At 72.3% G+C, this 56,174-nt stretch carries 51 protein-coding genes and 3 pseudogenes (1 of these 54 running past the window's edge); 27 read left to right on the top strand and 27 right to left on the bottom strand.

The window, feature by feature from the left end:
• The 3 genes from OG595_RS04060 to OG595_RS04050 all read left to right on the top strand — a co-directional run.
• Positions 1-395, top strand: the final stretch of a protein-coding gene (locus OG595_RS04060; protein ID WP_329267848.1) for a universal stress protein. The gene continues 514 nt to the left of window position 1, outside the view; the window shows 395 of its 909 coding nt (coding positions 515-909); its start codon lies beyond the left edge, outside the window; its stop codon occupies positions 393-395.
• Between the two features lie 105 nt (positions 396-500).
• A complete protein-coding gene (locus OG595_RS04055) occupies positions 501-1,424 on the top strand; it encodes a carbamate kinase (protein ID WP_329267846.1) in 924 nt (307 codons plus the stop codon).
• 450 nt (positions 1,425-1,874) lie between these two features.
• Complete coding sequence (locus OG595_RS04050) at positions 1,875-2,501, top strand: hypothetical protein (RefSeq protein WP_329267844.1); 627 nt, start codon at positions 1,875-1,877, stop codon at positions 2,499-2,501.
• Positions 2,502-2,940: 439 nt separating this feature from the next.
• Here OG595_RS04050 and adhE read toward each other — a convergent pair whose 3' ends face one another.
• The 6 genes from adhE to OG595_RS04020 form a co-directional block, all read right to left on the bottom strand.
• Complete coding sequence (gene adhE, locus OG595_RS04045) at positions 2,941-5,622, bottom strand: bifunctional acetaldehyde-CoA/alcohol dehydrogenase (protein WP_329267842.1); 2,682 nt, start codon at positions 5,620-5,622, stop codon at positions 2,941-2,943.
• Positions 5,623-5,864: 242 nt separating this feature from the next.
• Positions 5,865-6,593, bottom strand: a complete 729-nt coding sequence (locus tag OG595_RS04040; RefSeq protein WP_329267840.1) for a CBS domain-containing protein — start codon at positions 6,591-6,593, stop codon at positions 5,865-5,867.
• Between the two features lie 542 nt (positions 6,594-7,135).
• Positions 7,136-7,561: a hypothetical protein gene (locus tag OG595_RS04035; RefSeq protein ID WP_329267838.1), complete on the bottom strand. Its 426-nt coding sequence runs from the start codon at positions 7,559-7,561 to the stop codon at positions 7,136-7,138.
• Positions 7,562-7,721: 160 nt separating this feature from the next.
• Entirely contained in the window at positions 7,722-10,406 is a 2,685-nt protein-coding gene (gene ppdK / locus OG595_RS04030; protein WP_329267836.1) for a pyruvate, phosphate dikinase, read from the bottom strand.
• 77 nt (positions 10,407-10,483) lie between these two features.
• Positions 10,484-10,726, bottom strand: a complete 243-nt coding sequence (locus OG595_RS04025) for a hypothetical protein (protein WP_443072955.1) — start codon at positions 10,724-10,726, stop codon at positions 10,484-10,486.
• A 146-nt stretch (positions 10,727-10,872) separates the two neighbouring features.
• Positions 10,873-11,742 (bottom strand): universal stress protein, encoded by an 870-nt coding sequence (locus OG595_RS04020; protein ID WP_329267835.1) that lies wholly within the window; start codon positions 11,740-11,742, stop codon positions 10,873-10,875.
• 253 nt (positions 11,743-11,995) lie between these two features.
• Between OG595_RS04020 and OG595_RS04015 the strand changes: the two genes are divergently transcribed.
• The 9 genes and pseudogenes from OG595_RS04015 (at position 11,996) to OG595_RS03975 (ending at position 21,369) form a co-directional block, all read left to right on the top strand.
• A complete protein-coding gene (locus tag OG595_RS04015; RefSeq protein WP_329267833.1) occupies positions 11,996-12,688 on the top strand; it encodes a response regulator transcription factor in 693 nt (230 codons plus the stop codon).
• A 181-nt stretch (positions 12,689-12,869) separates the two neighbouring features.
• Positions 12,870-13,898 (top strand): type I glyceraldehyde-3-phosphate dehydrogenase, encoded by a 1,029-nt coding sequence (gene gap, locus OG595_RS04010; protein WP_329267831.1) that lies wholly within the window; start codon positions 12,870-12,872, stop codon positions 13,896-13,898.
• Positions 13,899-14,038: 140 nt separating this feature from the next.
• Entirely contained in the window at positions 14,039-15,391 is a 1,353-nt protein-coding gene (locus tag OG595_RS04005; protein ID WP_329267829.1) for a GAF domain-containing protein, read from the top strand.
• A gap of 41 nt (positions 15,392-15,432) precedes the next feature.
• The gene (locus OG595_RS04000) at positions 15,433-16,953 is read left to right on the top strand and encodes an aldehyde dehydrogenase family protein (RefSeq protein WP_329267827.1); all 1,521 of its coding nucleotides are present in this window, start codon (positions 15,433-15,435) and stop codon (positions 16,951-16,953) included.
• A gap of 56 nt (positions 16,954-17,009) precedes the next feature.
• Positions 17,010-17,339: pseudogene (locus OG595_RS03995) on the top strand (DUF779 domain-containing protein); the annotation flags it as partial.
• Between the two features lie 84 nt (positions 17,340-17,423).
• A complete protein-coding gene (locus OG595_RS03990; protein ID WP_329282625.1) occupies positions 17,424-18,437 on the top strand; it encodes a zinc-dependent alcohol dehydrogenase in 1,014 nt (337 codons plus the stop codon).
• Between the two features lie 48 nt (positions 18,438-18,485).
• Positions 18,486-19,601, top strand: coding sequence for an NAD(P) transhydrogenase subunit alpha (locus OG595_RS03985; protein ID WP_329267825.1), 1,116 nt, complete (start codon positions 18,486-18,488; stop codon positions 19,599-19,601).
• Positions 19,598-19,945 carry an NAD(P) transhydrogenase subunit alpha gene (locus OG595_RS03980; RefSeq protein WP_329267822.1) on the top strand — a complete coding sequence of 116 codons (348 nt, stop codon included), beginning with the start codon at positions 19,598-19,600 and terminating at the stop codon, positions 19,943-19,945. Before OG595_RS03985 ends, OG595_RS03980 begins: the two co-directional genes overlap by 4 nt.
• A gap of 5 nt (positions 19,946-19,950) precedes the next feature.
• On the top strand, positions 19,951-21,369 hold the full coding sequence (locus OG595_RS03975; RefSeq protein WP_329282623.1) for an NAD(P)(+) transhydrogenase (Re/Si-specific) subunit beta: 1,419 nt from the start codon (positions 19,951-19,953) through the stop codon (positions 21,367-21,369).
• A 76-nt stretch (positions 21,370-21,445) separates the two neighbouring features.
• Here the strand turns inward: OG595_RS03975 and OG595_RS03970 are convergent, their stop codons facing one another.
• Positions 21,446-22,336, bottom strand: coding sequence for a universal stress protein (locus OG595_RS03970; RefSeq protein WP_329267820.1), 891 nt, complete (start codon positions 22,334-22,336; stop codon positions 21,446-21,448).
• A 303-nt stretch (positions 22,337-22,639) separates the two neighbouring features.
• Between OG595_RS03970 and OG595_RS03965 the strand changes: the two genes are divergently transcribed.
• The 3 genes from OG595_RS03965 to OG595_RS03955 all read left to right on the top strand — a co-directional run bounded on the left by OG595_RS03965 (position 22,640) and on the right by OG595_RS03955 (position 24,655).
• Positions 22,640-23,362: a CBS domain-containing protein gene (locus tag OG595_RS03965; protein WP_329267818.1), complete on the top strand. Its 723-nt coding sequence runs from the start codon at positions 22,640-22,642 to the stop codon at positions 23,360-23,362.
• A gap of 135 nt (positions 23,363-23,497) precedes the next feature.
• A complete protein-coding gene (locus OG595_RS03960) occupies positions 23,498-23,695 on the top strand; it encodes a hypothetical protein (RefSeq protein WP_329267815.1) in 198 nt (65 codons plus the stop codon).
• Between the two features lie 90 nt (positions 23,696-23,785).
• Positions 23,786-24,655: a 2-oxo acid dehydrogenase subunit E2 gene (locus OG595_RS03955; RefSeq protein ID WP_329267814.1), complete on the top strand. Its 870-nt coding sequence runs from the start codon at positions 23,786-23,788 to the stop codon at positions 24,653-24,655.
• 137 nt (positions 24,656-24,792) lie between these two features.
• Here the strand turns inward: OG595_RS03955 and OG595_RS03950 are convergent, their stop codons facing one another.
• Complete coding sequence (locus OG595_RS03950) at positions 24,793-25,017, bottom strand: hypothetical protein (RefSeq protein WP_329267812.1); 225 nt, start codon at positions 25,015-25,017, stop codon at positions 24,793-24,795.
• A 427-nt stretch (positions 25,018-25,444) separates the two neighbouring features.
• On the opposite strand from OG595_RS03950, the pseudogene OG595_RS45290 reads away from it, so the two are divergent.
• From OG595_RS45290 to OG595_RS03915, 8 genes and pseudogenes are all read left to right on the top strand, one after another.
• Positions 25,445-25,873, top strand: a pseudogene (locus OG595_RS45290) (hypothetical protein); the annotation flags it as partial.
• Positions 25,800-26,702 (top strand): universal stress protein, encoded by a 903-nt coding sequence (locus tag OG595_RS03945; RefSeq protein WP_329267810.1) that lies wholly within the window; start codon positions 25,800-25,802, stop codon positions 26,700-26,702. The pseudogene OG595_RS45290 and the gene OG595_RS03945, both read left to right, overlap by 74 nt.
• 147 nt (positions 26,703-26,849) lie before the next feature.
• The gene (locus tag OG595_RS03940) at positions 26,850-29,543 is read left to right on the top strand and encodes a bifunctional acetate--CoA ligase family protein/GNAT family N-acetyltransferase (RefSeq protein WP_329267809.1); all 2,694 of its coding nucleotides are present in this window, start codon (positions 26,850-26,852) and stop codon (positions 29,541-29,543) included.
• A gap of 12 nt (positions 29,544-29,555) precedes the next feature.
• The gene (locus OG595_RS03935) at positions 29,556-30,287 is read left to right on the top strand and encodes a CBS domain-containing protein (RefSeq protein ID WP_329267807.1); all 732 of its coding nucleotides are present in this window, start codon (positions 29,556-29,558) and stop codon (positions 30,285-30,287) included.
• A gap of 32 nt (positions 30,288-30,319) precedes the next feature.
• The gene (locus tag OG595_RS03930) at positions 30,320-30,823 is read left to right on the top strand and encodes a flavodoxin domain-containing protein (RefSeq protein WP_329267806.1); all 504 of its coding nucleotides are present in this window, start codon (positions 30,320-30,322) and stop codon (positions 30,821-30,823) included.
• A gap of 65 nt (positions 30,824-30,888) precedes the next feature.
• Positions 30,889-31,875, top strand: a complete 987-nt coding sequence (locus tag OG595_RS03925) for an Acg family FMN-binding oxidoreductase (RefSeq protein WP_329267804.1) — start codon at positions 30,889-30,891, stop codon at positions 31,873-31,875.
• Positions 31,876-31,880: 5 nt separating this feature from the next.
• Positions 31,881-32,474 (top strand): Rv1733c family protein, encoded by a 594-nt coding sequence (locus OG595_RS03920; RefSeq protein ID WP_329267801.1) that lies wholly within the window; start codon positions 31,881-31,883, stop codon positions 32,472-32,474.
• 139 nt (positions 32,475-32,613) lie between these two features.
• Positions 32,614-33,036 carry an Hsp20/alpha crystallin family protein gene (locus OG595_RS03915; RefSeq protein ID WP_329267800.1) on the top strand — a complete coding sequence of 141 codons (423 nt, stop codon included), beginning with the start codon at positions 32,614-32,616 and terminating at the stop codon, positions 33,034-33,036.
• 77 nt (positions 33,037-33,113) lie between these two features.
• Here OG595_RS03915 and hypE read toward each other — a convergent pair whose 3' ends face one another.
• The 11 genes from hypE to OG595_RS03860 all read right to left on the bottom strand — a co-directional run bounded on the left by hypE (position 33,114) and on the right by OG595_RS03860 (position 43,693).
• A complete protein-coding gene (gene hypE, locus OG595_RS03910) occupies positions 33,114-34,148 on the bottom strand; it encodes a hydrogenase expression/formation protein HypE (protein WP_329267797.1) in 1,035 nt (344 codons plus the stop codon).
• Positions 34,145-35,248 carry a hydrogenase formation protein HypD gene (gene hypD / locus OG595_RS03905; RefSeq protein ID WP_329267794.1) on the bottom strand — a complete coding sequence of 368 codons (1,104 nt, stop codon included), beginning with the start codon at positions 35,246-35,248 and terminating at the stop codon, positions 34,145-34,147. Before hypD ends, hypE begins: the two co-directional genes overlap by 4 nt.
• Positions 35,245-35,865 carry a CBS domain-containing protein gene (locus OG595_RS03900; protein WP_329267792.1) on the bottom strand — a complete coding sequence of 207 codons (621 nt, stop codon included), beginning with the start codon at positions 35,863-35,865 and terminating at the stop codon, positions 35,245-35,247. The genes hypD and OG595_RS03900 overlap by 4 nt, the downstream gene beginning before the upstream one ends.
• A complete protein-coding gene (locus OG595_RS03895; protein WP_329267790.1) occupies positions 35,858-37,207 on the bottom strand; it encodes a Ni/Fe hydrogenase subunit alpha in 1,350 nt (449 codons plus the stop codon). The genes OG595_RS03900 and OG595_RS03895 overlap by 8 nt, the downstream gene beginning before the upstream one ends.
• Positions 37,204-38,001: an oxidoreductase gene (locus OG595_RS03890; protein ID WP_329267789.1), complete on the bottom strand. Its 798-nt coding sequence runs from the start codon at positions 37,999-38,001 to the stop codon at positions 37,204-37,206. The genes OG595_RS03895 and OG595_RS03890 overlap by 4 nt, the downstream gene beginning before the upstream one ends.
• Positions 38,001-38,807 carry an FAD/NAD(P)-binding protein gene (locus OG595_RS03885; RefSeq protein WP_329267788.1) on the bottom strand — a complete coding sequence of 269 codons (807 nt, stop codon included), beginning with the start codon at positions 38,805-38,807 and terminating at the stop codon, positions 38,001-38,003. The genes OG595_RS03890 and OG595_RS03885 overlap by 1 nt, the downstream gene beginning before the upstream one ends.
• The gene (locus OG595_RS03880; protein ID WP_329267786.1) at positions 38,804-39,268 is read right to left on the bottom strand and encodes a Crp/Fnr family transcriptional regulator; all 465 of its coding nucleotides are present in this window, start codon (positions 39,266-39,268) and stop codon (positions 38,804-38,806) included. The genes OG595_RS03885 and OG595_RS03880 overlap by 4 nt, the downstream gene beginning before the upstream one ends.
• Positions 39,265-40,413, bottom strand: a complete 1,149-nt coding sequence (locus tag OG595_RS03875) for a 4Fe-4S dicluster domain-containing protein (RefSeq protein ID WP_329267784.1) — start codon at positions 40,411-40,413, stop codon at positions 39,265-39,267. The genes OG595_RS03880 and OG595_RS03875 overlap by 4 nt, the downstream gene beginning before the upstream one ends.
• A 221-nt stretch (positions 40,414-40,634) precedes the next feature.
• Positions 40,635-40,892, bottom strand: a complete 258-nt coding sequence (locus tag OG595_RS03870; protein WP_329267782.1) for a HypC/HybG/HupF family hydrogenase formation chaperone — start codon at positions 40,890-40,892, stop codon at positions 40,635-40,637.
• A gap of 6 nt (positions 40,893-40,898) precedes the next feature.
• Positions 40,899-43,190 carry a carbamoyltransferase HypF gene (gene hypF, locus OG595_RS03865; protein WP_329267780.1) on the bottom strand — a complete coding sequence of 764 codons (2,292 nt, stop codon included), beginning with the start codon at positions 43,188-43,190 and terminating at the stop codon, positions 40,899-40,901.
• Complete coding sequence (locus OG595_RS03860; RefSeq protein WP_329267777.1) at positions 43,187-43,693, bottom strand: hydrogenase maturation protease; 507 nt, start codon at positions 43,691-43,693, stop codon at positions 43,187-43,189. Before OG595_RS03860 ends, hypF begins: the two co-directional genes overlap by 4 nt.
• A 246-nt stretch (positions 43,694-43,939) precedes the next feature.
• Between OG595_RS03860 and OG595_RS03855 the strand changes: the two are divergent.
• Positions 43,940-44,434 (top strand): annotated as a pseudogene (locus OG595_RS03855) (hypothetical protein); the annotation flags it as partial.
• A 104-nt stretch (positions 44,435-44,538) separates the two neighbouring features.
• On the top strand, positions 44,539-45,207 hold the full coding sequence (locus OG595_RS03850) for a vitamin K epoxide reductase family protein (protein WP_329267776.1): 669 nt from the start codon (positions 44,539-44,541) through the stop codon (positions 45,205-45,207).
• A gap of 675 nt (positions 45,208-45,882) precedes the next feature.
• Here the strand turns inward: OG595_RS03850 and OG595_RS03845 are convergent.
• Both OG595_RS03845 and OG595_RS03840 read right to left on the bottom strand, forming a co-directional pair.
• Positions 45,883-46,467, bottom strand: coding sequence for an Rv1733c family protein (locus OG595_RS03845; protein ID WP_329267774.1), 585 nt, complete (start codon positions 46,465-46,467; stop codon positions 45,883-45,885).
• Positions 46,468-46,657: 190 nt separating this feature from the next.
• Positions 46,658-47,362 carry a CBS domain-containing protein gene (locus OG595_RS03840; protein ID WP_329267772.1) on the bottom strand — a complete coding sequence of 235 codons (705 nt, stop codon included), beginning with the start codon at positions 47,360-47,362 and terminating at the stop codon, positions 46,658-46,660.
• Between the two features lie 266 nt (positions 47,363-47,628).
• Between OG595_RS03840 and OG595_RS03835 the strand changes: the two genes are divergently transcribed.
• A complete protein-coding gene (locus tag OG595_RS03835; RefSeq protein ID WP_329267770.1) occupies positions 47,629-48,714 on the top strand; it encodes a zinc-dependent alcohol dehydrogenase family protein in 1,086 nt (361 codons plus the stop codon).
• Between the two features lie 249 nt (positions 48,715-48,963).
• Here the strand turns inward: OG595_RS03835 and OG595_RS03830 are convergent, their stop codons facing one another.
• Positions 48,964-49,332 carry a hypothetical protein gene (locus tag OG595_RS03830; protein WP_329267767.1) on the bottom strand — a complete coding sequence of 123 codons (369 nt, stop codon included), beginning with the start codon at positions 49,330-49,332 and terminating at the stop codon, positions 48,964-48,966.
• Between the two features lie 216 nt (positions 49,333-49,548).
• Positions 49,549-50,514 (bottom strand): pirin family protein, encoded by a 966-nt coding sequence (locus tag OG595_RS03825; protein WP_329267765.1) that lies wholly within the window; start codon positions 50,512-50,514, stop codon positions 49,549-49,551.
• Positions 50,515-50,654: 140 nt separating this feature from the next.
• Between OG595_RS03825 and OG595_RS03820 the strand changes: the two genes are divergently transcribed.
• Positions 50,655-52,169 carry a carboxylesterase/lipase family protein gene (locus OG595_RS03820; RefSeq protein ID WP_329267763.1) on the top strand — a complete coding sequence of 505 codons (1,515 nt, stop codon included), beginning with the start codon at positions 50,655-50,657 and terminating at the stop codon, positions 52,167-52,169.
• Between the two features lie 25 nt (positions 52,170-52,194).
• On the opposite strand, the gene OG595_RS03815 is transcribed toward OG595_RS03820, so the two are convergent.
• The 4 genes from OG595_RS03815 to OG595_RS03800 all read right to left on the bottom strand — a co-directional run bounded on the left by OG595_RS03815 (position 52,195) and on the right by OG595_RS03800 (position 56,133).
• Positions 52,195-52,977, bottom strand: coding sequence for an SDR family NAD(P)-dependent oxidoreductase (locus OG595_RS03815; protein ID WP_329267761.1), 783 nt, complete (start codon positions 52,975-52,977; stop codon positions 52,195-52,197).
• Positions 52,974-54,206, bottom strand: coding sequence for an amino acid deaminase/aldolase (locus tag OG595_RS03810; protein WP_329267759.1), 1,233 nt, complete (start codon positions 54,204-54,206; stop codon positions 52,974-52,976). The genes OG595_RS03815 and OG595_RS03810 overlap by 4 nt, the downstream gene beginning before the upstream one ends.
• Complete coding sequence (locus tag OG595_RS03805) at positions 54,203-55,033, bottom strand: SDR family NAD(P)-dependent oxidoreductase (RefSeq protein WP_329267758.1); 831 nt, start codon at positions 55,031-55,033, stop codon at positions 54,203-54,205. Before OG595_RS03805 ends, OG595_RS03810 begins: the two co-directional genes overlap by 4 nt.
• 107 nt (positions 55,034-55,140) lie before the next feature.
• On the bottom strand, positions 55,141-56,133 hold the full coding sequence (locus tag OG595_RS03800) for an SMP-30/gluconolactonase/LRE family protein (RefSeq protein WP_329267756.1): 993 nt from the start codon (positions 56,131-56,133) through the stop codon (positions 55,141-55,143).
• Positions 56,134-56,174 lie beyond the last annotated feature (41 nt).

Raw genomic sequence — 56,174 nt, 5'->3', positions numbered from 1 at the left:
GGCACCCCTGCGACGAACTGATCGAGTTCGCCTTCGAGGCCGCCCACCGCTACGGCTCCGCCCTGCGCGTGATCCACGCCTTCAGCGTTCCGTCGGCCGACGGCGCCGATGTCCGTGCGATCACGGACATCGGGCCGGAACTGCTCGCCGCCCAGGAACGCGCCGTCGTCGCGACGCTGCGTCCGTGGGCCGAGAAGTATCCAGGGGTCCCCGTGACCGAGACCGTCTCCGAAGGACGGGCGGCATCCACGCTGGTGCGCGCCTCGTCCGGGGCCGCCCTCGTCGTGGTGGGGCGCCGCACCCGGGACGGCCACTTCGGAACGCACATCGGGCCCGTCACGCACGCGGCACTCCATCATGTCGGCTGCCCCGTCGCCGTCGTACCGCACGCCTGACCCGGCTCGGACCTTCCCCCCGCCCGCCTGCACCGTTCCCGACCGGGCGGGGGAGCGTTTGCACACCACCAAGCCGTTCCGGCCGGCACCCTGGAGGACTGAACCGTGCGCATCGTCATCGCCCTCGGCGGCAACGCCTGGCTGCGCCGGGGCGGTCGCCCCGACACGGCCGGGCAGCAGTTGGACAACGACCGGGTGGCCGCCGCCGTCGCTGCCCTCGCGCTCGAACACGAGATCGTCATCACCCATGGCAACGGGCCGCAGCTCGGCCTGCTCGCCATGGAGACCGCGGCCGACCCGGTCCTGACCGCACCCCGTCCGCTGGACCTGCTCGGTGCCCAGACCGAGGGGCTGATCGGCTCGCTGCTGGCCCGGGCCCTGCACGACGCGCTGCCCGGCCGCAAGATCGTCGCCCTCGTCACCCACACCCTGGTGCGGCCCGACGATCCGGCCTTCGCACGGCCCACGAAGCGTGTCGGCCCCGTGTACCCCAGGGACGTGGCCCGTTCCCTCGCGCGAAGGCGCGGCTGGCACATCACCGAGGACGCCACCGGGTGGCGCCAGGTCGTCGCCTCCCCCTCACCTGAGGGCATCGTGGAGACCGAGGCGATCCATGACCTGCTCACCTGCGGCGTGCTGGTCATCTGCGCCGGCGGCGGAGGTGTCCCCGTCACCGCCGACAACGACACGGGCGCCCTGCGCGGAGTGGACGCGGTCGTCGACAAGGACCTCACCGCGGCCCTGCTCGCCGAAAGCCTCAAGGCCGACTTCCTGCTCATCCTCACCGACGTGCCGAACATCTACGGCGGCTACGGCACCCGGCATCAGCAGCCCATCCTGGACGCCACCCCGCGGGACCTGCGCCGTGGCGGTTTCCCCGACGACTCGATGGGGCCCAAGGCCGAGGCCGCCGCCCGGTTCGTCGAACGCACCGGCGGCCTGGCCGCGATCGGCGCCCTCGACGCGGCGTACGAGATCGTCCACGGGCGGTCGGGGACACTCGTCCGCCCTGATCTGTCCATCGGCTGAACTGCCTCCCCTGGCCCCTGGCCTTGGGGCCCTCCGATCCGTCGGCCCCAAGGCCGGAGGACGGACGGCCTCGTTCGCAGACCCCTTTCCGGCGCTTCCCGCGCCGGCACCATCGTGGTCAGGCGCAAGGGGATCTTCGACGTCGGCCCGGGCCCGCCGTCCGCCGTCACGTCGACGACCGTGCACCGGGCCCCGCCGGGCCGCTCCCGTGAGGCAGTCGACGGATGACGCCCGGCTGCGCCACCCTGACCGGCTCCGTGACCCCGGATCGGTCTCCCCGAGGGCGCCGAGCAGACCCGGGACGGCTGAACGGACCGGCGGAGACGGGACGTTCGGCCCGGTTCTCCGGGCCCTGCAGCCCCTCCGGGTTCTTCCGCCGGAGCGGGACATTGGAGGCGCAAGGAGAGCTGTCGACACCCCGCGCGTCACCCCTTGGAAGGGATGAGCATCATGGCAGTCCACAATCACCCGCAACGGCACTCGGGATTCCACTTCCCGTCCCTGCGCAGGACCGGGACGGCGGCAACGGAGTCCGCCGACACGACAACCGCGGCGGCGACGGCGACCCGCGCGTACGTCTTCGCCGGGCTCCGCGTTCTGACCGGGTTCGTCTTCCTGTGGGCGTTCCTGGACAAGACCTTCGGCTTCGGTTACGCGACCGCCGACGGCAAGGGCTGGATCGACGGCGGCTCGCCGACCAAGGGTTTCCTCAGCGGTGTCGCCGCCGGACCGATGGAGTCCACGTTCCACGACTGGGCCGGGGCCACCTGGGCCGACTGGCTGTTCATGCTCGGCCTGCTGGGCATCGGCCTCGCGCTCGTCAGCGGTATCGCGCTGCGGCTGGCCGCCGTGGCCGGCACCGCGATGATGGCCCTGATGTGGATTGCCGAGTGGCCGCCGGCCAAGCACCTGTCCGACGGGTCGCTGAGCATGTCGCCCAACCCGTTCGTCGACTACCACCTCATCTACGCCGTCGTCCTGATCGCCCTGGCGGTCGCGGGAGCCGGTGCCACCTGGGGACTGGGCAAGGCCTGGGCCCGGATGCCGTTCGTCAGCCGCAACCGCTGGCTGCTCTGACCTGCGCACCCACCGGACCGGGGCACCGCCGCAGAACAGCGGCGGTGCCCCGGTCGTGTGTGCTGCCCGCCGCCACCGGGGCGGATCAGCTGAGCACGGGGACCGCGCACACCGACCGCACAAGGGCGCCCTGTCGGCCGGTCCGTGCGCCACGAGAGCGGGGTCACTCCGAAGGAGGAGTGACCCCGCTCTCGCGCGCGCCGGTTCGCCTCGACACCGCCTGCGCTGTCCTTTCCGCTCCGCCTGCGGTGCCGGATCAGCCGTCGGCTCCGAGGCAATCGGGCAGCACGCGCTCTCCTCGGACCGGCAGGTCGACGACCGGTCACGGCACAACGGCAGGGAAAGGCGGCGGCCCGGCCGGCATCCCCAGGGGTTCGATCACCTACTGGTGCGATCTCACCTCGCTGGGGATGCCGGCCGGGCCGCCGCCCTTCCGGTCCTACTCGCCGGGGCTGCTGACGGATCCGTAGTAGGCCGCCTTCATGAGCCGCTGCATGTCGTCCAGCATCGGCATACGCGGGTTGGCCGGCGCGCACTGGTCCTCGTAGGCGTTGAGAGCCTGTCGGGGCAGGGAGTCGAGGAAGCCGCGCTCGTCGACGCCGAGGGCCTGGAAGGACGGCTCGATGCCGACCGCGGTCCGCAGCCGTTCCACCGCGCAGGCGAGGGACTCGACGCTCCCGGCGGGTGTGGCGGCGGGCAGCCCCAGGGTGCGGGCGATGTCCTGGAACCGTTCGGGGGCACGGTAGTTCTCGTACTTCGGCCAGCCGGTGAGCTTGCCCGGCACGGTCCCGTTGTAGCGGATGACGTGCGGCAGGAGCACCGCGTTGGTACGTCCGTGGGCGATGTGGAAGGTGGCGCCGAGAGTGTGCGACATGGCGTGGACGATGCCCAGGAAGGCGTTGCCGAAGGCCATACCGGCGATGGTGCCGGCGTTGTGGATCTTCTCCTGCGCCTCGATGCTGCCCGCGCGGTCGTTCACCGCGGCTTCCAGGTTGTCGAAGATGAGCCGGATGGCGTGCAGGGCGGGTCCGTCGGTGAAGTCGTTCGCGTAGACGGACACGTACGCCTCGATGGCGTGCGTGAGGGCGTCGAAGCCGCTGTCGGCCGCGAGAGCCGGGGGCAGGTCGGCGATGAGCAGCGGGTCGACGATGGCCACGCTGGGCGTGAGCGAGTAGTCGGCCAGCGGATACTTCTTTCCGGTGGCGGGGTCGGAGATGACGGCGAACGGGGTCACCTCCGCGCCTGTGCCGGAGGTGGTGGGTACGCACACCAGACGGGCGAGCTTGCCGAGGACGGGGAAGCGGAAGGCCCGCTTGCGGATGTCGGAGAACTTGTGCCGCATGTCGGCGAAGTCGACGTCCTTGCCCTCGGCCTGCTGCTCGTACAGCAGCCACATGACCTTGGCCGCGTCCATGGGGGAGCCGCCGCCGAGGGCGATGATCGTGTCGGGGCGGAAGTCGCCCATGAGACGGGCGCCGCGCCGCACGGAGTCGATGCTCGGCTCGGGTTCGACGTTGTCGATGACCTGGATGGTGACCGGCTCGCGGCGCCGCCGCAGCACACGCTCGATCCGGTCCACGAATCCCAGGCGCGTCATGGTCGCGTCGGTGACCACGGTGACGCGGTGGACCTCCGGCATCGAGGTCAGGTAGCGGATGGATCCCGGCTCGAAGTAGATCTTCGGCGGGACCTTGAACCACTGCAGGTTGTTGTGGCGGGTGGTGACCCGCTTGATGTTCAGCAGCTGGGCGGCGGAGACGTTGTTCGACACCGACGTGCTGCCCCAGGAGCCGCAGCCGAGCGTCAGTGACGGCAGCAGACCGTTGTAGATGCCGCCGATCGCGCCCTGCGAGGAGGGCGCGTTGACGATGACCCGTACCGTCTTCATACGGGTGCCGTACGCCTCGGCCAGTGCCTTGTCCTGGGTGTGGATGACAGCGGTGTGGCCCTGGCCGTGGAAGGCGACCATGTCGGCGGCCAGGTCGAAGCCCCGCTGCTCGGATTCCGCCCGCAGCACGGCGAGGACCGGGCAGAGCTTCTCGCGTGTCAACGGCTCGTCCGGGCCGACCCGTTCGGCCTCGACCAGAATGATCGAGGTGTCCTCGGGCACGCTGAAGCCGGCTTTCTCGGCGATCCATGACGGGCTCTGCCCGACGGCTGCCGCGTTGACCTTGGGTTCGCAGCCCCCGTCCCCCGCGGTGGCCTTGCCGACCGGGAAGAGGAACGCCTCCAGCTTCTCCTTCTCCTCGGCCGTCGCCAGGTGGGCGTGCAGCGTACGGAACTCGGCCAGCGCCGCCTCGTAGATCTCACTGTCCAGGATGACGGCCTGCTCGGAGGCACAGATCATGCCGTTGTCGAACGACTTGGACAGCACCAGGTCGTTGACGGCCCGCCGCAGCTTGGCGCTCCTGTGCACGTACGCGGGGACGTTGCCGGCGCCGACACCGAGGGCGGGCTTCCCCGCCGAGTACGCGGCCTTCACCATCGCGTTGCCGCCGGTCGCCAGGATCAGGGACACCCCGGGGTGGTGCATCAGTGCGCCCGTCGCCTCGATGGACGGTGTCCGGATCCACTGCACGCAGTGTTTCGGCGCTCCGGCGGCGACGGCGGCGTCGCGCACGATGCGGGCCGCCTCCGCACTGCACCGCTGGGCGGAGGGGTGGAAGGCGAAGACGACGGGGTTGCGGGTCTTCAGCGCCATGAGCGCCTTGAAGATCGTGGTGGAGGTCGGGTTGGTGACGGGCGTGACCGCGCACACGACACCGACCGGTTCGGCGATCTCGACCATGTCGTCGATGTCGTCACGGGCTATGACGCCGACGGTCTTCATGGGGCCCATGCTGTGCGTGACGTGCTCGCACGCGAACATGTTCTTGGCGGCCTTGTCCTCGAAGAGGCCACGGCCCGTCTCCTCCACCGCGAGCAGGGCCAGTGCGGTGTGCTGGTCGAGGGCGGCGACCGACGCCTTCTTCACGATGTGGTCGACCTGCTCCTGCGTCAGCGCCTCGTAGTCGGAGAGCGCCTTCAGCCCGTTGGTGACCAGCCGGTCCACCGCGACGGCGGTCTCGGAGGGCGCGCCCGCAGGGGCGGCGGCTCGGGTTCGGGTGTCCTGTCGGGTCATGGGGGTTGTGCCTCCGTCGTCGAGGTCATGGGCCGGAAGACCGGCAACTTGCCGTGTGCGGGCGGCACCGTGAGGGAACGCTGCCGCTCTCCCACCGCGACCGTCTCGCGGGCGGGAGGCCGCCACCCAGGCGCCGAAGGTCCCGGCCGGGGACCGACAGGCCCTGGACCGCCGGGGCCGGGCGGCAGCGGTCGCCGTAACACCTCCCTCTGCGCCTCCGCGGCGCGCAGAGAGGAGAGGGACTAACGCTCGGGAAGCCAGTAGTGGGCGATCCGGCGTGACGGGTGCTTCTCCGGCGGGTGGGTGTCGTCCATGCGGAAGGTGAGGCTGTTCATCACGCCCACCACGCCGTCGACCCGCCAGACCAGCTGGACCACGAGCGGGATGTCGCTGCGGCGTTCCAGACGTCCCTCCAGCGTGGCCGTACCGTTGTGGACGGAGACGATGACGGTGTGGGGCGGCAGGCACATGGCGCGCGTCAGGACCTCGTCGATGATCTCCTGACGGATCTCCTCGTCGGTGCGCAGGAAGACCCGCAACAGGTCCCGACGAGTGGCGATGCCGATCAGGCGGTCCTCCTCGTCCACCACCGGCAACCGCTCGATGTGGTGGCGCTCCATGACCCGTGCGGCGTCCGCGACGGGCTGCTCCGGATGCACGGTGATCGCGGGTGTCGACATCAACTGCCCGGCGGTCATCGCTCGGGCCTTGGCCGCCGCGTAACGCACCTTACGGCGAAGTGCCGGCAGCCGGAAGTGGCGTCCTGCGTGGTCCTGTTCGGCCTGGGCCGCCTGCCGGCGTATCAGGTCCGTCTCGGAGATCACTCCGAGAACCTTGTCGTCGGCGTCCAGTACCGGCAGGCCACTGATCCGGTGCAGGGCCAGCAACCGCGCCACATCCTTGAACGGCGTCTCCCGGCGTGCTCCGACGACATCGGAGGTCATCACCTCGCCGACTTTGGAGGTCTTCATCGAAGTTCCCTTCGCCGCTGGTGCGCGCGGAGCGCGACCGGGTCCTCTGTGTCGTACGGTCCCTGCGGGCCGACGGATCCCCGCAGGGCGTCCTGCTCCTGCGGAGGGGCACCGGGGGCCGGAACTCGCGGGGTGAGGGCGGCCGGTCCGACCGCTGCTGTCCCGTTGGACGGTCCCGGGTTCCCGGCCCCCCGATGCCCTTTCAGCCTCCCGCGTACCAGGCCGGCGGCGCAGGGGCCGACCGGTCCCGAGTCCCGGGCCGACCCGCCCTCTCCTCGGCGGCACCGGATGCGGGCACCGGACCGACGCCCAGCGGGCCAGGTGACCTGCCCGCCGGGCCGCAGGGCGACGAGAAGCGCAACCGCCAAGCGGAGCAAGGCAGTTGGCGCGCCCACTCCCGCGCGGACGACGGCAGCCACTCGGAGCGCGGTGCGTAGCGCACGTACGGGCGCTGAGTGCCGCCGCCGTGGCCGGGACCGGGACCGGGGGTGCCTTCTCACGGCGGGGCGGTCCAGGCACTGCGCGGACCCCTGCCCGGCGGGTCAGGCCGGGTGAGGGTCCTGCTGTCCCGCTTCGCGCCCTGCGGGACCTTCGGCCGGTCGCCCGCCCCGCCACGGCGGGCTGACCGGCCGGTGGGCGTCGTCGGCCCCGTGGGCCGCCCGCTCCACCTGACGACGCAGCCGGTCCCGCAACTGGTCGGTGACCTCCTGGCTGGTGGCGTCCTGAGCGTGAACGACCACGACGGTGCGCCCCACCCGGAGGTCGGCCACCGCCGACCACGGGTGCTCCGCGTGGTTGGCCGCCTTGGCGATCCTCACCTCACCGGTGACCGTCGGCAGTCCCGGCCGGCCCACCACGGTGCCGATCTTGGTACGGGCGTACGCGAGGGCTTCCTCGCTGACTTCGCCCTCGGCCCGTACCTGGACAACAGCGGTGGTGTCACGGGTTCCAGCGTCCTTGCCGGTCATGCCGACCACTCCTTCTTGTTCTCGTTCTCCGTGACCCCAGCCTTCCGCCGGGGCCGACCGCTGACCCAGGGCCGATCGGCCCCGGCGGACGGGCCGTGGGTCCCGTCGTGATCACAGCCGGCCCGGGCCGGACCCGCGGCTCCGGCCCTCCGGGGGTGTCTCACCTGGTGTCGCCGGACTCCGTGCCGGTGAGCGCGGCGCGGCCCGCCTCCAGACGGGCGACGGGGACCCGGAACGGTGAGCAGGAGACGTAGTCGAGGCCCGCGCCGTGGAAGAAGTGCACGGATTCGGGGTCACCGCCGTGCTCGCCGCAGACACCGATCTTCAGGTCGGGGCGTGCGGCGCGGCCCTCGGCGACCGCGATCTCGACCAGGCGGCCCACGCCTTCGCGGTCGATCGTCTCGAACGGGGAGATCTTGAAGATGCCCTTGTCGAGGTAGGTGGAGAAGAACGCCGCCTCGACGTCGTCGCGGGAGAAGCCCCAGGTGGTCTGGGTCAGGTCGTTGGTGCCGAAGGAGAAGAACTGTGCCTGCTGGGCGATCCGGCCCGCGGTGAGCGCCGCCCTGGGCAGCTCGATCATCGTGCCGACCGGGCACTCGACGGGGACCCCCGAGGCCTTGGACACCTCGGCCAGTACCTGCTCCACCTCGTCGCGCACCAGCCGCAGTTCCTCGACCGTGTCGATCAGCGGCACCATGATCTCCGCCCGCGGGTCGCCTCCCGCCCGCTTGCGTTCGACGACCGCCTCGGCGACGGCCCGTACCTGCATGGCGACCAGACCAGGCGCCACCAGGCCCAGCCGCACGCCGCGCAGGCCGAGCATCGGGTTCTCCTCGTGCATGCGGTTCACGGCCTCCAGCAGCTCGGCGTCGTGCGCGCTGGGCGGGTTGCCGTGCGCTTCGGCGGCGGCGAGCCGTACGGCGAGTTCGGTGCGGTCGGGCAGGAACTCGTGGAGCGGCGGATCGAGCAGGCGGATGGTGACCGGCAGGCCGTCCATCGCCTCCAGGATCCCGACGAAGTCCTGCCGCTGGAGCGGCAGCAGCGAGTCCAGGGCCCGTTCACGTTCGATGTCCGTGCGAGCCAGGATCATCGCCTCGACCAGTTGCCGGCGGTCGCCGAGGAACATGTGCTCGGTGCGGCACAGCCCGATGCCCTCGGCTCCGAACCGGCGGGCGCGGGCGGCGTCCTCGGGCGTGTCCGCGTTCGCCCGTACTCCCAGCCGTCGTACCCCGTCGGCCTGGCGCATGGCCCGGGCGACGGCGTCGACCAGGCCGGCCGAGCGCTCGCCCGTCTCGAAGTACCGCATCACCGCGGAGTCGACCAGTGGCGCGGCGCCCGGGTAGACGGCGCCCTCGGAGCCGTCGACGGAGATGACCGTGCCCTCCTCGACGGTGGTGTCGCCCACGGTGAAGCGGCGTCCCTGCGGATCGACGGTGATCTCTTCGGCACCGCACACGCACACCTTGCCCATGCCGCGGGCGACGACGGCCGCGTGGCTGGTCTTGCCGCCGCGGCTGGTCAGCACCGCCTGGGCGGCGATCATGCCGGGCAGGTCGTCGGGGGTGGTCTCCTGCCGGACGAGGACGACCTTCTCCCCGGCGGCGGCGCGGCGTACCGCCTCGGCGGAGTCGAACACCGCGGCGCCGACTGCGGCGCCCGGCGAGGCCGGGATGCCGCGGGTGAGCGGGGCACCGAAGGCCGAGGTGTCGAACCGGGGGAACATCAGCCGGGCCAGGCCGTCCCCGGAGACGCGCGCCAGCCCCTCGTCCGCGCTGACGAGCCCCTCGTCGACCAGTCCGGCGGCGATGGCGAACGCGGCTTCGGCGGTGCGTTTGCCGACGCGGGTCTGCAGCATCCACAGCCTGCCGCGTTCGATGGTGAACTCGATGTCGCAGAGATCCCGGTAGTGGGTCTCCAACGCCTCCATGTGGTCGCACAGCTGAGCGAACGCCGTCGGGTTCAGGCGGCTCAGTTCGTCCAGCGGGACGGTGTTGCGGATCCCGGCGACGACGTCCTCGCCCTGTGCGTTGGACAGGTAGTCGCCGTACACGCCTCGGGCGCCGGTGGCCGGGTCACGGGTGAAGGCGACGCCGCTGCCGGAGCCGGCGCCGAGGTTGCCGAAGACCATGGTCTGCACGTTGACCGCGGTACCCAGCTCGTCCGGAATCTGCTCGCGGCGCCGGTACAGCCGGGCGCGCTCGCCGTTCCATGACTCGAAGACCGCCACAACGGCCCGCCGCAGCTGCTCCGCCGGGAGCTGCGGGAAGTCCTCCCGGGTTTCCTGCTTGATCAGGTTCTTGTACGTCTCCACGAGCTGGGCGAGGTCGCCGGCGTCCAGGTGCAGATCGTCCGGGGCGCCGCGCAGGTCCTTGAGCAGCGTCATGGCCTGCTCGAACAGCGCGGGATCGACGCCCATCACGGTGCTGCCGAACATCTGTATGAGTCGGCGGTAGGAGTCCCAGGCGAAGCGCTCGTTCCCGGAGGTCTTCGCCAGGCCGAGCACCGACTCGTCGTTGAGGCCGATGTCGAGGATCGTCTCCATCATGCCGGGCATGGAGAAACGGCCCCCGGAGCGGACGGACAGCAGCAGCGGATCGTCCGGCTGGCCCAGCTGCCGGCCGGCGGCCTTCTCCAGAGCGGTCAGGTGGTCGGAGATCTCGCGGGCCAGACCGGGCGGTTCGGCGCCGGTGGCGAGGAACGCACGGCACGCTTCCGTCGAGACGGTGAACCCGGGCGGTACCGGCAGGCCCATCCGGGTCATCTCGGCCAGATTGGCGCCCTTGCCGCCGAGCAGGTCGGCCATGTCACGGCCGCCCTCGGTGAATTCGTACACGTAGCGGACCATGACGTGTGCTCTCCTTCTGGTATCCGGCTGTGTCCGGTCGGACCTGCCGTACGCGGCCCGTCCGCCGCCCGTGGTCTTCAGGACCCGGCGTGCGGCGGACGGGGGCGGTTGTCGCGATCGGGGCCCCGGCCGAAGAACGGGCCGACCGGGCCGCCCGGGGTGGGCTCGACCGGGCGGTCGCCGTGCGAGGCGGGTATGCCGGTGCGGCACGGCCCGGACGCCTCCTCCCGGACCGGGACCTGACCAGGACCGGACTCCGGGTCCGGGCGCTCCTCGATCACCGGTGATCGGCCGACGGCCCGGACGGCTGCTGCCGTCATTCGACGCACCTCGCTTCTGTTCTGTCTGTTCTGTCTGTGCGGTGCGGTGCGCCTACAGCGTCGAACGGGCCCTGGCGCGGCGGGCAGGTCCTGGACGTCCCCAGCTGTGGGGCCGCTCGGCCCTCAGGGCCCGCGGAAAGCGGTCCTCAGTCGTGCGGGACGACGGCGACCGGAGCGGCGGCGTGGTGCAGGACGGCGTGGGCGACCGGTCCGATGCGCATACCGAGAGCGGGCCGGTGCACCCTGCGGCCGACCACCACGAGGCCGGCCTGGGCTGCGGCCTGCAGAACGACGCCGGACGCGCGGGCGAGATCGACCGTCTGGACGACCGGGACCTGCGGGTACTTGTCTCGCCACGGCTTGAGCGCGTGGGACAGCGCACTCTCCGTCCGTCCCGTGACGTCCTCCCGGCCGGCGGGGAGCCCGACCGCGGGGCCGTATCCGTACAGCGGCGGCAGGTTCGGCGCGTGAACGGTGTGCAGCGTGGCCCCCCGGGCGGCAGCCGCGCCGAAGGCGAACTCCAGCAGCGGCCCGGCCGGGTCGCCCAGGTCCTGGAGTCCGACCACGACCTCCCCGCCGTCGTGCTTCGCGGCGGAGCGGGCGTTCGCCCGCACCATGACCACGGGGTTCTTCGCCCGGGCGAGGACGTGCTGGCCGACGGAGCCGAGCAGGAACCCGGCGACGGCGCTGTGACCGCTGGAGCCCAGCACCAGCAGGTCGGACTTCTCCGCCTGGCTCAGCAGCGCCTCGGCCGCGGTGTCGGGCAGATGTTCGGTGCTGACCGTCAGGTCCGGGTGCCGTCCGCGCAGTTCCTCCTCGGCCTCCCGCAGAATGCGCAGGGCCCAGTCCTTCTGCGTGGCCAGGGTCTCGGCGGCCGGCACGTCGTGCGGCTGCCAGATCCAGGCGTGCACGAGACGCAGTGGCAGCTCGCGGCGCTGTGCCTCGCGGGCCGCCCAGTCGGCGGCGGCCAGGCTCTCGGGCGAACCGTCCAGACCGACGGTGATGGGGCGAATCATGGGAAGAGACCTCCAAGTCCGAAACGGGACCGGCGGGCCGCTGACGACTGCGTCGACCCTCACCCTCCAGCCTCACGACAGCGCGGCCGAGACTCCAGGGGCCGATGGTCCCGATCCGGGCCGCCAGGGCCTGGCCCCAGGCACTGGCCCTCCGGCCCGGAATCGCAGAGGATCTTCCACGTGGAGGGACCGGTCCCGTCCACCGGGCGGATTCCGGCACGGGACACCAGACGACGCAGGACAGGAGCCGTCGATGACGGACAGTGAGCAGACCACTCCCAAGGCCCCGATCCGGGTCTTTCTGCTGGACGACCACGAGGTGGTACGGCGAGGGGTGCACGACCTGCTGAACGACGAACCCGACATCACCGTGGTCGGCGAGGCCGCCAATGTCGAACAGGCACTGGCGCGCGTCCCCGCCCTGCGCCCGGACGTCGCCGTCCTCGACGTCCGTCTCCCCGACGGCGACGGTATCTCCGTGTGCCGTGAACTGCGCTCGCGGATGCCGGAGCTGGCCTGCCTCATGCTGACCTCGTTCGACGACGAGGAGGCACTCCTGGACTCGATCATGGCCGGAGCCGCCGGCTATGTGCTCAAGCAGATCCAGGGATCCGACCTGGTCTCCGCCGTACGCACGGTCGCCTCGGGCCAGTCGCTGCTCGACCCGAGCGCCACCACGAGACTGCTGGCCCGTCTGCGCAACGACCAGCAGCAGGAGGAGGAACCCGGCGCGCTGCCCGGCCTGACCGGCCGGGAGCAGGAGATCCTCGTCCTGATCGGTGAGGGGCTGACCAACCGTCAGATCGGTCAGCGCCTCTTCCTCGCCGAGAAGACGGTGAAGAACCACATCTCACGGCTGCTGGCGAAGCTCGGCGTGGAGCGGCGCATCCAGGCCGCCGTCATCGCCACCCAGGTCCAGGAGCGGCTCAGGCACGACGGGGCCTGACAGCCCGTACGCCATGACGTCACGGAGATCCGCCGACGTCATGGCGGTCCGCCGATGCCATGGCGGTCCGCCGGGCCGAACGTCCCTCATCTGGCCCCCGGACGGCCCAAGGCCGAACCGATCCGCTGCCACCAGGCTGGCAGCGCACCCCAGTGGCGGATCGATCGGGAGGACAACGGACATGAGCGTGCGCGTGGGCATCAACGGCTTCGGCCGCATCGGACGCAACTACCTGCGCTGCGTGCTGCAGCGCGCGGAGGCCGGGGCGGGCACGCCGGTCGAGGTGGTGGCCATCAACGACATCACCTCGCCGGCGACCCTGGCCCACCTGCTGTCCTACGACTCGACGTACGGCAGGCTCGGCCGCACCGTCGAACACGACGACGACTCGATCACCGTGGACGGGCACCGCATCGCAGTGACCGCCGAACGCGACCCCGCCGCCCTGGCCTGGGGCGAGTTCGCCGTGGACGTCGTCATCGAGTCCACCGGCCGCTTCCGTACCCGCGAGGACGCCGGCCGGCACCTGAAGGCGGGCGCGCGCAAGGTGCTGCTGTCCGTCCCCGGCAAGGGAGTCGACGCCACGATCGTCATGGGCGTCAACGAGAGCACCTACGACCCCGACAGCGACCATGTGGTGTCCAACGCCTCCTGCACCACCAACTGCGTGGCGCCGATGGTGAAGGTCCTCGACGAGAACTTCGGCATCGACAAGGGCCTGATGACCACCATCCACGGCTACACCAACGACCAGGTGGTGCTCGACGGCCCGCACAAGGACCTGCGCCGTGGCCGCACCGCCGCGGTGAACATCATCCCGACCAGCACCGGCGCCGCCCGCGCGGTCGGACTCGTCCTGCCGGAGCTGTCCGGAACCCTGGACGGCATCGCCGTACGCGTGCCGGTCGAGGACGGTTCCCTGACCGACCTGACCCTGGTGCTCGACCGGGAAGTGACCGTCGACGAGATCAACTCCGCGTTCCGGGAGGCCGCCGACGGACCTCTGAAGGGCGTGCTGCGGGTGTCCGACGCCCCGATCGTCTCGCGCGACGTCGTCGGCGACCCCGCCTCCTGCGTCTTCGACGCCCCGCTCACCCAGGCCCACGGAAACCTGGTCAAGGTCTTCGGCTGGTACGACAACGAGTGGGGTTACACCAACCGGCTCCTCGACCTCACCGAGTACGTCGCGGCCCGGCTCCCGCAGAGCTGACGGGAGAACCGGTGCGGCACCCGGGCCGGAGGTACAGGAATCCCTGGTGCAGGGGCCGTTCGGCCCCTGCATCTTTCGCCGCGTGCGGGTGAGGCTGGTGCGACCGGACCGGAGGAAGGCACGTTGGAGGTGCTGGCCGTATGGATGCTTCCACCGCCGCCTCGGCATCCGAACTGCGCTTCGCGCACGAGAGGTTCATGACGACGCCCGGACCACCGGAGGGCGTACGGCGCGTGGTGGCCGACTCGTGGCGGCGCTGCGCGGCGTGCGGTGTACGACCCGACGGCAGCCGCCTGCCGCCGCTGCGCGTGACGGCCGAACAACTGGCCGCCTACCGGCGCACCCACCCGCTGGTCGCGGTGCTCCCCTTGTTCCGGGAGCTGCTGGGAGCCGGCGCCGCGGACGACGGTCACGTCTTCGCGGTCGGTGACACCGACGGCACCCTGCTGTGGGTCGAGGGCGACACCGCGGCCATGAAACGTGCCGAGCGCATGCACTTCGCCGAGGGCGCCGTGTGGTCCGAGGCGCAGGCCGGGACCAACGCCCCAGGCGTCGTACTGGAGTTGGGCCGGCCCGTGCAGATCGTGACCGGCGAGCACTACAGCGCCGCCGCGCACGGCTGGTCGTGCGCCGCCGCCCCCGTACGTGACCCGGGCACGGGCCGGGTGCTCGGTGTCGTCGACCTCTCCGGCGGCGGCACCATCGCCACGCCCTCCGCGCTGGCCGCGGTGAGGGGCGCCGCTCTGGCGGCGGAGGCCGAGCTCGCCCGTACGCTCAGCGCACCGGCGGTCCTGCTCGGTCCCGACGGCCGCGCGGTGCGTACGCGGGACGCGGCGCGCCCAGGACGGGACAGCGCCGTACGACTGACGGCTCTGGGCCGGGACAGTGCCCTGCTGGAGTGGGACGGGCGGGTCCACCGGCTGAGCCCGCGGCACAGCGAGATCGTGGTCGCGCTCGCGCTGGAGGGCCGCGGCGTGACCGGTGACCGGCTCGCGGTGGACCTGTCGGAGCGGGAACTGTCACCCTCGACGCTGCGCGCCGAACTGACCCGGCTGCGCACGGTGCTCGGCCCCGCCCTCCTCGGGTCGCGGCCGTACGAGCTGCTGCGCCCGGTGCGCACCGACTTCGCCGATGTGACCGCGCTGCTCGCCGCAGGACGGCTGGGCGAGGCACTGGCCGGCTACCCCGGTCCGCTGCTGCCCCGCTCCGAAGCACCCGTCGTCGTGGAACAACGGCGGTCCCTGGAGCAGCAGTTGCGCGGAGCGGTGCTCAGCAGCGGCGACGCCCGGCTGCTGCGCCGCTGGGTGGACGCGGCATGGGGAGTCGAGGACGCCCCCGCGTGGGTGGCGCTCGCCCGCGCGCTTCCGACGGGTTCGCCGCAGCGTGCCGCCGCTGCGGCGCGGGCCCGCGCACTGGACGCCGGCTCGTCCCTCCTGCCCCGGCTTCCGCAGGTCGGACGGCATGCAGCGTTGCTGCAGCGTTCCAGCGCCTAGCTTGCTGAACATCGCCACAACCCTCGCGAAAGGTGAGGACCATGAGGTACGAAACTCCGGGCAGCCAAGGCAGCCCCGTCGACGTCGCGCCCCGGTACGAGAACTTCATCGGCGGCAAGTGGCAGGCGCCCACCACGGGTCAGTACACGCCCAACCTGTGCCCCGCCACAGCCAAGCCGATCTGCGAGGTCCCGAAGTCGGGTCCCGAGGACATCGAACTCGCCCTGGACGCCGCGCACTCCGCGAAGGACGTGTGGGGCGAGACGTCCACCGCACAGCGTGCCGCGGTGCTGAACAAGGTGGCCGACGCCATCGACGCGCACCGCGAGGAACTCGCGGTCGCCGAGAGCTGGGAGAACGGCAAGCCGGTCCGCGAGACCCTCGCCGCCGACATCCCCCTCGCAGCGGACCACTTCCGCTACTTCGCGGCCGCGATACGGGCCGAGGAGAGCTCGATCACCGAGATCGACAAGGAGACGATCGCCTACCACTTCCACGAGCCGCTGGGCGTCGTCGGGCAGATCATCCCGTTCAACTTCCCGTTGCTGATGGCCGCGTGGAAGCTGGCCCCGGCGCTCGCCGCGGGCAACGCCACGGTGATCAAGCCGGCGTCACCGACCCCGTGGTCGATCCTCAAGCTGATGGAGGCCGTGGGCGACATCCTGCCGCCGGGCGTCCTCAACGTCGTCAACGGCCCGGGCGCCGAGATCGGCAAGGCGCTCGCCACCAACAAGCGCATCTCCAAGGTCGCGTTCACCGGTGAGACCACGACCGGCCGCCTGATCATGCAGTACGCGGCGCAGAACATCATCCCGGTCACCCTGGAGCTGGGCGGCAAGTCGCCGAACATCTTCTTCAACGACGTGGCCGCCGAGGACGACGACTTCCTGGACAAGGCCGTCGAGGGACTCGTCCTGTACGCGTTCAACAAGGGCGAGGTCTGCACCGCCCCCTCCCGTGCCCTCATCCAGGAGGACATCTACGAGGAGTTCATGGGCCGGTGCCTCGAACGCATCCGCGCCATCAGGCAGGGCGACCCGCTCGACACCGACACCATGATGGGCCCCCAGGTCTCCAAGCAGCAGATCGAGAAGATCGCCTCGTACGTCGAGATCGGTCTCAAGGAAGGCGCGGAACTGCTCGTCGGAGGCCACCGTGCCGCCATCGGCGGGGAGTTCAAGGACGGCTACTTCTTCGAGCCGACCGTCCTCAAGGGCCACAACAAGATGCGGGTCTTCCAGGAGGAGATCTTCGGTCCCGTCCTCGCGGTCACCACCTTCAAGGACGAGGCCGAGGCGCTGGAGATCGCCAACGACACGCTGTACGGCCTCGGGGCCGGCGTGTGGAGCCGCGACACCAACCGCAACTACCGGATGGGCCGCGCCATCAAGGCCGGCCGTGTCTGGACGAACTGCTACCACCAGTACCCCGCGGGTGCCGCGTTCGGTGGCTACAAGGTCTCCGGCATCGGCCGCGAGACACACAAGATGATGCTCGACCACTACAGCCAGACCAAGAACCTCCTGGTCAGCTACGGCACCAAGCCGCTCGGGCTGTTCTAGCCGACACAGCGATCCAGCGAACCCGCAAGCCAGCGGATCCGAAAGGGTGCACCGACATGCCCGCCACAGTCGAGAACGGCAACGCCGGGCGCGTCACCGCCACCCGGGCGGCGCACAGGGCCGTCCAGGCCCTGCGCGCCGCCCACGGCCGGCCGGTGATGTTCGTCCAGTCCGGTGGCTGCTGCGACGGCAGCGACCCCATGTGCTTCCCGGGCGGCGAATTCGTCCTCGGCGAGGGCGACATGCTGCTCGGCGTCCTGGACGGCGCCACCTTCCACATCGACGCCGACCTGTACGAGGCGCTCGGCCGCCCGCGCTTCGTCCTGGACGTCGAAGAGGGAACACCGGGCGGTTTCTCCCTCGCAGCAGGGGACGGGCTGCGTTTCGTCACCCGGATCGAGGACCCGGCGGCGAGCCGGATCCCCGTACCGAACCGATTTCCGGCACAGAGCTCAGTCGAGGAGCAGATCATGAAGGCAGCAGTCGTCACCGACCTCGGGAAGCCCCTGGAGATCCAGGACCTTCCCGTCCCCGAGCCCGGCCCCGGACAGGTGCTCGTCCGTATGGAGGCCTCCGGCCTCTGCCACACCGACATCCACGCGGCCCACGGCGACTGGCCGGTCAAGCCGCGGCCGCCGTTCGTCCCCGGCCACGAAGGCGTCGGCCCGGTCACGGCCGTGGGCGAGGGGGTCAGCGCCGACCTGGTCGGCAAACGCGTCGCCATCCCTTGGCTCGGCTCGTCCTGCGGCACCTGCCGCTACTGTGTCTCCGGCTGGGAGACCCTCTGCGAGAGCCAGGTCAACTCCGGCTACTCCGTAGACGGTTGCTACGCCGAGTACGCCGTCGCCAACGCCCGCGCGGTCGTCCCGGTGCCCGACGGCGTGTCGTCCTTCGACGCGGCCCCGCTGACCTGCGCCGGCGTCACCACGTACAAGGCGATCAAGGTCGCGCACGTGGTGCCGGCCGAGCGGGTCGCCATCTTCGGCGTGGGCGGCCTCGGCCACCTGGCCGTGCAGTACGCGCGGCTCGTGGGCGGCTTCGTCACCGCCGTCGACCTCGAACCCGACAAGCTGGGCCTGGCCCACCGGCTCGGCGCCGACCAGCTCGTCAACGCCCGTACGCACGACCCCGTCGAGGAGATCAGGAAGGCCGGCGGCGCCGACGTGGCCGTCGTGCTGGCCGCCTCGTCCGAGGCGTTCGAGCAGGCCTACCGGTCCCTCAACCGGGGCGGACGGCTCGTCATGGTCGGACTGCCCGCCGACGACGCGTCGATCAACGTCCCGATCTTCGAGACCGTGCTCGGCGGCATCTCCGTCATCGGCTCCATCGTCGGCACCCGGCAGGACCTGTCCGAGGTGTTCGCGCTGCACGCGGCGGGACGCACCCAGGTCATCGCCGAACCGCGGCGCCTGGACCAGGTCAACGAATCCTTCGACGAGGTTCTCGGCGGACGGGCCGAAGCGCGGCTCGTCTTCGAGTTCTGACAGCGCCGGGGTCCGGCACCACCGGGCCCCGGGGAGAGGCAGCAGATCATGGCAACCCTCACCATCGGCGCCGTACGGGAGCGGGCGCCCGGCGAACGCCGCGTCGCTCTCGTCCCCGAGGCCGTAACCCTCTTGCGCCGGGCGGGACTTGACGTCCTGGTCGAGACCGGTGCCGGTTCCGGAGCCTGGTTCACGGACGCCGAGTACACCGATGTGGGCGCGACCGTCGTCCCGGCGGACGAGCTGTACGCGCGAGCGGACGCCGTGCTGTGCGTGGGCCCGCCCGACGCGGAGACGGCTCAGTCCCTGCGCGCCGGGCAGACCCTGATCGGGCTGCTCGAACCACTGCGCCACCCCGCCCTGGCCGCGGAACTGACCGGACGCGGGGTACGCACGATGAGCCTCGACCTGCTGCCCCGCACCCTCAGCCGCGCCCAGTCCATGGACGCGCTGACTTCCCAGGCCAGTGTCGCCGGCTACAAGGCGGCCCTGCTGGCGGCGGGCTCGTACGACCGGTTCTTCCCGATGCTGACCACCGCGGCGGGCACCATGCGCCCGGCGCAGGTCCTCGTCCTCGGTGCCGGAGTGGCCGGACTCCAGGCGATCGCCACCGCCCGCCGCCTCGGCGCCCTCGTCTCGGCGTACGACGTACGCCCCGCTTCCCGGGGGGAGGTGGAGTCGCTCGGCGCGCGGTTCCTCGACATCCAGAGCCCGTCGGCGGGGGAACCGGGCGCGGGACAGGGCGGCTACGCACGGGAGTTGACCGAGCAGGAGCAGAAGTCCCAGCGGGAGGAGCTGGACGCGCACATCGCCCGCTCCGACATCGTCATCACCACGGCCCAAGTACCGGGCCGCAGGCCGCCGTTGCTGGTGACGGCCGCCACTGTCGAGCAGATGAGGCCCGGTTCGGTCGTCGTCGACCTCGCCGCGAGCGAACTCGGCGGCAACGTCGAGGGCACCGAGCCCGACAAGACCACCGTCCTCGACAACGGGGTCACCCTCATCGGCGCCGGACACCTGCCCTCGGCCATGGCGACCGCCGCGTCCACGGCGTACGCCCGCAATCTCGTCGCCCTGCTGAGCCACCTCGTGCGCGACGGCGAACTGCACCTCGACCCGGCCGACGAGATCACGGCCGCTCTCATGGGAGGAGCGTCATCATGAGCAACCTCGATCTCCTCACCGCGATCACCGTCTTCGTGCTGAGTGTCCTGGTCGGCATCGAGGTCATCAGCAAGGTCCCGGCGACCCTGCACACACCGCTGATGTCCGGATCCAACTCCGTGCACGGCATCGTCGTCATCGGAGCGATGCTGATCGCGGCGGAGGCGCACACCTGGCTCGGCTACGTCCTCGCCTTCGTGGCCATGGTGTTCGGCGCGATGAACGTGGTCGGCGGATACGTCGTCACGGACCGGATGCTGGAGATGTTCAGGGCCAGGCCCGCCGACCGGAAGCCGGCCGCCGGACAGCCCGCCACCGGCACGCACGAGAAGGCGGAGGTGTGACCGCCATGGACACCGTCTCCAACGCCGTCCACTACATCTTCCTGGCCGCGGCGGCCTGCTTCGTGCTGGGCCTGCACCTGATGAACCACCCGCGCACCGCCCGGCGCGGCAACACCCTCTCGGCCGGGGCCATGGCCATCGCCGTCGGCGCCACCGTGTGGCTGGTCGTGCACGAGAACGTGATCAGCCGCACCGGCTGGCTCGTGCTGGTCTCGGGCGGCGTCCTCGGGGCGGCACTCGGACTGTGGGCCGCCCGCGAGGTGCGGATGACCGCCATGCCCCAACTGGTCAGCATCTTCAACGCGGTCGGCGGCGGCGCTGCCGCGCTCATAGCGGTGGGCGACCTGCTCCAGGCCGACCACCCGGCCGTCCTGGGCGCACGGGTGTCGCTGCCCGGCGCGCTGGACATCGTCATCGGCGCGGTCACCTTCTCCGGGTCGCTGATCGCGGCGGGCAAGCTGCAGGGCCTCGTGTCCGGGGCGCCGGTGGTCTTCCCGGGCGCACGGCTGCTCAACGTGCTGCTGCCCGTCTCCTTCGTCGCCGGCACCGGCTGGCTGGTGCTGGCGCCCGACAGCCCGGTCGCGCTGTACGGACTCGTGGCCGTGGCCCTGCTCTTCGGCGTGACGATGGTGCTGCCGATCGGCGGCGCCGACATGCCGGTGGTCATCGCCCTGCTGAACGCCTTCACCGGGTCGGCGGTCGCGATGGCGGGCTTCGTGCTCGACGAGACCGCGCTCATCATCGCGGGCATGCTCGTCAGCGCCTCGGGCGGCATCCTCACCAAGCTGATGGCCGACGCGATGAACCGCTCCATCGCCAACATCGTCATCGGCGGCTTCGGCACCGGCGACAGCGCTCCGGCGACGGCCGACGGGAGCGGGGCACCCGCGCAGGTGCGCTCGGTCTCGGCGGACGACGTGGCGGTCCAGCTGGCGTACGCGAGCAAGGTGATCTTCGTTCCGGGCTACGGTCTTGCCGCCGCCCAGGCGCAGCACGAACTCGGCGACCTGGCGAAGACCCTGACCGACCACGGTGTGGACGTCAGCTACGCCGTCCACCCGGTCGCGGGCCGCATGCCGGGCCATATGAACGTGCTCCTCGCGGAAGCCAACGTGCCCTACACACAGCTGAAGGAGATGGACGACGTCAACCCGGAGTTCCCGCAGGCCGACGTGGCCCTGGTCATCGGCGCGAACGACGTCACCAACCCGATCGCCCGCCGCCCCGGCAACGCGATCTCCGGTATGCCGATCCTCGACGTCGACAAGGCCAGGAGCGTCGTCGTCATCAAACGGTCGATGGGGCACGGCTACGCCGGCATCGACAACGAGCTCTACACCGACCCCAGGACCGGCATGTTCTTCACCGACGCGAAGAAGGGACTGTCCGAACTGAAGGCCGCGGTGGGGGAGTTCGTCCGCTGACGCACCACGACCGGCCGACCGCCGCTGGAGCCCTCGCGGAAGACGCGAGGGCTCCAGCGATGTCCGGACCGGAGAATCACTCGTGCGGGACGACCGCGACCGGGCAGCGCACATGGTGCATCACCGCGTGCGCGACCGGCCCGGTGTGCGTGCCGAGCCCGGACAGGCGGATCCTGCGGCCGACGACCAGCAGGCCCGCGCCCTGCGCGGAGTGCAGCAACTGCTGCGCCGCACGCCCGTTCTCCACCAGCTGCCGGACCTCCACCGTGGGGTACTGCTCCCGCCACGGCCGGAGCACGGAGGCCAGCGCCCGCTCGGCGGACTGCTGCGCGGCGGTGCCGGCCTTCGATTCCGCCGCGAGGGAGGCGTACGGCAGACGCCAGGTGTGCACGACCCGAAGGAGCGCGGACCGCAGCGCCGCGCACTCGAAGGCGAACGCGAGCACCTCCTCGCACGGATGCGAGGTGTCCACGCCGACCACGACGTCGCGGTACAGGATGTGTGCCGAGGAGCGGCCCTCGGCGTCCGGCAGGTACTCGTCGTCGAGGGTCCGGCCGGCCCTCACGAGGACGACGGGCCGTGTCGCACGGGCCACCGTCGCCGACGCCACCGACCCGGCCATGAACCCGCCGAAGCCGCTGAACGCACGGCTGCCCAGGACGAGCAGTTCGGCCTCGGCGCCCTCCGCGGCGAGGGCGTCTGCCGCGGGCCGGGCGAGCAGCTCGGCGCTGAGACGCACCTGCGGGTAGCGCTCGTCGACCCGGTCCATGGCGCCGCGCAGGGTCCGCCGCGCCCAGGAGCGCGGCGCTTCGAGCTCGGGCAGCACGGAATCCTCGGCCGAAAGCCCCTCCCACGCGTGCACCAGGCGCAGCGGAAGGCCGCGCCGCAGGGCCTCCCCGGCCGCCCAGTCGGCGGCGGCCAGGCTCTCGGGCGAACCGTCCAGGCCTACGACAACGGGACGCAGCACGGCCAACACCTCCCGGGGACGGGTCCGCGCACCGTTTGTGCGGACCTCGCGTTCAAGCGTCCTCGCGAGGGTGTCGGCGGGGGCAGGGGCCGCGTGGCCCCGCGTCCGGGGCGAACGGCACGTTGTTCCCGCCCGAGTGGTGATCGGAGAACCCGAGAGGAGCCCCGGCCCCAGGTGGGTACGGTCCGGCGCGTGCAACGAGAGCCCACCGGAACCTGGGCATGGGCCACTCGGCCCATGCCCCCGGTGGGTCCATGGCCGACGCTGAAGGTGTGGCGCGATACGAGCACATGGGAGGACGCCATGCACGGCACTCCGCACATCGTGAGCGATGTGATGACCCGCACCGTCGTCGCCCTCGGCCGGGGAGCGACGTTCAAGGACATCGTGAAGACCATGCAGCGGTGGAAGGTCAGTGCCATGCCCGTGCTGGAGGACGGACGTCTGGTCGTCGGGGTCGTCTCCGAGGCCGACCTGCTGCCCAAGGAGGCGTTCCGCGACGGAGACCCGGACCGGTACACCCAGCTGCGGCGCCTGTCCGACCTGGTCAAGGCCGGCGGTGTGACCGCCGAGGAACTGATGACGGCACCGGCGATCACCGTCCTCGCGGACGTGCCGCTCGCCCAGGCGGCCCGGATCATGGCACGCGGCAGGGTGAAGCGGCTGCCCGTGGTGGACGGCGAAGGCGCCCTCCAGGGCATCGTCAGCCGGTCCGACCTGCTCAAGGTCTTCCTCCGCGACGACGAGGACATCGCCGAGGAGATCCGGCACGAGGTCGTCGCCCACCTGTTCCCCGAACCGCTCGAACCGATCCGGGTGGAGGTGCGCGACGGAGCCGTGAAGCTCACCGGCAGGATCGGGGACACCACCCTCGTGCCCGTCACCGTACGGCTGGTACGGGCGGTCGAAGGCGTCGTGGACGTGGACTGCGCGCTCGCGGGGCCGCCCCGCCGTCGGGACCTCGACCCGGATGCCCCGGACGACGGCCCGACGGCACAGCCATCGGGAACCGGCGCCGGCGTATGAGGGTGAGTCCCTTACGGACCCTGGTGCGAGGGCCGTTCAGGGCCCAGGTCCGGGCCGGTCGGCTCATGCGTCCCGATCTGCTTCGGGGTTGGCTGGGAGGACAGGGAAGAGTACTGATTCGAGGGGGTGAGGACAGTGGGTACGAGTCTCACACCGGAGTTCTGGGAGCGGTTCGCCGTCCTGCTGGTCTTGGCCATGGGCATGACGGCCGTGCTTGCCGCGGTGTTCGACGAGTTCGCCGTACGGCTGCTGCGCCGTCGCAGCCCCAGGCCACCGACGCCGGCACCGCACCGGCCGACGCCTGTGCGGCATCACCCTCCGGTCCGCCTGTGAGAGGTGCACGACCGTGGCTGCCGACCCGGAGACGACTTCCGGGCCGATCGTCGCCGGAGCGTAGACCAACGCCGGTCGAGGAGGAACACCATGGGTGACTTCGGTACGAGGAGGGGCGAGACCGTCTCGCCGAGCACGGGCGGTACCCTGCGGCGGTCGGCCACGGGGACCGCGGGCCGACCGCGAGGGACCGACATCGGGCCCTTCCCGTCGAGCCGGCTGCTGGTGATCGCCGCCGAGCGGGCAGGCCGACGCATGGCGGCCATGCACAGCCTGGTCGCACTCGACGTCACGACGGCCCGCCAGCTCCTCGCCGTGTCCGGCCGCCCGTTGTCCTTCACCGCGTTCGTGGTGGCGTCCGTGGCCCGGGCCGCGGCCGGGCACCCGCACGCCCACGCCTACCGGAACTGGCGAGGCCGCCTGGTGCGCCATCAGCACGTCGACGTGGTGACGCTGGTGGAAGTGGAGACGGCGCAGGGACTCTTCGCGCTCCCGCACGTTCTGCGGGACGCCGACGTGCGCGACGTCCAGGACCTCACGGCAGAGCTGAGGAGCGTCAAGGCGGACCACGCGATCACCGACACGGGGCGGTTGCTGGACCGCTTCGGCCCCACCCTGACCCGGATCCCAGGCCTGATGCCGGCGATGTACGCGGTGCTGGCCCGGTCCGTGCGGCTGCGGCAGCGGACGGGGACCGTCGCGGTCTCGGCGGTCGGTATGTACGGCGCCGGCGGCGGGTTCGGGATCGCCCCGCCGACGCTGATGTCCCTGCAGATCGTGGTCGGTGGGGTGACCGAGCAACCCCGTGTCCTGGACGGGCGGACAGTGGTGCGCGAGGTGCTGGATCTGACGGTCACCTTCGACCACAACGTGATCGACGGGGCACCCGCGGCCCGGTTCGTGGCGGATCTCCGCCACATCGTCGAAGACGCCGAAGTGCTGCGCACGTCCTGCGAGTGACACGAGCGCCACTCCGGCAGAACACTCCGGCAGATCGCGCGGGCAGCGGCCGGGGGTGTCCGACTGCTCGTCTCGTCCTGCTCGTCCGTCGCAGCGTGCTTCGGGAGCCGATGCCCCGAAGCACGCTGCCGGTCACGTCACGTGCGGTAGTGCCGGTGGTCGTCGTGATCGCCGATGAAGTGCCGTTCCTCGATGATCGTCTCTCGTTCGCCGGGACGCCGGACCATTCCGGGCGTGGCCATGAACGCGATGAGCCCGAGGACGCCGGCGGCCATGAGGATGAAGCCGACCATGAAGGAGCTGTAGCCGAACACCAGGCACGCGCCCAGTACGGCCGCGCCGATCAGAATGAGAGGGATCATGGTTTCCTGCCTCCGTTCGTCCGCTCGGAACACCGGGTTCCGCCCGATGCCGCGAGTCGTCGACAGGGCACGCACCGGCGCCCGTCGGACGGTCGGACATCGGTCGTGACGAACCCCGTTGCGGACCTCGTCCTCAGTCTCCGGCCCCAGCGCCGAGCCGCCCAGAGGCCGACCGGGTCGCCGGCCGGGCCGAGTGGCCCCAACCGCCGGTGTGAGGGCCGGCCGGGCCGAACGTCCCGCGGCGAGGCCCGAACCGCCCCTCCGCCAGGACCGTCACGGCTGCCACGGTGGCGGCGGGCACTCCGCAGCCCGGCCTGTTCCTGGAGGCGGTCCGCCGGACCGGTGTCCCCGCCGGCCGAGCCGTCGTCATGGAGGACACCCGGGCGCGCCCGCCGCGGCACGGTGCCGGCATCGTCGTGCACGACCTGGGGGCACCGCCGGCGAGGACATCCACCTGGGTGCCATGGCCGGCACCCTCGACCTCGTCCGGCGCGGCCCGACCGGCCCGGAGACCAGGGACGGGGCTCCGGGGCTCGGCCCCCTGCCGCTGCCGCTGCCGGAGCCGTCCTCGTCCGGGTTCGCCCCGGGCGACTGGTGCTCCCGTAGTGACGGTCGCACGCGATCGCCCCGGTCGCGGACCCACATTTCGAGCGCGGTTCTGCCAACTCCGGTCCGGCATGGGCCGGATGGTCCCGGAGCGAGACCCGGTGGCCCATACCTGCCGGTCGTGTGCGGTGTGACGCTGGCAGTGACGGGGAGTTCAGGGACCGGAGGGACACATCATGCTTGCGCCCGTGATCGTAGGTGTGGACGGATCCGCCGAGAGCCTGGCCGCCGCGGAGTGGGCGGCCGGTGAGGCCGGACGCCGCGGCCGGGCGCTGCGGCTGGTGCACGTCAGGAACTGGACCCCACGTTCCGCGGAGGGCGAGCGTACGGGCGCGGTCCAGCGTCATCTGGGACGGCAGGTGCTGCGTCGGGCGGAGGAGCGCGTCCGCGAGGCGTGCCCGGGCGTGCGGATCCACGACGAACAGCAGGAGGGGCCGGCCACGCAGGCGTTGCTGCGTGCGGCGGAGCAGGCCGACGTGCTGGTCCTGGGCTCGCGCGGGCTGAGCGGACTCACCGGATTCCTGGTGGGGTCGGTGGCGCTCGGAGTGGTGGCGCGGGCCACGCGGCCGGTGGTCCTCGTGCGGGCCCCGGCGGAGACGCCGGACGAACACCCGCCGGCGCGGGACGGGAACGACCCGGCCCCGACCGCGCACGGAGACGTGGTGCTGGGCATCGACCTCGACGAGGCGTGCGACGAGGTGATCGAGTTCGCCTTCGAGGCGGCCGGGCTGCGCGGCGCGCGGCTGCGGGTGGTGCACGCCTGGCAGACGCCGTCGCCGCTCAGCCTCGGACCGGGCGAGATCGGGCTGATCGACGAGACCCGGCGTGCCGAGGAGTGGCAGGGCTTCCTGTCCGCCGTGCTGCAGGTGTGGCGGGACAAGTATCCCGAGATAGAGGTCACGGAGACCGTCGCGGAGGGCAGGGCCCAGTCGGTGCTCGTCCGGGCCGCCACGGGAGCGAGTCTGCTCGTCGTCGGACACCGGCTCGCCGAGCGTCCGCTGGGCCCGCGCACCGGCCCCGTCACCCACGCCGCCATCCGTCATGTCGGCTGCCCCGTGGCCGTCGTACCCCACGACTGAGTCCTGGCCCACGGGCGACCGGAGCACAGGAGACCCGGCCGTTCTTTGAGGGCCGGTCGGCCCTCCTTCCGCCCCCGGACAGCCCATGGGGCTCCGCCCCGTCGCGCTGGACGCTGTGAGTGTCAAGAGACCTGGAGGAAACCCGCGATGAGGGATGACGCTTTCAGCAGCCCCACCGTCCACGCTCTGCTCGCGGACGGCACCACCGTGTGCATCCGCCCGGTGGAGCGGGCCGACCACGAACAGTTGCAGGGGTTCTACGAGGAGATGTCCCCCGAGAACCTGCGGTTGCGGTTCTTCGGGACGAGCCGGCGCTCGGCCGAACTCGCCGCCGACCAGGCCTGCGCTCCTGCGCATCCCGGCCACCGGGCTCTGGTGGCCGAGACGGAGGGCAGGGTCATCGGCCTCGCCGAGTACGTCACCGGCGGCACCGGGGACGCGGCCGACATCTCCATCGCGGTGGCCGACGGACTGCACCACCGGGGTGTCGGCACCCTCCTCGTCGAACATCTCGTCTCGGCCGCCCGTGCCGAGGGCATCACCACGTTCACGGCCGACGCGCTGAGCGAGAACCACGAGGTGCTGCGGCTCTTCGCCGACCTCGGCCTGCGTACGGCGCGCCGCTTCGAGGGCCCGGAGGTGCGCTGCACCATCGAGCTCGACCAGAGCGACACCTACCTCACGGCCGTGGAGGAGCGCGAGCGCACCGCCGGTGTCGTCAGTCTGAAGCCGCTGTTGCGGCCGGAGGTGGTCGTGGTCGTCGGCGCCGGGCGCAAGCCGGGCTCGGTGGGCCGGGCGGTGCTGCACAAGCTGCACGCGGAGGGCTACGCCGGGCGCCTGTTCGCGGTGAACCCCGCGGCACAGTCGATCCTCGGCGTGCCTTGCCACCCGTCGGTCGGAGCCCTGCCCAGGACGCCCGACCTCGCGGTGCTCGCCGTACCCGCCGCCGTGGTCCCGGACACCGCCGAGGAGTGCGGCAAGGCGGGCGTGCGGGCCCTGCTCGTCATCACCGCAGGACTGGACGCGGGCCAGGCCCAGGCCCTGCTGACGGCCTGCCGCACGTACGGCATGCGGCTCGTCGGCCCCAACTGCCTCGGCATCACCAACACCGACCCGGAGCTGTGCCTCGACGCCACCTTCGCCGTCGGCCGTCCGCGCCCCGGCACCGCGGGTGTCGCCGTCCAGTCCGGCGGTGTCGGCATCGCTCTGCTGGACGGGATGTCCCGGCTCGGCATCGGGGTCTCCACGTTCGTGTCGCTGGGCGACAAGTACGACGTCAGCGGCAACGACATGCTCCAGTGGTGGGAGAGCGACGGCCGCACCGATCTCGCCCTGCTGCACCTGGAGTCCTTCGGCAAGCCGCGCGCCTTCTCCCGCACCGCCCGCCGGGTCACCCGCCGGATGCCGGTGCTGACCGTGGACGCCGGCCGTACCGACGCGGGCCGCCGCGCTGCCGCCTCGCACACCGCTGCTGCCGCCACCCGCACCATGACCCGGGGCGCGCTCTTCACCCAGGCGGGCATCACCGCCACCCGCTCGGTGGGCGAACTGCTGGAGGCAGCCGCCCTTCTGCACTCCCAGCCGCTGCCGGCCGGGCCCCGCGTCGCGATCGTCACCAACGCGGGCGGAGCCGGCGTACTCGCGGCGGACGCCTGCGCCGAGGCCGGGCTCTCCCTGCCCGCTCCCGGTGCGGAGCTGATCGACGATCTGCTCGCCGTGCTGCCCGAAGGCGCGGCCGTCGGCAACCCGGTCGACGCCAGCGCCGCGGTCACGGAGGCGCAGCTCACGGACTGTGTGGACCGGATCATGCGGTACGGCGGCGTCGACGCCGTCCTGGTGGCCCTCGTTCCCACGGCGGTCGCCGAGGCGACGGGCGACGACCTCGTCCGGGCCCTCACCCACGCGTCCGCGCGGCGGACCAAGCCGATCGCCGCGGTACGACTCGAACAGGCCCTGCCGGTCGAGCTGTTGCCCGCCGCGGACGGCGGCACCGTCCCCGCATACGCCGAACCCCAGGCAGCGGCACGGGCGTTGGCCCACGCGGCCCACCGTGCGGCCTGGCTCGCCCGCCCCGCGGGTACCGTCCCCGACCTCGACGGCGTCGACACGGCACGTGCCCACGCGGTCGTCGCGGCCTACCTCGACACGCACCCCGACGGCGGCTGGCTCGACCCGCGCGAATGCGCCGAACTCCTCGGCTGCTACGGCATTCCCCAGCTCGCCTGGGCCTGGGCCGAGACCGAGGACGACGCCGTGCTCGCAGCCGACCGGCTGCGGGGCTTCGACGGCCGGGTGGTCATGAAGGCCCACTGGCCCGGACTCGTGCACAAGAGCGAACAGCATGCCGTCCACCTCGACCTGCGCGGCGACTCCCAGGTCCGCGCCGCCTACCGGGACCTGGAGACCCGGTTCGCCGGCCTGCTGACCGGGGTGGTCGTACAGCCGCTCGCCGACCGCGGCACGGAACTGTTCGCCGGTGTCGTCCAGGACCAGGTCTTCGGCCCGCTCGTCCTCTTCGGACTCGGCGGCACGGCCACCGAAGTCCTCGCGGACCACGCCGCCAGGCTCGCCCCGCTCACCGACCACGACGTCCACGACCTGATCACGGCCCCGCGCTGCGCCCCGCTCCTGTTCGGCGCGCACGGCGCCGGGCCCGTCGACCTCGAAGGCCTCGAACAACTCCTGCTGCGCCTGTCCCGCATGGCGAGCGACCTGCCGCAGCTGGCCGAGGCCGACTTCAACCCCGTTCTCGCGACACCGGGCGGCGTCAGTGTGCTCGATGCGCGTGTACGCCTGCTGCCCCGCAGGCCCCAGGACCCCTATCTGCGCAGGCTTCGCTGAGGAGGAACAGCCATGAAGCACGACAAGGTCGGCTCCGTGATGACCACCGAGGTCGTCCGGGTCACGTACGGCACCCCGTTCAAGGAAGTGGCCCGGTTGCTCGCCGACCACCGGATCAGCGGACTGCCGGTGGTCGACGAGGACGAGAAGGTCATCGGAGTCGTCTCCGAGACGGACCTGATGCTCCGCCAGGCGGCGACCCCCGACCCCTACGAGCCGAAGCGTCGCCACCGCCTCGCCGGTCTGACACGCGGCGCCCGGAGGCGGGCGGGGAAGGCCGAAGCCCGCACAGCCGGCCGGCTCATGACCGAGCCGCCCGTCACGGTCCACGCCGACGACACCATCGTCGAGGCCGCCCGGACCATGGCCAAGCGCCGCATCGAACGGCTTCCCGTTCTCGACGAGGAACAGCGGCTCGTCGGCATCGTCACCCGGCGCGACCTGCTCCAGGTCTTCCTGCGGCCGGACGCCGAGATCCGCGACGTGGTCATCAACGAGGTCCTCGTCCGGGCGCTGTGGCTGCCGCCGCGCAGTACGGACGTCTTCGTCACGGAGGGCGTGGTCACGCTGTCGGGCCAAATGGAACGCAAGAGCGAGACGGAGATCGCCGTCTCCATGACACGCCAGATCGACGGCGTGGTCGGTGTGGTCGACAAACTCACCTACCGGCTGGACGACACGCACATCAAGCCCGCCGAACAGGCGCTGCACGGCGTCGCCGACGACTGGCTGCGCAAGATCTGACCCGCGCACCACACGAGAGGAGGCGGACCGCCATGCCCAGCAGCGTGTTGGTCACCTACGGAACGACGAACGGATCGACCGCCGGGATCGCCGAGGCCGTGGCCAAGGTCCTGCGCAAGGACGGCCTGACGGTCGACGTACTGCCCGCCCGGTCCGTGGCGAGCGTGGCGTCGTACGAGGCCGTGGTGGTCGGAGGCGGCCTGTACGCCGGGCGCTGGCACAAGCACGCCCGCCGCTTCGTCCGGCATCACCGGCGGGCACTGGCCGGACGCCCGCTGTGGATGTTCAGCAGCGGCCCGCTCGATTCCTCGGCCTCGGAGCGGGACATCCCGCCCGTACCCGGAGTGAAGCGGGCCATGATCAGGCTCGGCGCCAGGGAACACGTCACCTTCGGCGGCTGCCTCGAAGAGGGCGCGAAGGGATGGATCGCAGAGGGGATCGTGCGCAACGGGAAGGGCGGCGACTTCAGGGACTTCCCCCGGATCGAGGAGTGGGCGGGGCACATCGCCGACGAACTGGTGGGGGAGAAGGCCTGATCCCCGCCGGAGGCGGACGAGGAGGGCCCTGCGGGCCGGGAAGTTCGACGAAGGGTGGATGCATCATGTCCCTGACGTACGAGAGCCCCGGCCGGGCGGCTCTCCACCTGGCCCGCGCCGCCTCCCTGGCACCCTCGCCGCACAACAGCCAGCCCTGGTTCTTCGCCGAGGAGGGCCACGACCACGGCTTCGAGGTGCACACGGGCGGCCGGCAGCGGATGACCGTGACCGACCCCGGCGGCCGGGAGGCGGTCATCGCCTGCGGGGCCGCTCTGTTCAACGTGCGGATCGCGGTCGGCCGGCTCGGGTTCCGGCCTGCCGTCGATCTTCTGCCCGAGCCGGGGGACTCCGCCTTCCTCGCCCGCGTCGGATACGCGGCGCACGCCCCGGTGGCCCCCGACGAGGCACTGATGGCCCGCGCGATGCCCTGGCGGCACACCCACCGCGGGCTCTTCGGACCCGACCCGGTGGCGGATACGCTCCTGGACGACCTGCGCGACCACGCCCGGGCCGAGGGAGCCGTCCTCCAGGTCGTCGACGGGCCGGAGAAGCTCCGGCTGCTCGCGGACCTGGTGCGCGTCGCGGAGAACGTACACCGCTCGGATCCAGTCCACCGCGCCGAACTGACGCGCTGCGTGGGCCCGTACGGCGTGCCCGTCGAGGTCTGCGGTCACCACCCCGACCGCACACTGCTGGCCGGCCGTGACTACCTCGGCGTCGCCCTGCCGTCCGCCCGCCGGCCCCGGAGGTGGTCCCCGCGGACGGGCACCGTGGCCGTGCTGTCCACGCACTGCGACGGCCGCCAGGACTGGCTGCGCTCGGGACAGGCGCTCCAGCGTGTCCTGCTGTACGCGGCGGCCCATCACGTCATGGCGGCCTTCCACACCCAGCCCCTCGAACTGCCCGTGCTGCGGGCGGAGTTGCGAACACAAGTCACCGGGGGCCGGTTCCCGCAGGTGATACTGCGCCTCGGCCACGCCACCCGGACGTGGTCCACACCGCGGCGCCCGCCCGTCGAGGTACTGGCCCGCGAGGGCGTGCCGGCCGGGTGACGACGATGACCGGGACCACACGCGGGAAACCGGCCGGGCGGCTGGCATGGCGATTCCGCCGCAGCCCGCTCAGGCGTCGCAGCTACCTCGTCGAGGCCTGGCTGCTGGTCGTGACCTGGACGCTCGCGATCCTGGTGTCCGTCGTCTCGGGTGTCATGACCGCCCACGCCGTCGAGCGGAACGTGAACGGCCTGAGGACCGGTCGGCAGCCCGTGCAGGCCGTGCTCACCGAGGACGGGGCGCGGTCCGCCACCGCGGCCGAGGGCGTCGGCGGTGACCGGACGTGGGCCACCGTCAGGTGGTCGGGGCCGGACGGCACCGTCCGGACGGGCGTGACCGAGGTCGGGCCCGGCGGCAGGGCCGGGAGCACGACGACGGTCTGGCTGGACGACGAGGGCCGTCTGATGCCCGCGCCCCCGAGCGCCGACCAGGCCGAACTGGAGGGCGCCGTCCTGGGCGCCCTGGCCGCCGCGGGGGCCGGCGCCGCGGTGGTGCTCGTCGGCCGGGGCGGCTGCGCCCGGCTGGACCGGCGGCGGCTGGACCAGTGGGAGACGGAGTGGGCCCGGGTCGGCCCCCGGTGGGGACGGAAGACCGGCTGACGCGGACGGGACGGCATCGGATCCCGCGCGCCAGGGCCCGACCGGATCCGGGTACGGGCCGATCGGCACTCGGCACGGCCGGGCCGGAGCAGGAGGCTGGAAGAGGAAACGAGAAGGCACACCGGCAAAGGAGGGTGACATGACTGGCATGATCGAGCGGCTGCCGGGCTGGACGACGCTGCCCGACCTGTTGGGCTGGGTCGAGGCCGGATTCCCCGCGACGCACGCCGTCCCGGGGCTGCACGGCATCCGCGTCGAGGAACACCTGACGGAGGGGACTTACGTGCTGCGGGCCGAGCTTCCGGGCATCGACCCCGCCAAGGACGTCGAGATCACCGTCGATGAGGGTGTGCTGACGCTGCGCGCCGAGCGCGGTGAGAAGACCGAGGAGAAGCACCGCACCGAGTTCCGCTACGGCACCTTCGCCCGCTCCGTCCGGCTGCCCGCGGGCGCGAAGGGCGACGAGGCGACCGCCGAGTACAAGGACGGTGTCCTGACCATCACGGTCCCGGTGCCCGAGACGAAGACGGGCACCACGACCATCAAGGTGCGGCAGGGCTGAACAGGGAGCGTGCCGCGACACGTCCGCGCGTCCTGGCCGGGGAGGCCGGGCGCGCGGACGTCCTTGTGCGCCTGCGGTCAGCAGATACGGGGCAGCTGTTCGCCGAGCGGCATGTCCACGATCCGCCGGGCACCCACCAGCGTCCGCAGGGTCACCCGGCCCGCCGGCCCGCCCGGCAGCACCTCTCCGATCCGTACCGCCCGCGAGCCCTCGTCCACCGACCGCATCGCCGCCAGTGCGTCGCCTGCCGCGCCGGCGGCGACGAAGGCGACCAGACACCCCTCGTTGGCGACGGTCAGCGGGTCCAGGCCGAGCAGGTCACAGGCCGAGGCGACCGCCTCGGGCACGGGCACGGCGCTCTCCTCGATCTCGACGGCGACGGACGAGTCGCGGGCGATCTCGTTGAGGGTGGCGGCGAGTCCGCCCCGGGTGGGATCGCGCAGTACGTGGATGTCGGCGCCGATCGGTGCCAGGGTGCGCACCAGCCGGTGCAGCGGCCGGCTGTCCGAGGCGATGTCGCTCTCGAAGCCGAGGCCCTCGCGGGTGCTGAGCACGGTCGTCCCGTGCAGCCCGATCGGCCCGGAGAGCAGCACCGCGTCACCGGGACGGGCGAGCGCGGCGGAGGGCCGCAGGGAGCCGTGCAACTGCCCGACACCGGTGGTGTTGATGAAGAGCCTGTCGGCGGCTCCGCGTCCCACGACCTTGGTGTCACCGGTGACCACGGGGACACCGGCAGCCTGCGCGGCCTTGCCCAACGAGGTCAGGACGGCACGGAGTTCGGCCAGTGGCAGCCCTTCCTCCACGATGAGGGAGACGGACAGGGCGAGTGGCCGTGCGCCCCGCATGGCGAGGTCGTTGACCGTGCCGTGGACGGCCAGGGAACCGATGTCCCCGCCGGGGAAGAACAACGGGCTGACCACGAAGCTGTCGGTGCTCATGACCAGTTCCCGGTAGCCGGGCAGGAGCGCCGCGTCCTCCAGCGGGCCCGGGGCGCCGTCGAGGGCGGGCAGCACCAGCTCGTCGAGCAGCTCGGCGGTGAGACGGCCGCCGGCGCCGTGGCCGAGGAGTACGACCTCTTCCTCGTGCTTCGGGGTGGGGCACTGGATCGTCATGCCGTGCTCCTCGTGGGAGTGCGTCCGGCCGCGTGGAACGCGGCGCAGGTGCCCTCGGACGACACCATGGGCGCGCCGAGGGGATGGCGGGGTGTGCAACGCGTGCCGTACGCGGCGCAGTCGGTGGGCAGCCTGGCCCCGGTGAGAATGGCTCCGGCTATGCACTGCGGGTCCTCGACGGGACACAGCCCGCCGACGTCGAAACGCTTGGCCGCGTCGAACTCCTGGTATTCCTCGGCGAGTTCGAGCCCGCTGTCGGGCAGCGCCCCGATGCCGCGCCAGGCCCGGTCGGTGACCCGGAAGACCTCGCGGATCGCTTCCTGGGCCCCGGTGTTGCCGGACCGGCACACCGCCCGCACGTACTGGTTCTCCACCTCGTACCGGCCGGACTCCAGCTGCCGCACCGCCATGAGGATGCCCTCCAGCAGGTCCAGCGGCTCGAAGCCGGTGACCACGATGGGCACCCGGTGGCGGGCGGCGATCGGCTCGTACTCGCGCCAGCCCATCACCGCGCACACATGCCCGGCCGCGAGAAAGGCCTGTACCTCGCAGTCGGGGTCGTCGAGCAGGGCCGTCATGGCGGGCGGCACGAGGACATGGCTGACCAGCACCGAGAAGTTGGTCAGCCCCAGCCGGGCGGCCTGGAGCACCGCCGTCGCGTTGGCCGGGGCCGTCGTCTCGAACCCGACGGCGAGGAACACCACCTCGCGGTCGGGGTGCGCGGCGGCCAGGCGTACGGCGTCCATCGGCGCGTAGACCACGCGTACGTCCGCGCCCCGCGCCCGCAGCGACAACAGGTCGGTGTCCGTGCCGGGCACGCGCAGCATGTCGCCGAAGCTGGTGAGGATCACACCGGGGCGGGCGGCGATGGCCATGGCCCGGTCGAGGGTCTCCAGCGGCGTCACGCAGACCGGGCAGCCCGGGCCGTGGATCATCCGCATGCCGGCGGGCAGCAACTCGTCTATGCCCTGGCGGACCAGGGTGTGGGTCTGACCGCCGCACACCTCCATGATCCGCCAGGGACGCGTGGCGGTCTCCCGCAGCTCGCCCAGCAGCCGCCGGGCCAGTACGGGATCGCGGTACTCGTCCAGGTACTTCATCGGTGCGTGAGTTCGAGCTTGATGTCGACGACCCCCTCCACCGCCCGAACCGCCCGCGCCACGATGGGGACGAGTGTGCGGTCGGGCAGGAGGCCGCCCAGGGTGACCACGCCCTCGGTCACGCCGACCGTCAAGGAGGTGGTGACCGGGAGGCGGCCCAGGACACTGCGCCGGATCTCGTCGGCCAGCTCCTCGTCGGAGCGGAGGAACACCTTCAGCAGGTCACCGCGGCTGACCACGCCCTGCAGCAGGCCCACGCCGTTCACGACCGGCAGCCGCTTGACGTGCCGGCGGGCCATGATGCGAGCGGCCTCGGCGACCGAGGCGTCCGCGTGCACGGTCACGGCCGGAGAGCTCATCAGCTCGCCCGCGGTCAGTGCTGCCGCCTTGGCCCGCTCGGCGGGCTCGCCCTCGTCGGTGTCCCGGAACTCCTCCTTGGGCAGCAGATCCGCCTCGGAGACCACACCGACGACCCGGCCCTCCCCGGCCAGCACCGGCAGGGCGCTGACCTTCCACTGGTCGAGCAGTTCGACGATCTCCTTGAAGGAGGCCTCGCTGCCGACGGCGACGGCGGTGTGCGTCATCACATCGCTCACGGTGTACGGGGATTCAGGCATCGCAGCCTCCCTGGGTGCGGACGACCGTCAGGTCGAGGAAGTGGGTGGAACAGGAGATGCACGGGTCGTGGTTGCGGATCGCCCGCTCGCACAGGGCCGTCAACTCGTCGTCGTCCGGGTCGTGTTCGGTGATGGCCCGCTGGGCCAGGCGCCGCAGGTCGTCCTCGATGGCGCCCTGGTTCTGTGCGGTCGGCGGCACCAGCAGCGCGCTGGTGACGACGCCGTCGGCGTCGAGTTCGTACCGGTGGTAGAGCAGCCCGCGCGGTGCCTCGGTCGCGCCGTGTCCGGTACCCGCGACCGGCGGCACCTCCGCGTAGGGGCGCGCGGGCGGCTCGTACGCCTCGATGATCCGCAGCGCCTCCCCGACGGCGTACACGGTCTCCACCGCCCGCACGAGGATCGACCGGAACGGGTTGTGGCACACGGCCCCCTCCCGCGGATCGCCCAGCCCGGCCGCCACGGCCGCCTGGAGCGCCACCGGCGACAGCCGCGCGCCGCTGATCGCGAACCGCGCGAGGGAGCCGGTGAGATGCAGCCGTCCGTCGAGCCGCGAGTGCAGCGCGGTGGAGTGCGCGACGTGCGTCTCCGTGACGTGCTCGGTGAAGTCCCGCACGGGGAAGGACTCCCGGGTCCCGTCGAGGCGGAGGACGGTCGGTGTCCCGCCCTCGATGGCGTACGTGTCCGGCTCGGCCAGCGCCAGCAGGTCGGCCTCGACCCGGGCGTCCGGGAACTCGAAGCCCGCGACCCAGCGCACGGTGTCCCAGGCATCGTCCAGTGCCTGCTTCAACTCCTCTTGCAGGGGGCGTAGTTCGGCGCGCGTCGGCACCCGGTGGAAGCCGCCGAGGCGGACGTTCACGGGATGCACGGCCCGCCCGCCGAGCAGTTCCATCAGCGAGTTGCCGGCCTTCTTCAGCCGCAGCCCTCGTTCGACCTCGGCCCGGTGGGTGCGCGCCAGGTCGATCGCGCTCGCCCGGCCCAGGAAGTCGGGGGCGTGCAGCAGATAGATGTGCAGTGCCTGGCTCTCGATCCACTCGCCGCAGTACAGCAGCCGGCGCAGATCCCGGATCACCGGACCGACACTCACCCCGCAGGCGTCCTCGATCGCCGCGCATGCGCTCATCTGGTAGGCCACCGGGCAGATCCCGCACACCCGGGCCGTGATGTCCGGCGGCTCTGTGTGGGAACGGCCGCGCAGGAACGCCTCGAAGAAGCGCGGCGGCTCGTAGATCTCCAGCCGTGCCTCGGTGACCGTGCCGTCGTGCACCCGCAGGCGCAGCGCGCCCTCGCCCTCGACCCGGGACAGCGAGCCCACGTGCAGCACACGCGATCCACGGTGTGTCACTTGCGCACCTCCTTACCGGTCTCGTGGCTCTCGTCGCTCTTGCCGGGTTCGGTGAACTCGTCGAACGCGGGGGCGTTGAAGGTGTGCAGGAACCGCTCGACGGCGTCGTCGTCGAGGCCGTCCCGGCGCAGCAGCGGGATCAGCGCGGGCAGGTTCACCGACCCGGACGGACCGAAGCAGCCGAAGCAGCCCCGCTGGTACGCCGGGCACAGCGCCCCGCACCCGGCGTGCGTGACCGGCCCCAGACAGGGGGTGCCGTGGGCGACGGTGACGCAGACCGTGCCCCGCCGCTTGCACTCGAAGCACACGCTGTGGTCGGGGACGTCCGGCTTGCGGCCGGCGAGGAACGCGGTGATCACCTCGATGAGCTGACGCCGGTCGATCGGGCAGCCGCGCAGTTCGAAGTCGACGTCCACATGGGCGGACACGGGAGTGGAGGTGGCGAGCGTGGAGACGTACTCGGGGTGCGCGTAGACCACGCGCCGGTACTCGTCGACGTCCGCGTAGTTCCGCAGGGCCTGGATGCCTCCGGCGGTCGCGCAGGCGCCGATCGTCACCAGGTGGCGCGAGGCGGCCCGGATGGCGCGGATCCGCTCGGCATCCGCGGCCGTGGTCACCGAGCCCTCCACCAGGGACAGGTCGTAGGGCCCTGGTGCGACAGCGCTGGACGCCTCCAGGAAGTGGCTGATGTCCACCTCGCCCGCCAGCGCGAGGAGTTCGTCCTCGCAGTCGAGCAGGGTGAGCTGGCAGCCGTCGCAGGAGGCCAGCTTGAACACGGCGAGGGTGGGTGCCATCACAACTCCCTTGTCGAGAGCAGGGGTTCCGCGAGTTCCCAGTCCACGACCGGCCCGGCCCGGCACAGCAGCAGCGGTCCGAGCTGGCAGTGCCCGCAGTGCCCGGTCGCGCAGCGCATGTTCCGTTCCAGCGAGACCCGGACGCGGTCGCCGGGCACACCCCGGTGGGTGAGTTCGCGGGCGGCGGCGCGGATCATCGGCTCGGGTCCGCAGACGAACGCCCAGGTGTTTCCCGGGTCGAAGTGCGCCCGCCCGAGCAACTGGGTGACCACGCCGACGTCCCCGCGCCAGTCCGGGGCGGGCTGGTCGACCGTGACACCGGTGTACGACGTGGCCCAGCTCTCCACCTCCTTCCGGGCGATCAGGTCGCCCGGGGTGCGTGCCCCGACCAGGACGTTCACGCGTCGGTACTCCTGCGGCTCGGCCAGCGCACCCAGGATCAGTGGCCGCAGCGGGGCGAGCCCGATGCCGCCCGCCACGACCAGGACGTCGTGGCCGCGTGCCCGCTCCAGCTCCCAGCCCGTGCCGTACGGGCCGCGGATGCCGACGACGTCGCCGACCCGGGCCGCGCACAGCCCGCCGGAGACAGCGCCCACCGAGCGGACCGTGTGCGCGAGGCCGCCCGTGGCCCGCACTGAACTCACCGAGACGGGGATCTCGCCGCGGCCGAAGCAGTGCACCATCGCGAACTGTCCCGGCAGGAAGTCGGGCAGCGCCGCGCCCACCGGTTCGAGCCGCAGAGTGATCGTGTCCGCGGTCTCCGGCAGGCGGGCGACCACGCGATGGGGGACCGGTACGGCGGTCATCGGGCTTCCCTCGTCTCGTAGGTCCCGTACAGGTCGACCAGCCGGGCGCGGGCCGCGTTCAGCCGGTGGGCCAGCACCCGGCCGACCCAGTGCTCCACGGACCGGCCGAACCTGTCGTCGTCCAGACACATCAGACGTACGGCGACGGCGTCGAACTCGTAGGCCCGCACCGGGGTCAGGGTCCGGGCACCCAGCTGCCAGACGTACGGCTCGTACAGCCAGGACCAGCCCGCCAGGTCACCGACTCCCAGGGTTTCGATCACGGGCGGGCGGTGGCCGGGCACATGCATGTCCAGGGCGACCGAGCCGTCGCGGACGATCCAGAAGCGGTCGGCGCGTCCGCCCTCCTCGAAGAGCCGGGCGTCCTGCCGGAAGTCGACCTCGCGGGCCGTGCGCAGGAGCCGGTCGCGGTGGTCGGGCGGCAGCGCGTGCGACATGCGCAGGGTGATCGAGGGTGTCATCGTCCCGGCTCCGTCTCGTGTGTCGCGTGTTCGGCGGCCAGCGCGGTGACTTCCTCGGTGATGTCGATGCCGGCCGGGCACCAGGCGATGCAGCGCCCGCAGCCGACACACCCGGAGGTGCCGAACTGGTCGTACCAGGTGGAGAGCTTGTGCGTGAGCCACTGCCGGTAGCGGCTGCGGGCCGAGGCGCGGACCGGGCCTCCGTGCAGATACGAGAAGTCCAGGTCGAAGCACGAGTCCCAGCGCCGCCACCGCTCGGTGTGGTCGCCGGTCAGGTCGGTGACCTCCTCCGTGGTGGTGCAGAAGCAGGTGGGGCAGACCATCGTGCAGTTGCCGCAGGTCAGACAGCGGGCGGCGACGTCGTCCCAGCGCTCGGCGTCGAGGCTCGCGCCCATCAGGGCGCGCAGGTCGACCGGGGGGAGCGAGCGGCCCATACGGTCGCGGGCCGCGTCCACCGCGGCGCGCGCGCCCGTCTCCGTGACGGTGTCCGCCGTCCGGTGCGGCACCTGGTCCAGCACGCGGGCGCCCTCCTCGCTGCCGACGCGCACGAGGAACCGGTGCCCGTCCGCGTCCACCACCTCGGTGAGCGCGAGGTCGTACCCGGGGTCGGCCGCGGGCCCGCCGCCCGCGGAGACGCAGAAGCAGGTCGCGCCGGGCTCGGTGCACTCGGCGGCGATCAGGAACACCCTGGACCGGCGCCGGCCGTAGCCGGTGTCCTCGTACCGTCCGCCGGTCAGCACCCGGTCCTGGACCGCGATGGCCCGCAGATCGCAGGGGCGGACGCCGAGGAAGGCGTACGACGGTACGTCCGGCTCGTGGGCGGCGAAGGTGACGTCGCCCTCCGGTGTCCGGTCGGCGCTCCACAGCCGTTCCCGCGCCGGGTGCAGGTAGGACTTCCAGGACTGCGGGCCCGCGCTGTGCGCGAAGGCGGCTCCGTCCGTGCGGGGGACGAGCCGGTAGCGTCCGGCGTCCAGCTCGACGCCCCAGCCGTAGGGGAGCGCGTCCGCCGAGGTCAGCTCGTCCAGCACGACGGCGCCGTCGCGGACGGTCGGCCCCACCACGGTCCGTCCCCCCGCCACCAGAGCCGCGACCAGCGCGTTCAGACCGTCCCGGTCGAGCACGGCCGGGGCTGCGGTGGCGGTCATGACGGTTCTCCTTGTCCGAGGCGACTCCGTGCTCCCTCCTCCACCAGGTTCGGCCCTCGGCCGGTGCCCACGACAGGGGCCGACAGTCCCTGCCCGACGGGCCGACCGGACTTCCCGGGCGGGGCGTGCCCCCCCCGCAGGGGCGCGGGGAACTGCGCGCCCAGCCACATACCGCCCGCAGTTTCGAAACGGCCCTTCTCACCGCTTCCCCCAGCGGAGCGCTAACGCAGCGCCTCGCCCAGCTCGCCCTCGACCGCGCCGGCCATCGCCCGCAGCACGTCGAGCGTGCGGTGTGCCTCCGCCTCGTCGACCCGCGTGATCGCGAAGCCGACGTGCACGATCACGTACGACCCGATGTCCGCCTCCGGTGTGCAGCTGAGGCAGACCTCGCGCCGTACCCCGCCGAAGTCGACGGTCGCCATGCGCAGTCCGGCGTCGTCGTGGATCTCGACGACCCGTCCCGGGATGCCCAGGCACATGTGCGTTCACCTCTCCCTGGCCAGGTGCGCGGCCGCGACCGCCGCCTGGCCGTAGCTGATGCCGCCGTCCCCGACCGGGACCTGACCGCCCACCAGTACCCGGAGCCCCTGGGCGTGCAGCCGGCGCTTCACCTCGGTGAGCAGCCTGCGGTTGACGAAGCAGCCGCCGCCCAGGCACACGGTGCGGGGTGCGCCCTCGGCCACGGCCCGGGCGACGAGATCCGCGGTGACGATCGAGAGCGTCAGGTGGAAGGCCGCGGCCAGCCGGGCCGTCGGCTCACCGCTCAGCTGCCGCTCCAGCAGGTCGACCAGCGTCGGCGAGGGGTCGTACACCCACAGGTCCCGCACCCGCACGACGCGGTGGGCGAGCGGTACGGCGTGCGCGTCGCCCGCCGCCGTTTCGAGCAGGACGGCCGCCTCGCCCTCGTAACCGACCTCGGCGGCGAGGCCGAGCAGCGCGGCGACCGTGTCGAAGAGCCGCCCCGCGCTGGACGCCCGTGGACAGTTGACGTCCCGGGCGATCATGGCGCGCACGGTGGAGACCTCGGCCGGATCGAGCCGGTCCGTGAAGGACCGGGCGAGCCACGGATACGGGCGCGGCGAACCGAGTGTCTCGCTACCCAGCAGCTGGCCGAGGGCGGTGCGGGACGGGTGGCGCACCGCCGCGTCGCCGCCGGGCAGCGGCGCGGTCGCGAACCTGCCCACGCGGCGGTAGCCGACCAGATCGGCGACGAGGATCTCGCCGCCCCACAGGGTGCCGTCGTCACCCAGCCCCAGCCCGTCGTAGGCGACGCCGGTGAACGGGCCCCGCACCCCGTGCTCGGCGGCGCAGGCGGCCACATGCGCGTGGTGGTGCTGCACCGGGATCCGGCGCAGCGGCTGTGCCTCGGCCCACCGCGTGGACAGATAGCCGGGGTGCAGATCATGGGCCAGGGCCACCGGTTCTATGCCGGTGAGCTGCTTGAGGTGTTCGTACGACGACAGGAACGCGTCGTACGTCGGCAGGTCGGCCAGGTCCCCGGTGTGCGGCCCGAGGTGGGCCCGCCCGTGGGCGGCGAGGGCGAACGTGTGCTTCAGCTGGGCGCCGGCCCCGGCGACCGGCTCGCGCACGGGAAGCGCCATCGGGGCCGGGGCCAGTCCGCGGGCGCGGCGGACCGTGATCCGGGTGCGCCCGGTGAACTGCACCACCGAGTCGTCGTACCGGGACCGGATCGGCCGGTCGTGCGTGAGGAAGCCGTCCGCGACCGAGGCCAGGGTGCGCGCGGCCTCCGCGTCGTCGATGGCGATCGGCTCGTCACTGAGGTTGCCGCTGGTGACCACGAGCGGCCGGGCCAGGTCGTCGAGGAGGATGTGGTGCAGGCCGGTGGTGGGCAGCAGCAGGCCGACCCGGGACAGGCCGGGGTGCACCCCGGGGGCGAGCGGAGCCACCGCTCCGCGCCACCGGCGGCGGGCGAGGAGCACCACGGGGCGCTCCGGAGACGTCAGGGCCTGGCGTTCCGTGGCGCCGATCCGCGCCAGCCGGGCCGCCGCCGCGATGTCGCGCACCATGACGGCGAACGGTTTCGCCGGGCGCTGCTTGCGGCGGCGCAGCTCCGCCACGGCCCGCGGATCACCCGCGTCGCACACCAGCTGGTAGCCGCCGAGGCCCTTCAGCGCGACGATCCCGCCCCCGGCGACGGTCTTGACCGCCGCCCGCAGCGCGTCCTCGCCGCGCAGACCCTCCCAGGCGGGCTGCGGCCCACAGACGGGGCAGGCGACGGGTTCGGCGTGGAAGCGCCGGTCGCGGGGGTCGGCGTACTCGGCCGCGCACCGCGCGCACAGCGGGAAGCGGCGCATGGTCGTGCGGATCCGGTCGTACGGCAGGTCCTCGATGATCGTGGCACGCGGCCCGCAGTCCGTGCAGTTGATGAACGGGTAGCGGTGTCGCCGGTCGCGCGGATCGCGCAGTTCACGCAGACAGGCGTCGCAGATCGCCGCGTCGGGCGGGATCTCGCGCGGTGCCGGGTCCGCGTGACCGGGTGCGCTGCCGCGTACCTGGAAACCCTCGTCGTACGCCGACTGCCGCGGGCTGCCGGTGAGTTGGACGCGGCGCACCCGGGCGAGCACCGGTGCGCCGGTGCGCAGCCGGGACGCGAACTCCGCGATCGCGCGGGGCGGTCCGGCGATCTCGCCCTCCACATGGCCGTTGACGTTGGCCACCCAGCCGGCCAGGCCGAGTTCGGCCGCCGTGCGGTACACGAACGGGCGGAACCCGACGCCCTGGACGACGCCCTCCACCCGGAAGCGGCGCACGTTCATGTCGGCCTCCTGGCTGTCATGCCGCTGTTCCGCGTGATCTCGTCCTCGACGGCCTCCGCGAGGGGATCCACGGCGGCGGCGACGGCGGGGGAGAGACCGGTGCCGAGGTCGCTCTCGGCGCCCTCCACGGCGTAGACGACCAGACGGTCCGGCATCAGATCCAGCACCCGTGCGAGCTCTACGGCCTCGCCGAGTCCGAGCCCGTGCGAGCTGGTGGCCGACGGCTGTTCGAGGAGTCCGGCGTCGAGCGCGAGGCGGTGGACGCGGCCGGGGGTGCCCGGGTGGGCATGGGCCGCGTCCACGACCACGGCGAGCCGGGCGCCCTGCCACAGCCCGATCAGCCGCCCGGGGTCGCCGTCGCAGGTGGCCAGGACGGTGTCCGGCGGCAGCGGTCGGCCCCCGGCCCGTTCCCGCAGCCGGGCGAGCACGGCCCAGCCCACGCCGTCGTCGCGCCGGAAGTCGTTCCCGACGCCTATGACGGCGACCCGCGTGCGTGTCGGCATGCCTCCCACGGTGCACCGTCGCGACCGGACTCCGGAGGGGCCGAACGGCCCGTCCCGGAGGGCCGACTCTCCCTTTCCCCGCGACCTCGCACCTCGCGGCCGTCGACGACACGGCGAGGGCCGAACGGACCCGTGCCGTCCGCCGGTCCGGCAGGGCCGTTCGGCCCTGGTCGGCCGGTGGGTGTCCTGGCTTCACTGACGAACCGAAGGCGCCGAAGGCGCCGTACGGCTGGAAGGAGCGGGTGGATGATCACTGCGGTGGGTCACGCCGATTTGGCGCCGGACGCGCTGGAGCCGGTGGAGCGCGCGCTGCGAGGGGTGCTGGACCGGCTGGCCGAGGGTGTGCCGGGACTGGTGCGCGCGGGTGCCGGGGCGTCGCTGGCGTTCGGCCGGGCGATGCGCGCGACGGGCCGGGAGCTGGTCGTGGTGATTCCCACGCAGGCGATGGTGCCCGTGCTGCTGCCGGGACGAGACCGGTCGGCGGTCGGCGAGTTGCTGTGGCTGGCCCGGCAGGTGCGCCTGCTGGCGTACGACCCCGGTCGCCGGGACGAGTGCGTAGGCGCGGACGAGCAACTGGTCGAGGGGTGCGAACGCCTGGTGGCCGTCTGGGACGGTTCGCCGTCCGACGGCCGTGACGCCACCGCCCATCTCGTGGCGTACGCCCGGGCCCGCGGGATCCCCGTGGAGGTGGTGTGGCCACCCGGTGCCGTCCGTACGGGCACGTCGGGCGGACAGCGCCCGGACCGCCACCGCCGACCGCACGGCGACGGCGCCTGCGACAGCGACTGCCCGATCACCGCGGACGCGGAGTCCACTCCGAGCACCAGTGGGGCGGGCACCCTCGGATGACCGACGGCAGCACAAGGACCGTGCACCACCTCACCACCACCTCTCACCAAGACGGACGGGAGCGGGTGATCACACCGAAGGGAGCGACCGGGGCTTCGGTCGCCTTCGCCTGGCTGCTGATCGTGTCGGGAGCGCTGGGCATCCTCGCCTCCTTCGTGATCACCATCGACAAGTTCCAGCTCCTCAAGGACCCGGCCTTCTCGCCCTCCTGCAACATCAGCCCGGTGCTGTCCTGCTCGAACGTGATGAGCAGCGACCAGGCGTCCGCCTTCGGCTTCCCCAACCCCCTGCTGGGCCTGGCGGCGTATCCGGTGGTCGCCTTCGTCGGGTTCGCGCTGTTGGCAGGGGCACGCTTCCGCCGCTGGTTCTGGCTCGGACTGAACCTGGGCACACTGTTCGGCGCGGTCTTCTGCATGTGGCTGATGACGCAGGCGCTGTACGAGATCGGGGCGCTGTGCCTGTGGTGCTGCCTGGCCTGGGCGGCCACCATCGCCATGTTCTGGTACACGACCGTCCACAACCTCCGCCACGGTGTCGTCCGTGCCCCGCGGGGAGTGGTCGCGGGGGCGCTGGAGTTCCACTGGGCCGTACCGGTCACCTGGTACCTGGCCATCGTGATGCTGATCGGGACCCGGTTCTGGTCCTACTGGCAGACACTGCTCTGAGCCGACGTGCCCCCCGGGCGGATGGCGACGCCGCCGCGGCGACGTGAACGGCAGGGACCGGGCCGGGCCGCGCCGAACGCCACCGCCGCCCACGACGTCGCTTCCCGCACGCGCCACGACCACCGGAGGCCAACGCCCGTGCCGCACACCGGGAAGGGCTTGCCCGTCGCGGGTGCCGGCGAGAACGCGAACGGGCTGGAGTCCGCCTCTCGGCCGTGGCCGGGTGCGGTTGGCTCACCGGCCGCACCCGGGTTCGCACGATGCCGACGGCCGCGCGGGCGAACAGCAGGTACGGGTTCCCGGCCGGCACCCGGCCGAACAGCAGGTGCGGGTTCCCGGCAGGCACTCGGTCGAACTGCGGCTGCCCGGCCCGCCGTTGCTGCCTGTTGTCCGGATCCGACCCGGGCCGATGGACTGTGGGGCGTCACAGCACCCCTGATCGGTGCGGACCCCTCCAGCAGCGACCTCGCTGCCCTTGTCGGCGCTCCCGTCGGCTTTGGGCCGGTTGCCGGGGCGGTCACCGGAATCGGAGAACGGGCGCCGGGGTGGGTGCCATGGCGCGTGGGTGGGCTTGCCACGGCGGAACTCGCCGTGATGCTCCTCGGCCGGCCTCCGCCTCCGGAGTCGTGCCCGCCTGAGCCGGTCAGCCCGTTGCCGTGGCCGACCGGTCCAGGCTCAGGTGGTCTTGCGGATCCACTGGGGGCCGACCTCGTCCCACTCCCGGCCCCACTGGTCGATGCGCCGCCGGTCCAGCCGGCCGCGTACGACCCGCCCGGCCGCGTACGTGAGGCCGCCGACCCCGAGTGCGACTGCCGTACCCGCGTAGCCGGCGTACACGGTGGCCTGGCCGGGAGTCGTCGGCTCCGTGGTGGGTCGCCCCTGGCCGTCCAGCCAGATCGTCACCCCCGAACCGCCCTCGCGGCCGGTGTCCACCTTGGCTTCGCCGGTCTGCGCGGAGTCGTCCGCGGCGGTCCAGCGCACCTTCGCGAGGACCTGCGGGCGGTCGGATCCCGCCTCCGTCACCACGACTGCCGGAGTGTCTTCGAGGAGCACCGCCGGGACGGAGTGGCGCCCGTCCCGCTGCCGCGCGAGGGACTCGGCGACGGACTGCCCGGCGACCAGGCCGGCGAGCGTGCCGCCCAGCGCGACGGCCGTCCACACGATCAGTACGATCCAGGCCTCGACGATGTCGTCGGGGCGCCGCAGCGGATTGCTCCGCCACCTCCACAGCCTCTGCTTCGTACGCGTGTCCCTGCGCATCGTGCGCACCTCCTCATGGGCATGGCCGTGGTCATCGGCGCCATGAGAAAGATGGCATGGGGGGACGGCACGGGACATGGGCCTGACAGGCAGCGCGCATGGGGCCGTTGGGGGTCGACCGGCGCCCGGAGACGGGCCGTTCAGCCCTGCCGGGCAGGGCCCGGGCGCGGCGCGGCACGCCCGGGCTTCTTCAGGGTGAGAGCTGAGCGCGACGCGGGGCGTCGGTGGCTGTGGCCGGGTCGGCGCTGTCGGCGACCTTGAAATCCAGGTGTGCGGAGACGTCGACGACCCCGTCCACGCTGCGGCACAGCCGCAGGGCGACGGGTATGACGCTGCTTCGTTCGACGGTGCCGCGCAGGGTGACCTGTCCCTCGACGACATGCACCGTCACCGCGTCGGGCGGGATGCCCAGCGTGCGCATCAGCACATCCCCGGTGATCTCCTCCCGTATGGCACGGTCGCCGCGGAGGAACACCCGTAGCAGGTCGGCGCGACTGATCACGCCTGTCAGCCGACCGGACCCGTCCACCACCGGCAGGCGCTTGACCCGGTTGCGCTCCATCGTCCGGGCCGCCTCGACCACCGTCCACTCGGGGCGGGCGACGACGGCCGGGCTGGTCATGAGCCCTTCCGCCGTGGTCGCCTCCGCCTTGGTGTACGGGGCGGATTCCGGGTGTGGGACGGTCGGCGGCCCCGTCGCTTCGAGCCGGTGCGCCTCCCTGCGCAACAGGTCGGCCTCGGAGACCACTCCGAGGGGCCTGTCGGCGTCGTCCACGACCGGAACGGCCGTGATGCCGTGCTCCGCGAGCAGTTTGGCGATCTCCGTGAAGCTCGCGTCCCGCCGCACATTCACGACGTCCTTGGTCATCAGCTCGCTCACGATGCGGTGCCGCATGGCTGCTGCCTCCTTCGGCGTTGCCCCTCTCCACTCTCCGACGGCCCGGGCCGGACTCGTAGGGACCTGTGGGCCACGCCTGGGGCCGCCCGGCACTGCCCGGCCCCGCGACAGGGACCGAGCGGCCCATGCGGGCGGTGTCCGTTCCGGTCAGCATGGAACCGACGAACCGTTCCGCCCGCGACGAGATCACGCCGCGGCACATCCGCCGTGACGGGAGCCGGGGCCGGCGGAGCGGGGAACAAGAGCAGGGAAGAGGGATCGTCATGAAGGCACTCATCTTTAACGGCCCCGGACAGTCGGAGTGGACGGACGTCCCGGACCCCGGGATCGAGGAGGCGACAGACGTGGTCGTCCGTGTCGACGCAGTCACCATCTGCGGCACGGACCTGCACATTCTCAAGGGTGACGTGCCGGAGGTACGCCCCGGCACGGTCCTCGGCCACGAGGCGGTCGGCGAGGTCGTCGAGGTCGGTGGCGACGTACGCACGGTTCGCCCCGGCGACCGGGTGCTGGTCTCGTGCATCACGGCGTGCGGGCGCTGCCGCTTCTGCAGGGAGGGCGGGTACGGGCAGTGCCGGGGCGGCGGAGGATGGATCCTCGGCCATCTGATCAACGGCACGCAGGCCGAGTTCGTCCGCGTGCCCCACGCCGACCTGTCCGTGCACCCGCTGCCCGGCGCGCTGGACAGCAAGGACGCCGTCCTGCTGGCAGACATCTTCCCGACGGCGTACGAGGTGGGCGTGCTCAACGGGCGCGTGCGGCCCGGGGACACCGTCGCGGTGGTCGGGGCGGGGCCTGTCGGACTGGCAGCGATCGCCACGGCACAGCTCTACACACCGCAGAAGATCATCGCCGTGGACCCTGCGCCGGCCCGGCTGGACGCGGCCAAACGGTTCGGCGCGGACGCCGTGGCATCCGCCGTGGGTGACGAGGCGGAACTGCTGGTCGCCGACCTCACCGAGGGACTCGGCGCCGATGTGGTGATCGAGGCGGTAGGGATTCCGGAGAGCTTCGAGATGTGCACACGCATGGTGCGGCCCGGCGGGCACGTGGCCAATGTCGGCGTGCACGGCAAACCTGCGACCCTGCACCTGGAAGACCTGTGGATCAAGAACGTGACGATCACCACGGGTCTGGTCGACACGTCCTCCACTCCCACCCTGCTGCGCATGATGGCCGCAGGCCGCCTGCCCGCGTCGTCGATGGTCACCCACAGGTTCCCGCTGGACCGGATGGAGGAGGCGTACGACGTCTTCTCCCGGGCCGCCGACACGGGGGCGCTCAAGGTCGTCCTCGGCGGGCAGCCCCACGACACCGTGGCCGTCAGGGAGGCCACTCCGGCCACGTGAACGACGACGCCCGATCGGACACCCCGGTCCGGTCCGGCCCCGCCGCCGGTGTCCCCCTCGGCGACACCGGCAGCGGCATCGCGCGGCGACACGTGGAACCGGGCCCCTCCCCGAGGGAAACGGCCGAACGGGCGGGCACCGCACCGGGCATCCGCCTCTGGGATGCCGGGCTGCTCGGCGACCCACCCCAACGCTGGCCAGAAGCCCTGCCGGCCGACCGCTCAGCAGCTCCGCACGGGCACGTATGCCCTATTCGTCGAGGAACTGATATTCCTGGCTCGCGGCCTGGATCATCACCGTGCCGTCGCGGACCTGCCACTCGCTCATGCCGTCGACTTCGTGGCTGACAAAGAACAGGCCGGTGATCAGGTCACCGTCGTCGTCCGAGGCCGGGATCCGGGCCACGCTCCGCAGTCGCTCGAGAAACCAGTCGACGGACCGGGCGCGCATCTCGGCCCCGTAGAAGACCCAGTTGGTGAAGTTGTACTGCCTGGGGGGAAAGGTCCAGCCACCGCTGTACGTCTGGTCGGCATCGTCCGCCTGGACGATCTCCTCGACCTGGGTGAGCTGCCGATCATCACACTCCAGCCAACCTCTGATCCGGACGAAAACACCCACAACGATCGCTCTCTCCTGCTTTATGTTCCGGACGCATCGGCTCACTGATCGGCGCTACCACCGGCTACGGGCCGGAGCCGGGTTGCCCGACGTCGGACGCATCGCCACACCACACCACAACCCGACGATCTGTCGGACAACCCGGCATCAGGCCGGCACCCGTCCTGCCGAAGCTGCCCACGGACGCCCGGGACCGGTGGAGCGGGTCTCTCCTGGTCAGCGCACCCTTCCCCGTGGCTTCAGCGGCGTATCGGGCAGCGACGGCGCGCGGAGAGGTGTTCCGTCGTAACCCTTCACCACGCCGAAACGGGTTCCCTTCGCCCAGTCCTCGCGGGCCTGCACGATCTCCTCCTGGGTACGGCCGACGAAGTTCCACCACATGATCAGCTCCTCCTCGAACGGCTCACCGCCCAGGAGCATCACGCTCGCGTCGGACGCGGCGCGCAACGGGAGTTCGGTGCGGCCGCAGCCGAGGTAGAGCATCGAGCCCGGGAGCACGGGCACCCCGTCGACGTGCACCTCGCCGGACATCGCCAGCACGCCGTACTCGAAGTCGGGAACGAGCGGGAGTCGTACGTCGGCGTCGGCGGCGAGTGTCAGGTCGGCGCCGACGATCGGGGTGTACGTCGTGCCGGGCGAGGCCGCGCCGTCGAGGTCGCCCAGGATCACGGTCGCCGTCACGCCGGGTGCCGTGACCGTGGGCAGGTCGGCGTGGTGTTCGAAGTGGGGGTCGGTGTGGCGGTGGCCGTCCGGCAGGGCGACCCACAGCTGGGCCCCGTGCAGGAACCGCGCGTGGGACCTGGGGCTCTCCTCGGAGTGGCTGATCGCCCGGCCGGAGGTCATGAGGCCCAGTTCGCGCGGGCGGATCGTCTGGAGGCTGCCGGTCGAGTCGCGGTGCAGCACCTCGCCCTCGTGCAGCCAGCTGACCGTCTGGAGGCCCATGTGCGGGTGCGGCGGCACCTGCATACCGGGCTCGTCGGCGATGTCGTCCGGCCCGTAGTGGTCGACGAAGGCCCACGCGGCGATCATGCGCCGGCCGAGGTTCGGCAGCAGTCGACGTACCTCGGTGCCCTCCCCGAGCTTCACGCGCCGGGGGCTCAGCAGTTCGCGCACGGGTTCGGCGACGACGAATCCGCGGCCGCCACAGACGCTGGGAACGGGCGCGCGGTCAAGGTTGCTCATGGCGCACAACCTAGTCCGGGACCGAGGCCGAGCGCACGGGAGTGGCGCCGCCTCCTCCGTGTGGTTCGTGCAGTGAAGGCAAGTTCACCTGGACTATCGTGTCGTGGACCGCCATCGGCAGGGTTCCTGAGGAGTCGACGATGAGTACAGGCGAGTTTCCCGAGGTCACAACGGTCGCGGGCGTGGTCCGGGGACGCCGTGAGGGCGGCCTCGCGGTGTTCCGCGGGATCCCGTTCGCGCAGCCGCCGGTGGGGGAGCTGCGGTTCGCGGCGCCCCGGCCGACGGGCCGCTGGGACGGGGTACGGGAGGCCTTCGCGTTCGGTCCGCCTCCTCCGCAGGAGACGACGGTGGCTCCCGAGACCCCTGGCGACGACTGGCTCACCGTCAACGTCTGGACGCCCGACGCGGACCCGGCGGCGCGCCGGCCCGTGCTGGTGTGGATCTACGGCGGCGCCTACAAGTTCGGCTCCGCCGACGACCCGAACTACGGCGGCAGCCACCTCTCCCGGGACGGCGACGTCGTCGTGGTCACCCTCAACTACCGGGTCGGCATCGAGGGGTTCGCCCGGATCGAGGGCGCCCCGGCCAACCGCGGGCTGCTCGACCAGGTCGCCGCACTGGAGTGGGTGCGCGACAACGTCACCGCGTTCGGCGGCGACCCCGGCCGGGTCACCGTCTTCGGGGAATCGGCGGGCGCCGGGTCCATCGCCGCACTGCTGGCCATGCCCAGGGCGCGAGGACTGTTCCGGCGGGCGATCCTGCAGAGCGTGCCCGGCACCTACTTCTCGGACGCGCTGGCCGCGGACATCGCCGGGGCGATGGCCGGTGAACTCGGGCTGCGCCCGACGGTCGCCGACCTGTCCGGCCCGGACCCGCGCAAGCTGCCCGAGGCGGGGGCCGCGCTGGGCGCCCGGATGCGTGAGTACGCGCCGAGGTGGGGTGCCGTCGCCCTCACCCCGACCCCGTTCTCACCCGTCGTCGACGGCGACGTCCTGCCCACCGCACCGTGGGAGGCACTGGCGGGCGGCGCCGCGCGGGACGTGGACCTGATCGTCGGGCACACCCGGGACGAGTACCGCCTGTTCCTCATGTTCGGCGGGCTGTTCGGCCAGGTCGACGAGGAGATGGCGGCGGCGGTCCTGCGCCTGTTCGGACCCGGGCCCGACCCCGAGCGGGCCTATCGGGCCGCGTTCCCGGACGCCTCGGCGGAGTACCTGTTCGAACTCGTCCAGTCCGACTGGCTGTTCCGCATGCCGTCGCTGTACCTGGCCCACGCCCAGCTGGCCGGCGGCGGACGGGCCCACGTGTACGAGCTGACCTGGGCCGCCCCGGTGAACGGTGGTGCGCTCGGCGCCTGTCACGGCCTGGACGTGCCGCTGACCTTCGGCAACTACGGCGACACCGTCGGCGGTCTCGGCGGCATGCTGATCGGACCCACACCGCCGCCCGAGACCGAGGTGCTGTCCGCCCGCTTCCGGTCCGCCTGGACGTCCTTCGCCGCCACGGGTGACCCGGGCTGGCCCGCGTACGACGACCAACAGCGCCTCGTCCAGATCCTCGGCGCCGAACCGGCCGTCGCCGCCTACCCGGAGGAGGCCTCCCGGCTCCTGTGGCAGCGGCACCCGTTCGGCGTGCTGCCGCTGACGACGGCGTAACGGACCGGCGCTCCTCCGAGGGCCGCTACCGGGCGGCCAGCAGCCGCAGCACCCGGTCGGAGACCGGCGTGGGCAGGGCACGCAGCGTGCGGACCAACGCCGTTGTCCGCCAGGGGAAGCAGGCCTGCGCCGGTTCCCGCTCCAGGGCGTGCACGACGTACTGTGCCGCGCGCTCCTGACTGACCTGGAAGGGCTTGGGCAGCCCGTCGGCGTCGACCCGGTCGGTCCCCACGAAACCCGGGTGGATCGAGGTGAACCGGATGCCCCTGGGCGCCAGTTCGACGCGTGCGGTGTCGATGAGGGTGCGCACGGCCGCCTTCGCCGCCGAGTACGGTCCCTGGCGGGGGATGCCCATCAGCCCCGCGAGGGAGTTGGTGTGGGCGATCAGGCCGCCGCCCGGCTGCTCGCCCAACTGCCGGATCAGCGGGACCAGGTAGTTGACGACGACGTCGTAGTTCAGCGCCATGATCCGGGAGACGTCCGCCGCGCTCACCCGGTCCATGGCCATGTCCGGACCCTGGCCCGCGTTGAGCAGCGCGATGTCGACGGTGCCGAACTCCGCGACGGCCGCCGCCACGACCCCGGCCGCCGCCTCCGGGTCCAGGGCGTCGGCGGCGATGTCGAGGCAGGCGCTGCCCGCGGCCCGTACCTCCCGGGCCACGGCGGCCAGTTCGGGGGCGCGCCGGGCCGTGAGGACGAGCCGGTTGCCCGCCGGGGCGAGCCGCCGGGCCACCGCCGCCCCGATCCCGGAGGAGGCACCGACGATCAGGACCGTCCGGCCGGTGATGGTGGTGGCTGTGGCGGTCACAGGAAGTGGTGGCCCTCACCGCGGTAGGTGGGCACGGTGTCGACCACCGCGCCGTCGCTGACCAGGTGCAGATCACCGATGCGCTCGCACAGCTCACCGGCCTTGGCGTGCCGCAGCCACACCCGGTCCCCGATGCCCAGCACGCTCGCTGCCCTGCCCACCAGCGGGGTCTGCACCTCACCGAAGGACTCGGTGGCGGTGACGCGCAGCCCGGGAGGCCAGGCCAGCGTGGGCAGCCGGTCCTTGCCGAGCGGCCCGGACGCCACCCAGCCGCCGCCCAGGAGCGTGGCGACCGACGACGAGGGACGGCGTACGACGGGGAGCACGAAGTACGCGGCCGGGACGGGACGGAAGGCGCGGTAGAAGTCGAACAGCCCCGGGCCGTACAGGCCGGAGCCCGCCGCGAGTTCGGTGACGGAGTCCTCGCGGGTCGTGGTCTCCAGGCTGCCCGTGCCGCCGCCGTTGACGAACCGCAGCGGTGTCACGGCCCGTACGGCCGCGACCGCGGCTTCCCGGCGGTGGCTCAACTCCTCGACGGAGGAACGCTGCATCGCCCGCACCACGGCCCGCTTGATGGCGTTGCCGGGCTGGTTGTCGCCCAGACCGGCGACCTGACCCTCGTACCCCATGATGCCCGTCAGCTCGAAGCCCGGACGGGACGCGACCTCGCGCGCGAAGGCCTCCGCCTCCTGCGGGGTGTACACCGGTGACCTGCGCGGCCCCAGATGGAGCCGGCCGCCCGCGAGGCGCAGTGCCGCGTCCAGTTCCAGACAGACCTGGATACGGGTCTCGCGGGGCCCGGTGGCGGCGTCGACCAGGTCGAGATGCTCGACGCAGTCCACCATCAGGGTGATCCGGGACGCGAGCCGTGCGTCGGCGGCCAGCCGGCGCAGCGCCGTACGGTCGGTGGTCGGGTAGCCGACGACGATGTCGTCGAACTCCTCGGCCAGCCACAGGGCTTCGGGCAGGGTGAAGCCGAGGATGCCGTCGAATCCCGGGCGGTCCAGGGCGCGCCGGATGAGGGCGCGGGAGCGCAGCGACTTGCTGGCCAGCCGGATCGGCTTGCCGCCGGCACGGCGTTCCAGGTCGCGGGCGTTGGCGTCGAAGGCGTCCAGGTCGATGACGCCGAAGGGGGGTTCCAGCCCGGCGGTGGCCGCCCGCAGGCTGTCGAAATGGCTCTCGGTCGCGGGAGCCGAAGTGGCTCTGGGGGTGGTGGTGTTGACGGTCATCGGCTGGTGTCTCCTTGCTCGGGTACCGCCGCGGGTGCCGGGACGAGGCCCGTGCTGCGGCGCTTGGCCATGGCTGCCACCTTGGGGATCACGAAGCGCATCAGCCGGGGGAACACACCGGCGACCCGCTGTACGCGTCCGCCGATGGCGGGGTGGACGATTTCGACCGGCTTGCGTCTGATGGCGTCGACGATCACCGCGGCGACCTTCTCGGGGCTGAGCGGCTTCTCGGCGAAGGTGATCACCGCGCTGGGATCGGCCATCTCCTGCTCCAGCATGGGGGTGCGGGTGCCGGGCGGATGGATGATGCTGAAGGTCACGGGCCCTTCGCGTTCCTCGATGGCCACACTGTGGTGGAAGGCGCGCAGTCCGTGCTTGGTCGCGCCGTAGGTGGTGTAGCCGGGCAGGGGCAGGAACGAGCTCATGCTGCACACGGTGACGATGTGCCCGTGGCCCCGGGTGCGCATCCGGGACAGGGCGGCGAGCATGCCGTTGATCGGACCGAGCAGGTTCACCTCCACCATGTGCCGGTGCTCGGCCGGCGACAACTGGCGTGCGTACCCGGTGTGGATGATCCCCGCGTTGTTCACCAGCACGTCGACCGGGCCGAGTTGGTCCGCCACGGAGTCCAACGTCACTTCCCACGCTGCCTCGTCGCGGATGTCCAGCTGGAACGCGCGGGCCGTGGCGCCCAGTTCGCCGGCGATCAGGGTGGCCCCGGCCAGGTCGATGTCGGCGAGGGCGACCCGGTGGCCCCGGCGCACCGCCTCGCGCGCGGTCGCCGCGCCGATGCCGCTCGCGGCGCCTGTGATCAGGACGACGCTCACCGCGGACCTCCGTCATGGGCGCCCGTGTGCGGGGGAGCGGCGCTGTCCGTTCGCTGTCCGTGCATGGGAACTCCCGTGAGAATAGGCTGAGTCGATGAGGGGCGCGCTCAGGATGGCAGTACGTACGCCTCCAGCCGTGACCCGCCCAGACCGGCCGCGCGCTCCGGGTCGTCGGTCGGTGTGGTGGCCGCGTACAGGGTGTTGCCCTCGGGGCCCGCGACCAGGCAGCTCAGGGTCTGCTGGCTGGTGGAGACGCGCTCCAGGACCGCGCCGCCGGGCCCGACCCGGACGCACTCGCCGCGCAGCGCGTTGGCGACCCACGCCGTGCCGTCGCGCCCCGGTGCGATGCCGTCGGGGGCGATGGGACTGGCGGAGCGGGCCGCGATCGCCGGGTGGTCGAGGAGGGCGGAGACGCGCCGGGTGACACGGCCCAACAGCCCGGGGTGGTTGAGGGACCGCCACAGGGCGGACGGGATCAGTGGAGCCCAGGGCCGGGGTGGGCCGAGGCGCCCGTCGGGCAGTACGGGTAGGGCGGTGAGGCGCATCGCCAGGGTCTCGGCGACCAGCAGGGTGGGTCCCTCGTCCGTACGCTGCTCCTCGTCGAGCAGGAACAGGCCGTTCGGGAACACCAACGGCTCGCTCAGACCGAGCAGTTCACCCTCGGGGGAGAGACAGGCGAGAGGTGTCCCGGGCGGTCCCGGCGGGACATAGAGCATCGAGTTGGGCTTGCGGCGCACGAAGCCGTGGTAGTCGAAGCCGAAGTTGCCCACGTAGGCGCGGCCCAGCCGGTCGACGAACATGTCGTTGACGGGACCCCCGGCGACGTCCTTGAGGTCGGCGTGCACGACCAGGGAGCCGTCCGGCTCCCGCCGGTACACACGGTGCCCGTCCATCGAGACGACCAGCATCCGTCCGTCGGGCAGCCAGCCGAGCCCTCCGGCCCGGCCGGGGACCTCCAGCACTGTCTCCGGCTCTCCCCGGGTGTCCCAGCGGTGCACCGTCCCGTGGGCGAGGTCGCAGAACCACAGGGCGTCGTCGTGCCAGCGCAACGACTCCAGTACGCCGAATCCGTCCAGGACGACTGTGGTCCTCGGTCGCACCCCTGCCTCCTGAGGCTGCTCTCGCCAACGTTCGGTTCACG

Source organism: Streptomyces sp. NBC_01451, assembly GCF_036227485.1.
In the GTDB taxonomy this organism is placed as follows: domain Bacteria; phylum Actinomycetota; class Actinomycetes; order Streptomycetales; family Streptomycetaceae; genus Streptomyces.
This window is presented reverse-complemented; position numbering and strand designations above follow the sequence as displayed.

Coding starts and splice junctions, on each gene's coding strand:
- OG595_RS04035 (WP_329267838.1), bottom strand. CDS start 7,561: ATGACCGGCAAGGACGCTGGAACCCGTGACACCACCGCTGTTGTCCAG.
- OG595_RS03860 (WP_329267777.1), bottom strand. CDS start 43,693: ATGCCGACACGCACGCGGGTCGCCGTCATAGGCGTCGGGAACGACTTC.
- OG595_RS04025 (WP_443072955.1), bottom strand. CDS start 10,726: ATGACGGCAGCAGCCGTCCGGGCCGTCGGCCGATCACCGGTGATCGAG.
- OG595_RS04015 (WP_329267833.1), top strand. CDS start 11,996: ATGACGGACAGTGAGCAGACCACTCCCAAGGCCCCGATCCGGGTCTTT.
- OG595_RS04000 (WP_329267827.1), top strand. CDS start 15,433: ATGAGGTACGAAACTCCGGGCAGCCAAGGCAGCCCCGTCGACGTCGCG.
- OG595_RS03975 (WP_329282623.1), top strand. CDS start 19,951: ATGGACACCGTCTCCAACGCCGTCCACTACATCTTCCTGGCCGCGGCG.
- OG595_RS03850 (WP_329267776.1), top strand. CDS start 44,539: ATGACCGACGGCAGCACAAGGACCGTGCACCACCTCACCACCACCTCT.
- OG595_RS03980 (WP_329267822.1), top strand. CDS start 19,598: ATGAGCAACCTCGATCTCCTCACCGCGATCACCGTCTTCGTGCTGAGT.
- OG595_RS03965 (WP_329267818.1), top strand. CDS start 22,640: ATGCACGGCACTCCGCACATCGTGAGCGATGTGATGACCCGCACCGTC.
- ppdK (WP_329267836.1), bottom strand. CDS start 10,406: ATGGTCCGCTACGTGTACGAATTCACCGAGGGCGGCCGTGACATGGCC.
- hypF (WP_329267780.1), bottom strand. CDS start 43,190: ATGAACGTGCGCCGCTTCCGGGTGGAGGGCGTCGTCCAGGGCGTCGGG.
- OG595_RS04020 (WP_329267835.1), bottom strand. CDS start 11,742: ATGATTCGCCCCATCACCGTCGGTCTGGACGGTTCGCCCGAGAGCCTG.
- gap (WP_329267831.1), top strand. CDS start 12,870: ATGAGCGTGCGCGTGGGCATCAACGGCTTCGGCCGCATCGGACGCAAC.
- OG595_RS03890 (WP_329267789.1), bottom strand. CDS start 38,001: ATGGCACCCACCCTCGCCGTGTTCAAGCTGGCCTCCTGCGACGGCTGC.
- OG595_RS03950 (WP_329267812.1), bottom strand. CDS start 25,017: ATGATCCCTCTCATTCTGATCGGCGCGGCCGTACTGGGCGCGTGCCTG.
- OG595_RS03920 (WP_329267801.1), top strand. CDS start 31,881: ATGACCGGGACCACACGCGGGAAACCGGCCGGGCGGCTGGCATGGCGA.
- OG595_RS03955 (WP_329267814.1), top strand. CDS start 23,786: ATGGGTGACTTCGGTACGAGGAGGGGCGAGACCGTCTCGCCGAGCACG.
- OG595_RS03935 (WP_329267807.1), top strand. CDS start 29,556: ATGAAGCACGACAAGGTCGGCTCCGTGATGACCACCGAGGTCGTCCGG.
- OG595_RS03845 (WP_329267774.1), bottom strand. CDS start 46,467: ATGCGCAGGGACACGCGTACGAAGCAGAGGCTGTGGAGGTGGCGGAGC.
- OG595_RS03925 (WP_329267804.1), top strand. CDS start 30,889: ATGTCCCTGACGTACGAGAGCCCCGGCCGGGCGGCTCTCCACCTGGCC.
- OG595_RS03945 (WP_329267810.1), top strand. CDS start 25,800: ATGCTTGCGCCCGTGATCGTAGGTGTGGACGGATCCGCCGAGAGCCTG.
- OG595_RS03820 (WP_329267763.1), top strand. CDS start 50,655: ATGAGTACAGGCGAGTTTCCCGAGGTCACAACGGTCGCGGGCGTGGTC.
- OG595_RS03840 (WP_329267772.1), bottom strand. CDS start 47,362: ATGCGGCACCGCATCGTGAGCGAGCTGATGACCAAGGACGTCGTGAAT.
- OG595_RS03915 (WP_329267800.1), top strand. CDS start 32,614: ATGACTGGCATGATCGAGCGGCTGCCGGGCTGGACGACGCTGCCCGAC.
- OG595_RS03825 (WP_329267765.1), bottom strand. CDS start 50,514: ATGAGCAACCTTGACCGCGCGCCCGTTCCCAGCGTCTGTGGCGGCCGC.
- OG595_RS03930 (WP_329267806.1), top strand. CDS start 30,320: ATGCCCAGCAGCGTGTTGGTCACCTACGGAACGACGAACGGATCGACC.
- OG595_RS03880 (WP_329267786.1), bottom strand. CDS start 39,268: ATGACACCCTCGATCACCCTGCGCATGTCGCACGCGCTGCCGCCCGAC.
- adhE (WP_329267842.1), bottom strand. CDS start 5,622: ATGACCCGACAGGACACCCGAACCCGAGCCGCCGCCCCTGCGGGCGCG.
- OG595_RS03885 (WP_329267788.1), bottom strand. CDS start 38,807: ATGACCGCCGTACCGGTCCCCCATCGCGTGGTCGCCCGCCTGCCGGAG.
- OG595_RS03810 (WP_329267759.1), bottom strand. CDS start 54,206: ATGACCGTCAACACCACCACCCCCAGAGCCACTTCGGCTCCCGCGACC.
- OG595_RS03870 (WP_329267782.1), bottom strand. CDS start 40,892: ATGTGCCTGGGCATCCCGGGACGGGTCGTCGAGATCCACGACGACGCC.
- OG595_RS04050 (WP_329267844.1), top strand. CDS start 1,875: ATGGCAGTCCACAATCACCCGCAACGGCACTCGGGATTCCACTTCCCG.
- OG595_RS04040 (WP_329267840.1), bottom strand. CDS start 6,593: ATGAAGACCTCCAAAGTCGGCGAGGTGATGACCTCCGATGTCGTCGGA.
- OG595_RS03875 (WP_329267784.1), bottom strand. CDS start 40,413: ATGACCGCCACCGCAGCCCCGGCCGTGCTCGACCGGGACGGTCTGAAC.
- OG595_RS03940 (WP_329267809.1), top strand. CDS start 26,850: ATGAGGGATGACGCTTTCAGCAGCCCCACCGTCCACGCTCTGCTCGCG.
- OG595_RS04005 (WP_329267829.1), top strand. CDS start 14,039: ATGGATGCTTCCACCGCCGCCTCGGCATCCGAACTGCGCTTCGCGCAC.
- hypD (WP_329267794.1), bottom strand. CDS start 35,248: ATGAAGTACCTGGACGAGTACCGCGATCCCGTACTGGCCCGGCGGCTG.
- OG595_RS03835 (WP_329267770.1), top strand. CDS start 47,629: ATGAAGGCACTCATCTTTAACGGCCCCGGACAGTCGGAGTGGACGGAC.
- OG595_RS03900 (WP_329267792.1), bottom strand. CDS start 35,865: ATGCCTGAATCCCCGTACACCGTGAGCGATGTGATGACGCACACCGCC.
- OG595_RS03985 (WP_329267825.1), top strand. CDS start 18,486: ATGGCAACCCTCACCATCGGCGCCGTACGGGAGCGGGCGCCCGGCGAA.
- OG595_RS03990 (WP_329282625.1), top strand. CDS start 17,424: ATGAAGGCAGCAGTCGTCACCGACCTCGGGAAGCCCCTGGAGATCCAG.
- hypE (WP_329267797.1), bottom strand. CDS start 34,148: ATGACGATCCAGTGCCCCACCCCGAAGCACGAGGAAGAGGTCGTACTC.